This window comes from Azospirillum sp. B4, from assembly GCF_000333275.1.
Lineage (GTDB): Bacteria > Pseudomonadota > Alphaproteobacteria > Azospirillales > Azospirillaceae > Nitrospirillum.
This window is the reverse complement of the sequence record NZ_BACU01000461.1, coordinates 1-57671: the sequence shown is the minus strand read 5'-3', so window position 1 is coordinate 57671 and position 57671 is coordinate 1. Positions and strand designations below refer to the sequence as shown.

General features: G+C 67.7%; 49 protein-coding genes (1 of these 49 running past the window's edge). 21 read left to right on the top strand and 28 right to left on the bottom strand.

Annotated elements, in window-relative coordinates; translation table 11 throughout:
- Positions 1-950: the final stretch of a TonB-dependent receptor gene (locus I55_RS20280; protein WP_083901286.1), read on the top strand. The gene continues 1660 nt to the left of window position 1, outside the view; the window shows 950 of its 2610 coding nt (coding positions 1661-2610); its start codon lies beyond the left edge, outside the window; it ends in the stop codon at positions 948-950.
- A 79-nt stretch (positions 951-1029) separates the two neighbouring features.
- Here the strand turns inward: I55_RS20280 and I55_RS36150 are convergent, their stop codons facing one another.
- The 12 genes from I55_RS36150 to I55_RS33315 form a co-directional block, all read right to left on the bottom strand.
- Positions 1030-1782, bottom strand: coding sequence for a hypothetical protein (locus I55_RS36150; protein WP_148293862.1), 753 nt, complete (start codon positions 1780-1782; stop codon positions 1030-1032).
- A gap of 582 nt (positions 1783-2364) precedes the next feature.
- A complete protein-coding gene (locus I55_RS20275) occupies positions 2365-4731 on the bottom strand; it encodes a glycoside hydrolase family 2 TIM barrel-domain containing protein (RefSeq protein ID WP_044562388.1) in 2367 nt (788 codons plus the stop codon).
- Positions 4731-6152: a glycosyl hydrolase 53 family protein gene (locus I55_RS20270; RefSeq protein WP_064742522.1), complete on the bottom strand. Its 1422-nt coding sequence runs from the start codon at positions 6150-6152 to the stop codon at positions 4731-4733. Before I55_RS20270 ends, I55_RS20275 begins: the two co-directional genes overlap by 1 nt.
- A 197-nt stretch (positions 6153-6349) precedes the next feature.
- Entirely contained in the window at positions 6350-8068 is a 1719-nt protein-coding gene (locus tag I55_RS20265; RefSeq protein ID WP_044562387.1) for an alpha-keto acid decarboxylase family protein, read from the bottom strand.
- A gap of 80 nt (positions 8069-8148) precedes the next feature.
- Positions 8149-9861 (bottom strand): FAD-dependent oxidoreductase, encoded by a 1713-nt coding sequence (locus I55_RS20260; RefSeq protein ID WP_049974333.1) that lies wholly within the window; start codon positions 9859-9861, stop codon positions 8149-8151.
- A 135-nt stretch (positions 9862-9996) separates the two neighbouring features.
- Positions 9997-11427: an MFS transporter gene (locus I55_RS20255; RefSeq protein ID WP_044562386.1), complete on the bottom strand. Its 1431-nt coding sequence runs from the start codon at positions 11425-11427 to the stop codon at positions 9997-9999.
- Positions 11428-11555: 128 nt separating this feature from the next.
- Positions 11556-12929, bottom strand: coding sequence for a multicopper oxidase family protein (locus I55_RS20250; protein WP_083901284.1), 1374 nt, complete (start codon positions 12927-12929; stop codon positions 11556-11558).
- Complete coding sequence (locus I55_RS20245) at positions 12926-14338, bottom strand: TolC family protein (protein ID WP_044562385.1); 1413 nt, start codon at positions 14336-14338, stop codon at positions 12926-12928. Before I55_RS20245 ends, I55_RS20250 begins: the two co-directional genes overlap by 4 nt.
- Positions 14335-14574, bottom strand: coding sequence for a hypothetical protein (locus I55_RS20240; RefSeq protein WP_148293861.1), 240 nt, complete (start codon positions 14572-14574; stop codon positions 14335-14337). The genes I55_RS20245 and I55_RS20240 overlap by 4 nt, the downstream gene beginning before the upstream one ends.
- A 76-nt stretch (positions 14575-14650) precedes the next feature.
- Positions 14651-15028: a hypothetical protein gene (locus I55_RS20235; RefSeq protein ID WP_044562383.1), complete on the bottom strand. Its 378-nt coding sequence runs from the start codon at positions 15026-15028 to the stop codon at positions 14651-14653.
- Between the two features lie 115 nt (positions 15029-15143).
- A complete protein-coding gene (locus I55_RS20230) occupies positions 15144-15332 on the bottom strand; it encodes a DUF3008 family protein (RefSeq protein ID WP_044562382.1) in 189 nt (62 codons plus the stop codon).
- Between the two features lie 19 nt (positions 15333-15351).
- Positions 15352-15747, bottom strand: a complete 396-nt coding sequence (locus I55_RS33315) for a hypothetical protein (protein ID WP_049974331.1) — start codon at positions 15745-15747, stop codon at positions 15352-15354.
- Positions 15748-16092: 345 nt separating this feature from the next.
- Here I55_RS33315 and I55_RS34930 point away from each other — a divergent pair, with 345 nt between their 5' ends.
- From I55_RS34930 to egtD, 4 genes are all read left to right on the top strand, one after another.
- Positions 16093-16248 carry a DUF3309 family protein gene (locus I55_RS34930; RefSeq protein WP_044562381.1) on the top strand — a complete coding sequence of 52 codons (156 nt, stop codon included), beginning with the start codon at positions 16093-16095 and terminating at the stop codon, positions 16246-16248.
- Positions 16249-16698: 450 nt separating this feature from the next.
- The gene (locus I55_RS20215; protein ID WP_148293860.1) at positions 16699-16956 is read left to right on the top strand and encodes a hypothetical protein; all 258 of its coding nucleotides are present in this window, start codon (positions 16699-16701) and stop codon (positions 16954-16956) included.
- A gap of 214 nt (positions 16957-17170) precedes the next feature.
- Positions 17171-18466 (top strand): ergothioneine biosynthesis protein EgtB, encoded by a 1296-nt coding sequence (gene egtB, locus I55_RS20210; RefSeq protein WP_252181230.1) that lies wholly within the window; start codon positions 17171-17173, stop codon positions 18464-18466.
- Positions 18463-19434: an L-histidine N(alpha)-methyltransferase gene (egtD, locus tag I55_RS20205; protein WP_044562379.1), complete on the top strand. Its 972-nt coding sequence runs from the start codon at positions 18463-18465 to the stop codon at positions 19432-19434. Before egtB ends, egtD begins: the two co-directional genes overlap by 4 nt.
- Positions 19435-19574: 140 nt before the next feature.
- Here the strand turns inward: egtD and I55_RS20200 are convergent, their stop codons facing one another.
- Both I55_RS20200 and I55_RS20195 read right to left on the bottom strand, forming a co-directional pair.
- A complete protein-coding gene (locus I55_RS20200) occupies positions 19575-20243 on the bottom strand; it encodes a hypothetical protein (protein ID WP_148293859.1) in 669 nt (222 codons plus the stop codon).
- 413 nt (positions 20244-20656) lie between these two features.
- A complete protein-coding gene (locus I55_RS20195) occupies positions 20657-22720 on the bottom strand; it encodes a M3 family metallopeptidase (RefSeq protein ID WP_044562378.1) in 2064 nt (687 codons plus the stop codon).
- 408 nt (positions 22721-23128) lie between these two features.
- Here I55_RS20195 and I55_RS33310 point away from each other — a divergent pair, with 408 nt between their 5' ends.
- The 10 genes from I55_RS33310 (at position 23129) to I55_RS20150 (ending at position 37181) form a co-directional block, all read left to right on the top strand.
- The gene (locus I55_RS33310; RefSeq protein WP_049974329.1) at positions 23129-23935 is read left to right on the top strand and encodes a response regulator; all 807 of its coding nucleotides are present in this window, start codon (positions 23129-23131) and stop codon (positions 23933-23935) included.
- Between the two features lie 94 nt (positions 23936-24029).
- Positions 24030-24923 carry a sensor histidine kinase gene (locus tag I55_RS33305; protein ID WP_049974328.1) on the top strand — a complete coding sequence of 298 codons (894 nt, stop codon included), beginning with the start codon at positions 24030-24032 and terminating at the stop codon, positions 24921-24923.
- A complete protein-coding gene (locus I55_RS20185) occupies positions 24920-26962 on the top strand; it encodes a response regulator (protein WP_049974327.1) in 2043 nt (680 codons plus the stop codon). The genes I55_RS33305 and I55_RS20185 overlap by 4 nt, the downstream gene beginning before the upstream one ends.
- A complete protein-coding gene (locus tag I55_RS20180) occupies positions 26959-27501 on the top strand; it encodes a chemotaxis protein CheW (protein ID WP_044562377.1) in 543 nt (180 codons plus the stop codon). Before I55_RS20185 ends, I55_RS20180 begins: the two co-directional genes overlap by 4 nt.
- Complete coding sequence (locus I55_RS20175; protein WP_044562376.1) at positions 27482-28975, top strand: protein-glutamate O-methyltransferase CheR; 1494 nt, start codon at positions 27482-27484, stop codon at positions 28973-28975. The genes I55_RS20180 and I55_RS20175 overlap by 20 nt, the downstream gene beginning before the upstream one ends.
- A gap of 3 nt (positions 28976-28978) precedes the next feature.
- Positions 28979-29629 (top strand): chemotaxis protein CheW, encoded by a 651-nt coding sequence (locus tag I55_RS20170; protein WP_049974326.1) that lies wholly within the window; start codon positions 28979-28981, stop codon positions 29627-29629.
- Positions 29630-29701: 72 nt separating this feature from the next.
- Complete coding sequence (locus I55_RS20165) at positions 29702-31318, top strand: methyl-accepting chemotaxis protein (RefSeq protein WP_044562375.1); 1617 nt, start codon at positions 29702-29704, stop codon at positions 31316-31318.
- A gap of 11 nt (positions 31319-31329) precedes the next feature.
- Entirely contained in the window at positions 31330-33561 is a 2232-nt protein-coding gene (locus I55_RS20160) for a hybrid sensor histidine kinase/response regulator (RefSeq protein WP_044562374.1), read from the top strand.
- Between the two features lie 12 nt (positions 33562-33573).
- A complete protein-coding gene (gene cheB / locus I55_RS20155; protein ID WP_044562373.1) occupies positions 33574-34635 on the top strand; it encodes a chemotaxis-specific protein-glutamate methyltransferase CheB in 1062 nt (353 codons plus the stop codon).
- A gap of 2 nt (positions 34636-34637) precedes the next feature.
- Positions 34638-37181: an EAL domain-containing protein gene (locus I55_RS20150; protein WP_049974324.1), complete on the top strand. Its 2544-nt coding sequence runs from the start codon at positions 34638-34640 to the stop codon at positions 37179-37181.
- A 126-nt stretch (positions 37182-37307) separates the two neighbouring features.
- Here the strand turns inward: I55_RS20150 and I55_RS20145 are convergent, their stop codons facing one another.
- Positions 37308-38345, bottom strand: a complete 1038-nt coding sequence (locus I55_RS20145; protein ID WP_049974323.1) for an AraC family transcriptional regulator — start codon at positions 38343-38345, stop codon at positions 37308-37310.
- A gap of 146 nt (positions 38346-38491) precedes the next feature.
- Between I55_RS20145 and I55_RS20140 the strand changes: the two genes are divergently transcribed.
- From I55_RS20140 to I55_RS20130, 3 genes are read left to right on the top strand one after another with little or no spacing between them, the layout of a single operon-like run.
- Positions 38492-39619, top strand: a complete 1128-nt coding sequence (locus I55_RS20140; RefSeq protein ID WP_044562372.1) for an acyl-CoA dehydrogenase — start codon at positions 38492-38494, stop codon at positions 39617-39619.
- Positions 39620-39631: 12 nt separating this feature from the next.
- Positions 39632-40381: an electron transfer flavoprotein subunit beta/FixA family protein gene (locus I55_RS20135; protein ID WP_044562371.1), complete on the top strand. Its 750-nt coding sequence runs from the start codon at positions 39632-39634 to the stop codon at positions 40379-40381.
- Between the two features lie 2 nt (positions 40382-40383).
- Complete coding sequence (locus I55_RS20130; protein WP_044562370.1) at positions 40384-41319, top strand: electron transfer flavoprotein subunit alpha/FixB family protein; 936 nt, start codon at positions 40384-40386, stop codon at positions 41317-41319.
- A gap of 67 nt (positions 41320-41386) precedes the next feature.
- Here I55_RS20130 and I55_RS20125 read toward each other — a convergent pair whose 3' ends face one another.
- The 8 genes from I55_RS20125 to I55_RS20090 all read right to left on the bottom strand — a co-directional run bounded on the left by I55_RS20125 (position 41387) and on the right by I55_RS20090 (position 46381).
- A complete protein-coding gene (locus tag I55_RS20125; protein WP_252181229.1) occupies positions 41387-41695 on the bottom strand; it encodes a HigA family addiction module antitoxin in 309 nt (102 codons plus the stop codon).
- A 13-nt stretch (positions 41696-41708) separates the two neighbouring features.
- Entirely contained in the window at positions 41709-41990 is a 282-nt protein-coding gene (locus tag I55_RS20120; protein WP_044562369.1) for a type II toxin-antitoxin system RelE/ParE family toxin, read from the bottom strand.
- Between the two features lie 73 nt (positions 41991-42063).
- Positions 42064-42441 carry an ACT domain-containing protein gene (locus I55_RS20115; protein WP_044562368.1) on the bottom strand — a complete coding sequence of 126 codons (378 nt, stop codon included), beginning with the start codon at positions 42439-42441 and terminating at the stop codon, positions 42064-42066.
- A 120-nt stretch (positions 42442-42561) separates the two neighbouring features.
- A complete protein-coding gene (locus I55_RS20110) occupies positions 42562-42861 on the bottom strand; it encodes a putative quinol monooxygenase (RefSeq protein WP_044562367.1) in 300 nt (99 codons plus the stop codon).
- 27 nt (positions 42862-42888) lie between these two features.
- The gene (locus I55_RS20105) at positions 42889-43989 is read right to left on the bottom strand and encodes an NADH:flavin oxidoreductase/NADH oxidase (protein WP_044562366.1); all 1101 of its coding nucleotides are present in this window, start codon (positions 43987-43989) and stop codon (positions 42889-42891) included.
- Positions 43990-44092: 103 nt separating this feature from the next.
- Positions 44093-44698 carry a TetR/AcrR family transcriptional regulator gene (locus I55_RS20100; protein WP_044562365.1) on the bottom strand — a complete coding sequence of 202 codons (606 nt, stop codon included), beginning with the start codon at positions 44696-44698 and terminating at the stop codon, positions 44093-44095.
- Between the two features lie 62 nt (positions 44699-44760).
- A complete protein-coding gene (locus tag I55_RS20095; protein WP_159107245.1) occupies positions 44761-45276 on the bottom strand; it encodes a DUF6438 domain-containing protein in 516 nt (171 codons plus the stop codon).
- A 91-nt stretch (positions 45277-45367) separates the two neighbouring features.
- Positions 45368-46381 (bottom strand): NADPH:quinone oxidoreductase family protein, encoded by a 1014-nt coding sequence (locus I55_RS20090; RefSeq protein ID WP_044562363.1) that lies wholly within the window; start codon positions 46379-46381, stop codon positions 45368-45370.
- A gap of 168 nt (positions 46382-46549) precedes the next feature.
- On the opposite strand from I55_RS20090, the gene mce reads away from it, so the two are divergent.
- Entirely contained in the window at positions 46550-46966 is a 417-nt protein-coding gene (mce, locus tag I55_RS20085) for a methylmalonyl-CoA epimerase (protein WP_044562362.1), read from the top strand.
- 134 nt (positions 46967-47100) lie between these two features.
- On the opposite strand, the gene I55_RS20080 is transcribed toward mce, so the two are convergent.
- From I55_RS20080 to cyoA, 5 genes are all read right to left on the bottom strand, one after another.
- Positions 47101-49176, bottom strand: coding sequence for a PAS domain-containing sensor histidine kinase (locus tag I55_RS20080; RefSeq protein ID WP_044562392.1), 2076 nt, complete (start codon positions 49174-49176; stop codon positions 47101-47103).
- A gap of 164 nt (positions 49177-49340) precedes the next feature.
- Positions 49341-49748, bottom strand: coding sequence for a cytochrome o ubiquinol oxidase subunit IV (gene cyoD / locus I55_RS20075; protein ID WP_044562361.1), 408 nt, complete (start codon positions 49746-49748; stop codon positions 49341-49343).
- Between the two features lies 1 nt (position 49749).
- Entirely contained in the window at positions 49750-50382 is a 633-nt protein-coding gene (gene cyoC, locus I55_RS20070; RefSeq protein WP_044562391.1) for a cytochrome o ubiquinol oxidase subunit III, read from the bottom strand.
- Entirely contained in the window at positions 50379-52373 is a 1995-nt protein-coding gene (cyoB, locus tag I55_RS20065; protein ID WP_044562360.1) for a cytochrome o ubiquinol oxidase subunit I, read from the bottom strand. The genes cyoC and cyoB overlap by 4 nt, the downstream gene beginning before the upstream one ends.
- A gap of 13 nt (positions 52374-52386) precedes the next feature.
- The gene (cyoA, locus tag I55_RS20060) at positions 52387-53283 is read right to left on the bottom strand and encodes a ubiquinol oxidase subunit II (protein ID WP_083901281.1); all 897 of its coding nucleotides are present in this window, start codon (positions 53281-53283) and stop codon (positions 52387-52389) included.
- Between the two features lie 443 nt (positions 53284-53726).
- Between cyoA and I55_RS20055 the strand changes: the two genes are divergently transcribed.
- Entirely contained in the window at positions 53727-54908 is a 1182-nt protein-coding gene (locus I55_RS20055) for an efflux RND transporter periplasmic adaptor subunit (protein WP_252181228.1), read from the top strand.
- Between the two features lie 12 nt (positions 54909-54920).
- The coding region (locus tag I55_RS20050) for an efflux RND transporter permease subunit (RefSeq protein WP_044562359.1) at positions 54921-57671 on the top strand (2751 nt) is incomplete at its 3' end.

The window sequence follows — 57671 nt, the reverse complement described above, 5'->3', positions numbered from 1 at the left end:
ACGACACCGACCTGTTCGGCGTGCCGGTCAGCGGCAACGTCGGCGTGCGGGTCATCCATGTGGACACCGACAGCGGCGCCTTCCAGTCCGTCAACGGCAGCCCCTACAGCCCGGTCAGCGTCTCCAACAGCTATACCGAGCCGCTGCCCAGCCTGAACATGAACTTCCAGGTGGCTCCGGACCAGACCTTGCGCCTGGGCTTGTCGCAGGCCATCTCCCGCCCGCCGCTGGATGAGCTGCGCGCCAGCCGCAGCTTGGACACCACCGGCAACACCCCCACCGGCAGCGGTGGCAATCCCAAGCTGCAGCCCTACAAGGCCAAGCAGATCGACCTGTCCTACGAGTGGTACTTCCGGCCGGAGGCGCTGGTCGCCGTCGCCGGTTACTACAAATACCTGGACAGCAACGTCGGCTATAAGACCGCCATCCAGAACATCAACGGCGTCCCCTATCAGATGATCAGCCCGTTCAACGGCAGTGGCGGTTTCATCCGGGGGGCCGAGTTCACCTTCCAGACGCCGTTCTTCTTCCTGCCGGAGCCGTTGCAGAACTTCGGCATCTATTCCAACTACGCCTATGTGAACAGCAACGTTCACGAGTACGCCCCCGTGAACAACCCGTTGGCGGCCAATGGCCTGGCGCGGCACACGGCGACGGTGGACCTGTGGTATAATCACGCTGGCGTGGAGGCCCGCCTGGGCTACAAGTACCACAGCCGCTTCACCACCATTTACGGCTGGGACGCCACGCAGCTGACGACGCTGGAGGCGGAGAACACGCTGGACTTCAGCGCCTCTTACCAGCTCAACGAAAATATCGGTTTCCGCTTCCAGGTGAACAACCTGACGAACGAGCCGCTGCGCCTCTACTTCGACAACATGCCGGACCGCCTGGCCCGCTATGAGAAATACGGCCAGCGCTACTCTTTCGATGTGACGTTCAAGTACTGAGTGGGCCGGTGTAAGTTCCTAGTTTCTATTTCTCTCTCTACCTCCTCCCGGCCGGGGCATATCGCTGCTCCGGCCTTTTTCACCCTGTTATGAAACCGGCTATATGGTTGGCTTTCTCTATTAATCCGCTAATGCTATTGCCGGCACTATTTACCTTGTCACAAATATTCGCAAGGTCGGCAGCGGCTTTTCTAACTTTACTGAAAGCTCCGCCCGTGTCCTCATTCTCAGAAAACTTATTTCTTGATTTGTACAAGTCGGCGTTTAATTTCACTGCCATGTCCCATATCGCGTCTGCGGGAAGGCAATCAGATAAGCGGAGAATGGCCTTAATAGACCGAATATAGTGAGATAATAATTCTACGACTTCAGCGCTTGCTTTCAGATCTTTGATGGAATCGGCAACTAAATTAATATCATTTTCAATTTTATCTATATCTGACCTTTTTATTTCTTCGTTTGATCCATATATTCTGTTAAAGTTTGCCAGAAACCGCATAGATCTTGTGCAATTTGATAATTTAATCCGCGAATTTTGCCAAACTGTATGCATATTCTGTATAGTGAATATTCTTGGCACTGATTCCAAGTCATTAAAAATATATGTTTTGTTCTCTTCATCTATATTTTGATTCGCGCTCATTTCATCAAGCACCTTGATGAAGGTGCTTCTTATCGACACAATCATAGAGTAAAATTCTGAACTGTCTGGATCTATTCCAAGTATATCTGATAATGCATTGTAGGTTATTTTTGCATCGTGATCGGATATTTTAGATACCCTAGTGCAAAATGTCACCAATATATCCGCAGTTCCTTTTTCCATCATCATGTTCCGTTGAGATCGGCTGGTTAATATTTATTGCTGAGAGGTGGCGTTTCCATGTCTCGGCAAAGGAGAGTATCACCAGTCTGTATATTGGCAATAATATGTTGAGATTCCCCATAGTTGTGGCCGAAAATGGAAGGTGGGGAGGTCTAGTCCGCGACTTCAGCCGAATGCACAGTGCGAAGCCGGAAGCGACAAGGCGGTTTCAGTCCAGTACCAGCCGCATGACGCTGCGTTCGTAGCGAAGGGGCGCTGCGATTGTATGCTTCTAAGGCGGAGGCGGCCTGACACTTAGGGGCGTCGGCCGCACGGCTGCTATAGTCCTCGTAAACGGCTAGGCTGGAGAAGCTGGATGGGCAATGGCGATGTTGTTCGCTCCCTCCGCCGGCAGGAAATAACTGTTGTAACTATGCGGTACCTACCATGCGCATTACCAGGGGAAGTCCACGGGCGGGCATGCCCTTCCAACCACGCTATCCTGTAGGGGATAGAGGGCATAGCGGACACGGCAGGTAATACCGCCGTCACACTTCACGCCTATTCAAGGCCGATCACCTTGGGCCAAAGTCTCTGGGGCCGTCGACCTCACCGCACGGCCATGCTCACCGCCGCGAGGCCCGCGCCGTCGGCGGTGACGGCGGCGCCTTTGAGGCTATCACCGATGCGGATCAGGAAGCTGGCGGTGCCAGCCTCTGTTGGCACATGGTCCGGGCTCATCAGCGTCAGGTCCCCGGTGAGGCCCAAGTGAATGTCGGTGCCGGTGGTGGGAACCGTCGTGCCGTCGGCGTCGACCAGGCGGGCGCGGACGAACAGCACGTCATTATGGCCGGCGGCGGGGGCGACACCCTGGGTGTCCGGCGATAGTTCCAGGTGATGCGGCGCGCCGGGGGTGCGCACCTGCTGGCGGGCGACGGCGCGGTCGCCGACATAGGCCACCGCTTCCAATGTTCCTGACTCGAAACGATCCAGGTGGAAGGTGAAGGGTGGGTGGCGCAGATGGGTGGACAGGCGGTCCTGGTCCGGCGCCTGGCGGGCGATCAGCCGGCCGTTCAGGCGTAGCTCCACGGCGTCGGCGTTGCTGAACACCCGCACGTCCGGGCTGCTGTCCGGTGTCCAGCGGGTGGCGATGTGGACCATGGCGCCACTGCCATCCGCCTTCGCGTCGCGCTGGCTCATGAAGAAGAACGCGGTCTCCTTCGGCAGCCGGTCGATGCTGTACACGCCGGAGGTTTCCAGGTCCGGGGCATAGCCGCGATTGTAATCGAACATGGCCCAATAGCCGTCGCCCACCGCCGTCAGGCCCAGGTTGTCGTTGTGCGCCTCCTGCACATTGGTGGCCTGTTGCAGCAGGCCCTTTTCCGGCCCGCCCAGCTCTTGCCGGCTGCTGCGTTCCTGGGGCAGCAGGTCGCCCCACTGGCCCTGCTGGAAGCCGGCGTTCATGGCGTAGTACTCCCAATCGCCATATTCGGAGACGATCAGGGGCTTGTCGGGGGCGGCGGCCGGCGCCTCCTTGCCCGTTTCCGGCAGGCGATGCTGGCGGGCCTGCAGGTAGATGTCGTAGGCGCGGGGCATCCAGCCGGCGGAGTAGACGCCGGGGCCGGGCAGCTCCTCATGCACCGTGGCGTGCAGCGCATCCACCAACGCGTCCGCCATGGGGGATTCGTTCAGGGAGCATTCCCAGGCCAGGACGCTGGGGTGGTTGCGATCGCGGCGGATCATGTCGCGGCAGGTGCGCACCACCTGGGCGGCGAAGGCCGGATCCGGGGGTGCGTACTGCCAGCCGGGGATGCCGTCCAGCACCAGCAGGCCCACTTCATCCGCCGCGTCCATGAAGGCTGGGTCCTGGGGATAGTGCGACAGGCGGACATAGTCGAACCCGGCGGCCTTGATCAGGCGCGCCTCCCGCCGGCTGGCCTCCGGCGACAGGGCGTAGCCGACGTAAGGGTATTCCTGGTGGCGGTTGACGCCCCGCAGGACGGTCTTCCGCCCGTTCAGCCACAGCCCGTCCTTGGTCATGACGATGCTGCGCAGGCCGATGCGGGTCCGGCGGCTGTCCACCGCTTTGCCGTCGGCGGTTACCGTCGTTTCCAGGTCATACAGCGCCGGATCATCCAGGGACCAGAGACGGGGATGGGCCACCGACAGGTCAACGGGCAGGGACAGGGCGGCGCCAGGGGCAAGGGTCACGGTCTCGCTGGTCGTTTGCACCGCCGTCTTGCCGTCGCGGGCCAGGCGCTGGGTGACGGTGAAGTGCTGCGCCTTGGCGCCGTCGTTGCGCACCTCCGTCGTCACGGTCAGGTTGGCGCGCGTGCCATCCACGTGGGTCTGGCGCACGACGATGCCACCGCCGGCGACATGGTCGGCCAGCATCTCATCAGTGATGTGCAAGGGTGCCCGCACGCTCAGGGTGGCACCTCGGTACAGCCCGCCATAGGTGTTGAAGTCCAGGTCCTTCAATGGCTTGGGACCCGTCACCGCGTTGTCGCGGTTGTCCAGATGCACCACCACCTCATTCTCGCCGTCCGCCTTCAGCCCGTCCGTCAGGTCCAGGGTGAAAGGCAGGAAGCCGCCCAGGTGGGTGGTCAGGTGCCGGCCGTTCAGCCAGACGTCGGCCACGTTCATGGCCGCCTCGAACCGCAGGGTCACCCGCTGGCCCTTCCAAGCCGGGTCGGTGCGGAAGCGCTTCACATAGAAGGCGTCGCCCTGCCATTGCGCCGGGCCCGCCGCCTGCCGGCCCGGCGCCTGGATGACGCGCGCCTCCACCTTGGCGGTATGGGGCAGGCGCACCGTTTCCCAGGTCCAGCCGGCGGCGGGCAGGGCGTCATGCCCCAGGGCGGGGCCGCTTTCCACCCGGTGAAAGCGCCAGCCGTCGTTGAAGGCGGTATCGGTGGCCAAGGCGGAGACGGAGCTGGCCAGCAGGGCGGCCAGGCTCAACAGGGAGGTCTTCAACATCAGCGGCCGGCCTTCTGGGTCACGGTGGTGGCGGTGGTGATGGTGCGGCTGGCGACGCCATCCTTGGCGGCCGGCAACAGGGGATGCTCCAGCCCCGGCCCATCGAACAGCTGATAATGGATGATGGTGCCGGGCATGACGGTGGTGTGGATCTCCAGTTCGCCATCCGTGGCCTTGACGGGGAAGCCGCCGGCCCCGTTGTCCAGGAAGTCAGCCCAGAAATAGGGCGTGACGCCCGCCGGCACGGCCAGACGGAAGGTCACGGGCACAGGCGTGGGATAGGTGGCGCCCACATAGTCCCAGCCGGGCAAGGCGGCGTGCCGGGCGCCATAGTCGAACAGGGCGGCGTTGCCCCAGGTGGTGCCCTCGCCCCAGCGGGTGCGGCAGCGGGTGGCGACCCAGTCCGGCGCCCAATAGACGACGCCGAGGCCGCCGTTGGCGATGGTGGTGCGGGTGACGTCCAGCAGATAGGACCGCTGCCCCGCCGGTGTGGCGGGATAGGCGGGATCCAGGCTGTCCTCCCCCAGCACGCTGGGTGAGGCGCTGCTGGGCTCCAGCGTCCAGGGATAGGCCGTTTCCACCAGCAGCACCTGCTTGCCGAAGCGGGTGGCCATGCGGTTGACCGTGCGGCCCATCACCGCCATCGGCTGGCGTGACCATTTGCGGTAGTAGCTGAGGCCGATGATGTCGAAGTCGGTGACGCCGGCGGCCTCGGCATCGGCGAACCAAGTCTCCAGGTTCTCCGGCTGGGCGACGTGCAGCATGACGCGGATGGGGTGCCCCGTGGCCGCCGCCGCCTCCCGCACCGCCTTTATGCCGGCGTTCAGCAGGGCGGCGTTGCGCGCCCAGCGGATGGGTTTGCCCTCGGTCTTCGCCGCCCGCAGGATCTCGCCATTGGTCTCATTCCCCACCTGCACCATGTCGGGGGTGAGATCCTCGGCCGCCAGCGCCGCCAGGGTGTCGCGGGTGAAGTCGTGCACCGCCTGGATCAGATGCGCCTGGTCCAACCCCTCCCAGGCCTTGGGGATGGGCTGGTTGTCGCCATCGGCCCAGTCGTCGGAATAATGGAAGTCCAGCAGCACCCGCAATCCCGCCTCATGGGCCAGGCGGATGCTTTTCTTCACGTCGTCCAGGGTGCTGTAGCGGGTCCAGTCGGGATTGTTCCAGATGCGGATGCGGGCCAGGTTGCCGCCGTGCCGGCTCAGGATCTGGAAGGGGTTGGCCGGCTGTCCGCCATCGGTGAAGATGGCGCCGCAGTCGGCCATCTCATTGGTGAAGGACAGATCAGCACCCAGATAGGGCACGGCCGGGGCCGGCGTCGGGACTGGGGACGCGGCCATGGCGGGCGACGATGGCGGGGCGGCCGCCAGGGCAAGGGACAGTGCCAGCGCGGGGGACGGCATCAGGCGGGACAGGCGCATTGGGGACAGCCTCACTTCCGGGCTCGGGAACCCCCCTCCCAGGGGTGCTCATTCTTCTGAGGCCCGGCCGCAAGGGCGCGGGCGCCCCGCTCTTGGCGGGACGCTTTTTTATCATATAAATAAGATCGAGATGTCAACCACCGCGACGGAAGGCGGGGCGGACGTCGCCGGCCACCCCGCCCGTTCAAAAAGGAAGCTCACGCGCCCGGCGTGGGCGGCGTGTTGGTGGCCAGGCGCAGGATCTCCGACGGGATGTCCCGTTCCGGCAGCACCACCTGGACCAGCCAGACATGCTCCCGATCCTCCTTCACCTCCGCCAGCACCGTTTCCAGGTGCTCCAGCGTCGTGACCCGGGCGGCCTTGGCCCCCAGGGCGCGGGCGAACTCCGCATACTCCCACTTCGGGATCTTGTTGTAGGCGTTGAAGGGCTCATCCTCCGTGTACGTGGCGGAGTTGGTCAGCGCCTGCTCGATGCCATAGATGGCGTTCTCCATGACGAAGACCACCGGGTTGCGGCCATAGTGCGCCATGCTGCTGATGGTCTGCGCCACCATTTGGAAGCCGCCGTCACCGGCGAAGACCACGGGCCGCGCGGTGGGATCGGCCACCGACAGGCCGAAGCCGGCGGCCGACGCATAGCCGATGGCGCCCCAGGCCGCCTGGCTGACGAAGCCGTTTGCCCGGTTCACCGGGATGTTGCAGCTGACGTACATGCTGCTGCTCTCATCCGGCACCAGGGTCATGTCGGCATCCACCCAGCTTTCCATGCGCTTGAAGAAGCGGGCGTAGGTGACGAGATCCGGTGGGAAGGGCTTGTAGTCCGGGTCGATGGTGGCGGGGCCCTTGGTGGCCCAGGGCTCCCGCGCCGGCTGGTCCTTCAGCGCCGTGGCCAATGCCGTCAGGAAGGCGGCCAGCGGCACCTGGCTGTAGGTTGCCGCGCCAATGCGCACCGTGTCGTCATAGGCGACGATCATGGTGCTGAAGTCGGCCGCGACGATGCCCTCATAGTCGTCGGTGATCAGGTCGCCCGTCACCAGCAGCAGGTCGGCCGAACCCACCGTCTGGTATGTCGTATAGTCCGACGATGGCCCGGTGTAGGTGCCGACGAAGCCTTCCGCCGTTTCGGGCAGCACGCTCTTGGCCAGCAGGCTGGTGACATAGGGCAGGCCGGTCTGGTCGCGCAGGGCCGCGAAGGCGTCCTGCAGGCCGAAGCGCTGCAGCTCGATACCCGCCCAGAACAGGGGCCTGGCGGCGGCCTTGATGGCGACGGCGGCCGCCGCTGCCGCCTGGGTCACGGCCGTGTTGTCCGTGGCCAGCCTGGGCACCGCCAGCGCGCCGGCGGGCCGGGCGCATTCCGCATCCCACAGGTTGCGCCAGATCTCCAGGTAGATCGGCCGCTTGTGGGCCAGCGCCAGGCCCAGGGCGCGGTCGATCTCCGCCGGGGCGTGCGCGGCGTCGCGGATGATCTTCGCCGCCACGGTGATGTGCTGGTAGGCGTCGCGGTCGGCGCGGTAGTCGCCGGTGGCGTGGTGCAGCAGGATCTTGTAGGTGCGGGCGAAGGGCCGGTCGGTGGCGGCCGTGCCCGGGCTGCCGGAAATGGCCACCACCGGCAGGCGCTCGACATACGAACCCGCCACCGGGTTGACCAGGGAGAAGGCGCCTACGCCATAGGTGACAGCGGCGCAGCCCACGCCGCGCAGGCGGGTGTAGGCGTCGGCGGCGTAGCCGGCCTCCAGCTCCGACCGGCAGCCGATGCGGGTCAGCGGCGTGTCGGGATTGCGGGCCTTGTCGTCGATATAGTCGAACCAGCGGGCGACATAGTCACCAGGCACGGTGAAGACGTCGCGCAGACCCACCTCATACAGGCGCTGGATCAGGTAGTCGCTGACGGTGAAATGATCGGGTAAGGGGCTCATGGGCTGGGCGCTCCCGTATCGGGAAAAGGGGGCGGGACCGCGCGGTTGGCGGCGCGGTCCCACGGGGCTGTGGCTGGGGATCAGGGCCCGAGGATCTTCTCCGGCGGCAGGCCGGTCAGATATGCGGGCCATTCCAGCTTGAACTTGTCGCGCAGGACGTGTTCGGCCGTCTGCAGGCATCCTTCGACCCAGCCCTGGTTGTTGGAATAGGCCTCGCCGCAGATGTAGACCTTCTCCGCCGCCAGGGGCTGGCGGATCCTGGGCATCAGGTGGTTGTAGCGGAAGCCGGCCTTCCATTCGTGCCAGCCGCCGCCGTAGGGGTCGCCCGACCAGTCGTGGTAGATGGCGGAATAGGGCTGGTCGACGTCCACCAGTCCATGCACCTCCAGGATCTGCTGGTGGGCGCTGGCCACCATGGCGTCGGTGGCCACGCATTCCGCCAGCGGCACCACCCGCTCGTCATCGCCCTTGGCGCCGGCCTGTTCCTTGGCCAGCGGCGCCACATCCTTGGGGCGGCGGCCGACGAAGGGCGGCCCGTGCTCCAGGCCCTTCCAGAAGGGCACGGTGGTGATGTCGTTGTATGAGGCCATCATCAGCGAGCGGGTGTTGCCCTTCTCGCCGCCCGGCTGGTCCTCCTCCGTCCCGAAATAATAGATCTGGCGCACCGGCAGATCGGTGATGGAACGGCCGGCCACCAGGTTCATGGCCTTCCACCACGGATAGTCGTAGGCCAGCAGCAGCTTGAAGGCGTCCTGGATCAGGACGCTGGACAGCATCTCCTTCACGCCCTTCTGGCTCCAGCCTTCCCAGTCGATCAACTCCAGCGAACGGCGGGGCAGGCCCAGGATGATGTCGCGGGCGTGCACGATCTCCGGCGGCGCCCCGTCCTTGTCCTTGGTCTCCTCATGCACGCCGCCGAATTCGGTGTCGACCAGCTTGGTTTCGGTGACGATGAAGGTCAGCTTGTAGGTGCCCTCGGCGTCCTTCTCGATCTTGGCCAGGCGCCGGTTCATGTGGATCCGCGCGCCCTGGTCGGCCGCCTGTTGTGCCAGGGTCAGGGGCAGGCGCTGATAGCCGCCGGTGATGGCGCGGAATCCGTCGGTGTTGGCGTATTCCGTGGCCGGCAACTGGGCGACGGCGTTGGCGTTGGCGACGTTGGCGTCATAGCCGCCGGCGTCCTTCATGAACTGGTAGGCCTCGGAACTCAGCGTCTGCGACATCAGGTTCCAGAAGCCGTAGGTGTACAGCGGGTGGCCGTACACCGTGGTGTTCATCCACTGTTCCAGCGACAGGTTCTGGTTGTTGGGGACCAGCAGGTTCATGGCGAAGACCTGCAGGTCGTTCACCGTCTTGCCACGCTCGTTCCAGCTGAGATTGTAGGGCACCTGCGCGGGGTCGGACTGCTGTTTCACCAGCAGATGCTTGCCGCGCAGGTACAGGATGTTCTCTTTCTCGCCGATCGGCTTGCCATCGGGACCCGGTTCCGGATTGCCCATGAGGAAGACGTGGCTGGGCAGGTCCAGCGCGTCGATCAGGTTGCTGACCATGGGCTGGTTGGAGGTGGGATCACCCTTTTCCGGTATGATGTAGCGCATGCCGCCCAGCTCCGCCGCGATATTGGGCATGCCGGGAAAGGTCTTGGTATACAACCGGCCGCCGATACGGTCGCTGTATTCGAACAGGGCTACGCGCCGCTTGTCTTCCTTCAGGCCCTGCGGGCCCGTCAGGCGCCAGGCGCAATAGGCGCCGGCGACACCGCCGCCGATCACCGCGACGTCCAGGATCTTGCTCATCCGATATCCTCCCCAAGTCGCCGCCGCGTCATGCGGCCGGCGAACCGTGGGGCAGAATACGCGTTATGAGGGTAATTTAATAATCAACGCTTCGTTAACGTGCACTTTTGATGTCTGCGACGATTTCTGATGAGATCATGTTTTCAATGCTGGCGCGTGTCCGCTGACCGACTGTCCCGCGTCGGGCGCCAGCCGCCAGGCATCCAGCAGGCTGACCAGGATCAGCGCGCCCATGACCAGGAAGGCGTTGCGGAAGTCGGTGAGGTCGGGGTTGCCCTGGGCGTGGCCGCGCAGGAAGGCGCCGAGGTTCAGGGCCAGCGCTCCCGCGACCACGCCCAGGCCGGAGGTCAACTGCCCCAGCATGGCGGCCAGGGTGTTGGCGGCGGAGACCTCCGCCTGCGGCACGTCGGCGAACTGGATGGTGCCCAGGCTGGTGAACTGCATGGACCGGAAGGCGCCGCCCACGAACAGCACGGCGGCGATGACGGCCTTGGGCGTGTCGGTGGTGAACAGGGCGCAGGCCGAGAGCGACAGGGCCACCAGCACGCCGTTGATCACCAGCACGCGGCGGAAGCCGAAGCGGCGCAGCACCTGGTTGGTCGCCAGCTTCATCAGCAGGTTGCCGGCGAAGATCCACAGCACCAGCGATCCCGCCGTGACGGCGTCCATCCCCAGCACCGTCTGGAACAGCAGCGGTGTCAGGAAGGGCACGGTGCCGATGGCCACCCGCTGCACGGACCCGCCCCAGACGGTGAGGGCGTAGGTGGGCAGGCGCAGGGCATCCAGCTTGAACAGCGGCGCCGGATGGCGCCGGCAATGGCGCACCGTCAGCGCCGCCAGGATCACGCCCAGCGCCACCCCGGCCAGGGCCTGACCCAACGATCCCGCCCCCTGGCCCAGGGTGTCCAGGCCATAAACCAGGGCCACCAGGGCGCCGCCGGACAGCAGGAAGCCGGCAAGATCCAGCGGCCGGGCGTCGGCCGGCCGTTCCTTGGGCACCCAGGCGACGGTCAGCGCCAGGGCCAGCAGGCCCAGGGGCAGGTTCAGCAGGAAGATCCACGGCCAGGAGGCATAGGTGACGATCAGGCCGCCCAGGGGCGGGCCCAGCACTGGCGCCACCAGGCCCGGCCAGACGGTGGTGCCCAGGGCGCGCATCAGGTCCTTCTTCTCCGTGATCCGCAGGATGATCAGGCGCCCCACCGGCACCATGGCCGCGCCCCCCAGGCCCTGCAGGATCCGGGCGGCGGTGAAGCTCCAGAGATCGGGGCTCAGCGCGCACAGCAGGGAGGACAGGGTGAACAGGGCGATGGCGCCGCCGAACACGGTCCGCGGCCCCAACCGGTCGGCCACCCAGCCGCTGATGGGGATGAAAACGGCCAGGGCCAGCAGATAGGCCGTCATGCCGATGTTCATGTCCACCGGCGCCACGCCGAAGGACCGCGCCATCTGGGGCATGGCGGTGGCGATGACCGTGCCGTCCAGCAACTCCATGAAAAAGGCGCCGGCGACCAGATAGGTCACGGCGCGGCTGTGGCGGCCGGACGGGGTGGGAAGGCTGGCTGTCATGAGGGCAGGCGGGTGCGAGGGACGGGATGACGGGTTGACTATGGCGTCTTACCCGTCCGCCCGTCCCGCGCAAAGGCGGGGCATCAACTATCCGTGCGCGATTGGCCGGTTTTTGAACGCCCCGCCCGTCATGACACCCGCCAGGCCAGGGTGCCCTTGGGCGCCTGGTACCAGCCGGGGTCGCGGTAGTCGTCGGCCAGGGTGTCGCGCACCTTGATCACCGTCACCATGCCGCCCATGTCCAGCGCGCCGTAGGGACCGGTGCCGCTCATCATGGGCGGGGTGTTGCGCGGGCCGGGCATCATGCCGGCCATCCCACCCATGTCGCCCATGCCCGTCGATCCCATGGGCATGTAGCCGGGCAGCTGTTCCGCCAGGCGCTGGGCCACGCCTTTCTGGTCGACCCCCAGGAAGTTGGGAATGTCGTGGCCCATGGTGTTCATGGCGTGGTGCGACTTGTGGCAGTGGAAGGCCCAGTCGCCCGGGTTGTCGGCCACGAACTCCACCGTGCGGGTGGTGCCGACCGGCACCTGGATGGTGGTTTCCGGCCAGCGGGCGCTTTCCGGCAGCATGCCGCCATCGGTGCCGGTCACCCACATGTGGTGGCCGTGGATGTGCATGGGGTGTTCATGCATGGAAACGTTGCCGATGCGCAGGCGCACCCGTTGGCCCGTCTTCACCACCATGTGCTCCACCGCCGGGAAGACGCGGCCGTTGATGGTCCAGGTGTCATGCTCCAGCATCACCGCCGGGTCCGGGCGGGAGGTGCCGGGGTGGATGGCCCAGGCGTGCAGCATCATGGTATAGTCGCGGTCCACCCGGCCCATGTCGGCGTCCTTGGGGTGGATGACGAACATGCCCATCATGCCCACCGCCATCTGCACCATCTCATCGAAATGCGGGTGGTACATCTGAGTCCCGTGCTGGCGCAGCGTGAACTCGTACGCCCAGGTCTCCCCCGGCGGGATGGGGGGGGCGGACAGGCCGCTGACCCCATCCATGCCGGAGGGCAACAGCACGCCATGCCAGTGGATGCTGGTCGCCTCCGGCAGCTTGTTGGTCACCAGGATGCGCACCCGGTCGCCCTCCACCGCCTCGATGGTGGGGCCGGGGCTGCTGCCGTTGTAGCCCCAGACCTTGACCTTGAAGCCGGGCGCGAACTCCTGCTCGAACTCATGGGCCGTCAGGTGGAATTCCTTGACGCCGTCCTTCAGGACGAAGGGCAGGCTGCCCCCATGCAGTGCGTCCCCGTGCAGGGTGATGGTGGCCGGCCGGTCGGTGCCGGGCACCAGGCGGGGCGGGCGCGGCGGCGTGACGCCGCCCGCCACCACCTTCTTCGCCGCCGGCAGCTTACGCGGGGTGGCGGCGGGTGTCGGGGCGGGCGTGGTGTGGTGCGCGTGATCCTGCGCCGCGGCCGGCCGGCCGGTGAGCAAGGCGCCGGCCCCGCCCAGCAGGGCGGCGGACTTCAGCAATTGGCGGCGTCCCCAGGGGGAATTGGTCATGACGGGCCTCCCGGCTGGGTGGTTGTGGGCTGGGTGGGGGAGAGGGGGGTGCCGCCGGACAGGCGCATGAGGTCGCCCGCCGCCAGCCAGTAGTCGCGCACCGCGGCGATGTAGCGGCGGTAGGCGGCGCTTTCCGCCTGGCGGGCGGTCAGCACCTCGAACGGGCTGGTCAGCATGAAGTTGTATTCGGCCATGCCCAGCCGCACGATGCGTTGCTGCAGGGGGATGACCGTCTCGCGGTAGTGCCGGGCCAGGTCGTGGGCGCGGACCAGGCGGTCGCGCGCCTCCCGCGCCTGGCTGCGCAGGTCGACGGCCAGCTGCTGCGCCCGCCGCGCTTCCTGCCGATACTCCGCCGTCGCCTTGGCCACCGCCGGCTGGCCCTGGTCGAACAGCGGCAGGGCCAGGTCCAGCGACGGGCCCAGCAGCCAGGACCGGTCGGTCTCCCTCTCCCCGGCCACGCCGATGCTGATGTCGGACCACAGGCGGCTGGCGTCGGTCAGGCCCAGGCTGGCGGCCTTCGCCGCCACCGCCTGGCGGGCCGCCGCCAGCTTCAGGTTGCCCTGGATGACGGCTGTCTCCACCGTCGCCAGGTCGGGCTCATCCGGCGGCACCGGGGGCAGGGTGTCGGCCACGGTCCAGGCGGCCTGGGCGCCCCATACGCCCATCAGGCGGGTCAGGGTCTCCCGTGTCGCCACGGCCTCGCCCTCGGCCTCCGCCTGCTCGATGCGGGCTTCCTCCAGGGCCGCCTGCTCTGTCGCCAGGCGCCGTTCGTTGACGTTGCCCGCCTGCGCCAGCCGGGCCACCAGGTCGTAGGACGCCTGGGCCAGGGCGGTCATCTCCGCCAGGGCCTTGGCCGTCTGCGCCGCCGCCTGGTGGCGCAGGTAGGCGGCGCGGGTCTCGGCCGCCAGGTCCACCACCTCGGCGCTGACGTCCAGCTTCACCTGGGCGAAGCGGTCCGTCGCCACCTTCTGGCGGGCGGGCAGCCACAGCAGGTCCAGAAAATTGGCGACCACGCTGAAGTCCAGCTTGGGCGGCTCCTGGCCCCTGGTGGGAAAGGCGCTGATCAGCGACAGGACGGGGTTGCGCAGCAGGCCCGCCTGCACCAGGTCGGCCTGGGCCACGCCCAGATCCTCATAGGTCGCCTGCAGAGCCGGATTGTTCAGCAGGGCCACCTGGACGGCGCCGTCGGCCGTCAGCGGCCGGGCCAGCAGGTCCGTCACCGCCTGGGCCGCCTGGGCGTCGGCGGCGCTGTCACGGTTCCAGGCCACGTGCTGGGCCACCCGGCCCGCCAGGTGCCGCTGCACGTCGGGGAAGCCCGCTTCGGGCGGGACGGTGGCGCAGCCGGCCAGCAGGGCGGCCGCCAGCAGCGGCATGAAGACCCGTGCGGACGGCAAGGGGATGATCGTCATGGCGTCCCCCGCCCGTGATGGCTGTGGTCCATGCCGGGCATGGTGACCCCATGGACTTCGGTTGGGGTGGCCTCTGGCGGCGCGTCGATCGCGGCTTCGGGCAGGACGGTGGGGCGCAGCCAGGCTGTCGCCGGGGCGGCGGGGTCGGCGGCGCCAGGGGGGAAGGCGGGTGGCGCGAGCGGCGCGCACCCGGCCACGACCGCCAACAAGGCGGCACGCGCAAGGAATCTGGGCATGGGAAAGCTCGAAACGATGAAAGTCCGGTCGCGAAGGGACGCTGCGCCGGTGGCCGTCAGGACCACCGGAGCGTCGTCAGGCGTCGCGGCCCGGTCTGGGCGGACCCAAGGCGGGGGCCAGGGCCAGGCCGGCGCCGGCGGCATCGCCCGCCGGCAACAGGACCATCGTGGATGACGTCAAGGCGGCCGCCGGGAAGATGACCGGCATCAGGGCGCCGGCGCAGGAAGTGGCGCATCCCGCCATGCCCCCGACACAGCAGCAATCCGCTGCCTCATGGCAATCGGCGGTGGCCGAGGCCAGGATGGGGGCGCCATGGTGGTCGGAATGCGCACCCGTGGCGGCGGTCACCACGGTGCGCTCGCAGTCATGCGCCCGCGCAGGCACGGAAAACCCCATGACCACGGTCATGAGGGTCAGGAACGCCAGCAGGGGAAGAAGGGGCAGCCGAACCATGCCCCCGACTATACCGCGTGACGCGGCGGCGGCAAGGGCTGGCGGTGGGACAAAAGGACCTGGAATGAAAAGGGGCCAGGCGATGCCCGGCCCCTTGATGGTGGCGGCGGCCGGTTCAACGCGCCGACGCGTGCTCCGGCTTGCCCTTGCGCTTGGTCGCGGCCATGTCGTGCAGCTCCTTCTCGCTCATGGATTTCTCCATGGAGCGGGAGGCGCCTTTCAGCTCGCTCTTCTTGATGTCGCCACGCTTGGCGGCGAGCGCCGCGCCGGCCGCCTTTTGCTGAGATTTCGATTTCGCGGGCATGGGTCCCTCCTCTCCTGGGTCAGATACCGATGGTGGTTTCCATATGCCGGCCCGGGGCGCTGGCGGGTGTGGGGGCGGACGGGGCGTCCGCCCCGTCCAAGGCCCCGTTCAAGCCCCCGTCCAGGGTGCGGGCCTCATGGTCACGCAGCAGGCCACTGCCCCAATAGACGGCGACCAGGATGCCATAGAGCGTGGCCATGGCGGCCACGGCGCCGAAGACGGCGTACAGCACCGTGTGCAGAAAGACCGGGGCGCTGGCAGGCACGCCGAGGCCCCCGAAAAAGAAGGCGCCCATCACGGCGCCGATGGCGCCCAGCAGCGCCTCCACCGTGAAGAATCCCGGTCGGCCATTGACCATCCTGCCGCAGACCAGGCCCAAGACCGTGCCTAGGCCGATGCAGAACAACAGCTGCATGACGTCTTCCCTTCATCCATGCCCCCGAGGCCATGCCCCCGAGGCGGCCCCCAACGCGGTTCCTGCCAGGGGACGGGCGGGGCTGGGGGGACGGGGGCGGTGAGCCCGGTGATGCATGGTTGATGGACGGTCCGGGCTTCCGTATCAGCCCATAAAAGCAATGCCCGGCCCCTTTGTTCCGATCCGATGAGCCGACCGTCTTCCGGCGGATGACACCTTGGCCAAAGTCTTAGCCGGCACTCGCCTTAATGGGATCAAACGCCGGATGGCCTAAGGTGGAACAAATGACTGGGGGGCCGGTTGAAAGACGAGCCAACAACCTGCGATCCGGTATGGGAGGACATCATGATCGGAACAATCCTGCTGGTTATTTTGATTTTGATGCTGGTCGGCGCGTTGCCCAGCTGGCCCTACAGCAGCGGCTGGGGGTATGGCCCGAGTGGCATCCTGGGTCTGGTGCTGATCGTGGTGCTGGTCCTGGTGCTGACAGGCCGCGCCTGACGCGTCGGCGCCGTTGGTGACCCTTCCGGCCTGACGATGGAGAACGAGATGACAAGCCAGGATATCGATCGCCTTCTGGGCGACGTCTCCAGCCATTTTGAGCGCCCACAGGACATCGTCTGTTCGGACCAATATACGCGCGACCCCAGAAGATCCATCTGCTGCGCCATTGGGAACATGACCTGCAGCTGCTGATGGTGGCGTCGGAGGAAAGCATGACCGGGGGCGTTCCCGGCCAGACGGCGGCGCAGATGAAGGCGGTCTGCGATGCCCTGTCGGCCCTGGGCGCGTTGGAGCGCGCCGGTGGGCCCGCCAAGGTTGGCTAGGCGCCAGCCGACCGCCGTTTCCGGGGCGCCTGTTTTGGAACAAATCGGCCCCGTCACGGGTTTGCCAACATTATCCCCACGCTCCGGAAGCAATAAAGCCGGAGGCAAAAAGGAGAGCAATTCCATGGCTAGCATGAGTATCGACGACGTCACCGCCAAGGCCTCCGACATCGCGGCGGATACCGCCGCCGCCGCCAGCCAGGCCGGCCGCAGCGCCTATGACGCCCTGCGGGAAGGTGCTTACGCCGCCGCCGACTTGGCCAAGGCCAAGGGCGACTGGGCGGTGCAGGAGGTCAGCACCAAGGTGGCAACCCGTCCGCTGACGGCGATCGCCCTCGCCGGCGCCGCGGGCTTCGTCCTGGCCCGCTTGTGCAGCCGTTAAGTTTCGGCAGGGTGAGGGGTGGTGCCGGGCGTAACCTGGGCCGCCCCTCATTGTCCCCGGCAGCGACCGCCCTATCTTAAAGAGACCGTTGCGGTACTTGGGGTGTTTGCGCGTGCTCCGTGCAAGACAGGGACGATGCGCGGTGGCAGGACAGATGTCACCCCCATTTCGGGGCTTTTTACGTCGCTGGTACATCACTTGGGGGATATCTTCCGTGCCTTCCGCCGTTCCGGCCTGCGCCGACGTGCCGCAGCCAGCACATCCTTTGCGCCACCGGCCGGTCGATGCCCGGGCGCGGTATCGCTTCGTCCGGGCGGAAACGCTGGCCCGTGTCCAAGGTCTGACGGCGGAGGACCAGACGCTGCAGTCCATGCCGGACGCCAGCCCCACCAAATGGCATCTGGCCCATACCACTTGGTTTTTCGAGACCTTCCTGTTGTCGGGCCTGGCGCCCGGTTACACCCCCTTCGATCCGCACTTCCGTTACCTCTTCAATTCTTATTACGAGGGGGTGGGGGAACGGTGGCCGCGCGCCGCGCGTGGCCTGCTGTCGCGCCCAACGGTGGCGGAGGTCATGGCCTACCGCGCCCACGTCGATCGCGCCATGGAGGCTTGGCTGGACGGGGGCGCCCTGGATGCCCATACGGCGGCGTTGCTGGAACTTGGGCTGCAGCATGAGCAGCAGCACCAGGAACTGATCATCACCGACATCAAGCACGCCCTGATGCTGCACCCCTTTCCGCCCGCCATTTTCCCGGCCCCGGCGCCGGCGGAACCGGCGGGGCAGATCACGTGGCGGGCGGTGCCGGCCGGCCTCTACGCCGTCGGCGCGACAGGCAAGGAGGACTTCATCTTCGACAATGAGACCCCCCGCCACAAAGTGTGGCTGGAGGCGTTCGAGATCGCGGACCGGGCCGTCACCAACGCCGATTATCTCGAATTCATGGCCGACGGCGGCTATCGCCGGGCGGAGCTTTGGCTGTCCGATGGCTGGGCCGTGGTGCGGGCCCAGGACTGGCAGGCGCCGCTCTACTGGCAACGGGGGGAGGAGGGCGCGTGGCAGGTGAAGACCCTATCCGGCTGCCGCCCCGTGGATCCCAACGAACCCGTCTGCCACATCAGCCAGTATGAAGCCGATGCCTACGCCCGCTGGGCGGAGGCGCGCTGGCCCGGCGCCCGCCTGCCGACGGAGGCGGAGTGGGAGATCGCGGCCGGGGAGCCGCCGGTGGAACGCGCGCTTGATGACGGCAGTTTCCACGCCCGCGTGACCGCCGGTTTCTACGGCGACGTCTGGGAATGGACCGCCAGCGCCTACACCGGATACCCCGGCTATCGGCCGCCGGATGGCGCCATCGGCGAATACAACGGCAAGTTCATGAGCGGCCAGATGGTGTTGCGCGGGGGATCGCGTGCCACGCCGGCCGGCCATGTGCGCAAGACCTACCGCAATTTTTTCCCGCCGGCCACCCGCTGGCAGTTTTCCGGCCTTCGACTTGCGAGGACGCCATGACCGTGACGGACGTGTTCGACCGTGTGAGCTTCATGGATTATGAACCGGCGGCAGCCAGCTTCCGCGAGGACGTGCTGGCCGGCCTGTCCCATCCCATCCGCCGCATTCCCTGCAAATACCTGTACGACGCCACCGGCGCCGGGCTGTTCGAACGCATCTGCGACCTGCCGGAATACTATCCGACGCGGACGGAACTGGCGATGCTGCGGCGCCTGGGGCCGGAGATCGCGGCGCTTGCGGGACCTGAAGCCCAGGTGGTGGAGTTCGGCACGGGCGATGGCCGCAAAAGCCGTCTGCTGCTGGACGCGCTGGAGCACCCCGCTTCCTACGTCGCCATCGACATCTCGCGTGAACAGCTCATTCGCGAGGCGGCGGCCATGGCGATGGACAGGCCGCAGGTGGAGGTTCTGGCCGTCTGCGGTGACTACACCCAGCAGGCGCTGTCCCTACCCGCCATCGGCCAGCGCCGGGTGGGATTCTTCCCCGGTTCCACCATCGGCAACCTGACGCCGGTGGCGGCCACCGCCTTCCTGGCACGCTGCGCCAAGATGCTGCCCGGGGGCGCCATGCTGGTCGGCGTGGATATCCCCAAGGACATTGGCCTGGTGGAGGCCGCCTACAACGACAGCGCCGGCGTCACCGCCGCCTTCTCCCTGAACCTGCTGGCGCGCATCAACCGCGAACTGGGCGGCACCTTCGACCTGTCCGGCTTCCGCCACTATGCCTACTTCAATGTGGATCAGTCGAAGATCGAAATCTTCCTGATCAGCCAGCGGGAACAGCGCGCCGCCGTGGCCGGCCGCTTCTTCCACTTCCGCGCCGGCGAACGCATCCACATCGAGGATTCCTACAAGCTGGCTCCCGCCACCTTCCAGAACATGGCCCGCGCCGCCGGGTTCGAACCGGCGCAGGTGTGGGTGGACCCAGACGGCCTGTTCAGCCTGCACTGGCTGCTGGCGCCGCTATAGGCGTCCACCGTACTGGAGAAAGGTCGTCCCCGCGGCGCGGCTCGATGCCGTGGTGTCCTCCATCCGTGGACGAGAGCCCCCGGCTGGGCGCGGAGGAGCATGCAGGCGGTCTTTCCGGCCACCTTTTTCCCGCCCGCCGCTCAGTCGGCCGCCTCCAGGTCATAGGCTATCAGCAGGGGCGCCAGGGTCAAATTCCAGCACAAGGCGGCGCGATCATTGTCCAAGTGGTGATCATTCAGATCACGGTGTCGATAATCGGGGCGCAGGACGCCGGTTTCCGGATCCAGAAGGTCGGCTGTGATGTCGGCATATCGCAAGCCTCTCCGGGTTGCCATGTCCCGCAAGGCCTCATTGTAACGCAAGGTCAGGTCCGTCCGTTCCCGGAGGGAGGCATGGACCTGCCGTCTCTCCATAGCGACCTCGCCCCAAGCGTGGTTGTCGGCGATGGCCGGCAAAGTGGCCCCGCTGAGAATGATGCGGGTGAAGCCGAGGGACTGAAGCTCACCGACGAAATCGTCGTAGGCGGCTAACGAGGCCGTCATCTGTTGTTCAATGGTTTCGCCGTATTCCTGCGCCCGACACCAGATGAGATAGCCGCAGTCGACCTCACCCAAGTGGATCAACAGGATGGAATCGCGGGGCAACGGGGCGATCACGCGGCGGAATGTGCGCAGGGCGTCGCTCTTTGATTTGGGATTGCGCATGCCGACGGCCGTGGCCCCGCGCACCTCGCAGACGGACACGATGCGGCCGTGAAAGTAGCCATTCTCCCGGGCCTTGCGAAAATATCGGACGTGGCTGTCGCCCAAGACCATCAAGTGTCGCTGCATTGTCGCCAAGTTTGCTGTTTGCCTAATGGCGACTAAACGGCCGATCAACCTAAGCCAGGCGGCAAATCGCCAGGCCATGCGAAATGATGGGCGTCCAACCCTAGAGCGGAACGCGATCAGGTGGAATCACCTGATCGTGTAAATCCGCTCTATCATGAACAGGTTACGAGCGGGATGCGATCACGCGTGATCGCATCCCGCTCTAAGGGCCGCTGCCGCGTCGTATACCTTGGGCCGCGAACCGTCGGCCAAGATGACGAGCGCGGCGGCTGGCCCCTTTCGCCCTGGCACAACCGGGCATGTCCGCCGTCAGAGTCTTTACGGCTTTCGTCAACTCGTCGCAAAGACTCCAAGAGGACGCATGGACACGCGCGGGGCGGCCATCCCCCAAACTATGCCGCCAGCCCATAGCGCTTTAACAAAGCATCGTTCTCCGGCTCGCGGCCGCGGAAGGCGATGTAGCTGTCCAGCGCGGGGCGGGAGGAGCCCACGGCCAGCACCTGGGCGCGGAAGGCGTCGCCTGCCGCCGCCCTGTCGCCCTCCAGGAACTTGCCGAAGCCGTCCAGCGACAGCCGCTCCGCCCAGAGGTAGCTGTAGTAACCGGCGGCGTACCCGCCGGCGAAGATATGGGTGAAGGCGTGGGCGAAGCGGTGCCAGTCCGGCGGGGTCAGCACCGCCACCTCCGCCCGCACCCGGTTCAGCAGGGCTTGGATGCCGGCGGCGTCGGTGATGCCGGGGTCCAGGTGCATCCGCAGGTCGAACAGGGCGAACTCCACCTGGCGCAGCAGGGCCAGCGCCGCCTGGAAGCGCTGGGCCCCCAGCATGGCGTCGAACAGGCTGTCGGGCAGGGGCTCGCCCGTGTCGACATGGCCGGACATAGAGCGCAGGACCTGCCGGTCCCAGGCGAAGTTCTCCAGCAACTGGCTGGGCAGCTCCACCGCGTCCCACTCGAAACCGGTGACGCCGCTGATGGAGGGGTAGTCGACCTCGCTCAGCACATGGTGCAGGCAATGCCCCATCTCATGCAGCAGGGTCAGCACGTCGCCATGGCTCAGCAGGCTGGGCTTGCCCCCCGCCGGCGGAGCGAAGTTGCAGTTGAGGTAGGCGACGGGCAACTGCGTCCCGTTCGCGTGCTTTAGCCGGGCGCGGCACACCGCCATCCAGGCGCCGCCCTTCTTGCCGGTGCGGGCGAACAGGTCCATGTACAGCCCGGCGAAGGGTACGCCGTCGCGCGACAGGGTGTAGTAGCGCACGTCCTTGTGCCAGACGCGGGTGTCTTCCTCCTCCGTCAGGGTGATGCCGAAGACGTCGCGCAGCAGGGCCAGCAGGCCGTCCAGCACGCGGGGCAGGGGGAAGTAGGCCTTGATCTTCTGGTCGTCGACGTTGTGCAGCGCCTGGCGCAGCTTCTCCGCCACATAGCCGTTGTCCCAGGGCTCCAGCGCTTCCAGGCCCAGGGTGTCGCGGGCGAAGGCCTCCAGCTGCGCCTTGTCGGCCTCCGCCGGCTGGCGGGCGCGGCGCGCCAGCTCGCGCAGGAAGTCCACCACCTCGGCCCCTGAGCGCGCCATCTTCGTGGCTAGCGACAGGTCCACCGGGTCCTTGAAGCCCAGCAGCGTCGCCGCCTCGCGCCGCAGGGCCAGGATGGCGCCCATGCGTTCGCTGTTATCCAGGGTTTCAGGCCCGTTTTTCTGATCGAGTGGGCCCTGGTCTGACGCCCGCGTGCCATAGGCGCGGTAAACCCGGGCCCGCAGGTCGCGGTTGTCGGCATAGGTCAGGATGGCGCGCACCGAAGGCTGGTGCAGGGTGACCACCCATCCCTCCAGCCCGCGTGCCGCCGCCAGGCTGGCCAGCAGGGCCTTGTCAGCCTCGGGCACCCCGGCCAGCAGGCCCTCATCCTGGATGTGTTCGATCCAGGCCTCGGTGGCGTCCAGCACGGCGCTGCTGTAGGCGGTCTGCAGCCGCCCCAGTTCCACCTGCAGGGCGGCGAACCGCTCCCGCTCCGCCGGCGGCAGCGCCACGCCGCCCAGCTTGAAGTTGCGCAGGCTGAGTTCCACCAGCCGCCGTTCCGTCGGGCCCAGCGCCCCCAGGTCCACAGCGGCATAGGCGGCGTAAAGGTCGGGGTTCTGCGCGACGGCGGAGGAATAGCCGATAAGCCGTTCAAGCGCCGCGCCATGGGCGGCGCGCAGTTCCGGCGTGTCCGCCACGCTGTGCAGGTGGCTGACCGTGGCCCACAGATCCGACAGCTCCGCCTCCGCCAGCTCCATGGCCTGGCAGACGCCGGCGAAGCTGCGGTCGGCGCCCTTGACGATGGCCTGGACCACGGCGTCGTGCCGGGCGATGGCGGCCTCCAGCGCCGGCGCCACATGCTCGGGCTTCACGGCGTCGAAAGCGGGCAGGCCGGCCTCATTCAGCAGCGGGTTGTCGGTGGCAATGGGTGTATCAGCGGGCGCGGCGGTCATGGGGGACTCAAATCCTCGTTCAAGGCGGGCCGGGTCGGTATCATCGATACCACCGTCCCATATGGGAGGGGCATGGTGCAATTATGAGAGGGAAGGGGCGCCGGCTTTCCGGTCCCCGTTATGGCTTTCGACCACGACCCGTCGCCCGGGCCGTCGCCCTACCGCCTCTCCCACATGGGGTACCCATGACGCGTCAGTCGACAGGGGAACGACCAGGGGCCACCGTGCGGCCAGCGCCAAACGACAAGCGGTAGTGGAAAACGGTCCAGGAAACCGGCACTTTCTCCATCAAACATAACCCGGTAGGACGAATATGGAGACGGCCGCCTTTAGGGCCGTTCCCGGCCTGGAGGCGGAAGTGATGGATCAGCAAGGTATCGCCGGAGCCTTCTCGGGCCAGGACGCCCCATGACCGAGGGTCCCGCGCACCGTATCCTGGTGGTGGAGGATTCTCCGACCCAGGCCCTTCAGTTGCAGATGAGGCTGGAACGCCAGGGCTGGTCGGTCACTGTTTGCGGGGACGCCGAAAGCGCGCTGGAACACCTGGGGCGCGAGGTGCCGGACCTGGCGATGGTGGATTTCCATCTGCCGCGCATGAACGGTGACGAATTCGTGCGCCGCGTCCGCATGGACATGCGCACGCGCGGCCTGTCGGTGCTGATGCTGACCGACAGCAATGCCGCCGATCGCGAGCGCCAGGGCATCGACAGTGGCGCCGACGCCTATGTGCCGAAGTCGGCCGACCCGGACATCCTGATGAGCCGGGTGGGCGCCTTGCTCCGCAAGACCACGGTGCCGGCCCTTGGCAGCCAGGCGCCGGGCACCTTCCGCCAAAGCCGCCTGCTGGTGGTGGACGACAGCCCCACCTACCTGCTTTTCATCACCGCCCAGTTGCAGGACGACGGGCACGAGGTGGTGGGCGTGTCCAGCGGGCGCGAGGCCCTGGACCGCATCGCCGAGGAAAAGTTCGATTGCGTCGTCGTTGACCTGGTCATGCCGGAGATGAGCGGGACGGAGCTTTGCCAGCGCCTGGACCTGATCCGCCGTCAGCATGACCGCCTGTTCCAGATCATCATCCTGACCTCCCGCGACAACAAGGAGGACATGATGCGCGGACTGGAGGCCGGGGCGGACGACTTCGTGGGCAAGGCCAGCGAAAGCGAAATCCTGAAAGGCGCGCATCCGCGCCCTGCTGCGCCGCAAGTTCCTGCATGAGGAGAATCTGCGTATCAGCGGCGAATTCCGTGACAAGGAGCTGGAGCTGGAGCGGACGCGCGACGAACGCCGCATCGCCCAGGAACGCGCGGCCATGACGGAGGCGCTGGAGCGGTCCCACGCCGAGCTGGCGGAAGCCTACCGCGAGCTGCAGGGAACCCAGTCACAGCTGGTGCAGGCGGCCAAGATGGCGTCCCTCGGCGCCCTGGTGGCCGGCATCGCCCATGAATTGAACAACCCGCTGGCCTTCGTCGGCAACCACCTGGGCACCGTCGCCCGCTGCCTGGAGAATGTGGCGCCGGAGATGGAGGGGCGCCTGTCGGAAAAGGGCGCCCGCGACCTGGACAAGATGCGCCAGCGCCTGGAGGCCATCCGCATGGGCGTCGACCGGGTGGAGAACCTGGTGGTGAAGCTGCGCACCTTCTCCCGCCTGGACGAGGCGGAGGTGAAGGAGGTGGAGATCGAGGACAGCCTGGAATCGGTCCTGACCCTGCTGCAGCACAAGCTGTCCGGCGGAATCACGGTGGTGCGGAAGTATGACGGGCCCAAGCGCATCACCTGTCAGCCGGGGCCCTTGAACCAGGTGCTGATGAATGTGGTGGGCAACGCCATCGACGCCATCGAAGGCGCCGGTGTCCTCACACTGGAAACCGGGCGGAACGGCACCATGTTCCGCCTTTCCGTGCGCGATACCGGGCACGGCATTCCCGCCGCCATCCGCGACCGCATCTGCGAACCATTCTTCACCACCAAGCCGGTGGGTTCAGGCACTGGCCTTGGGCTTTCGATTTCCTATAGCATCATTCAGCGCCACCAGGGGCGGTTGGAATTCCATAGTGAAGAGGGGCAGGGGACGGAAGTGGTGATCGAGATACCCATGGATGGGGCCTCGGGCGGGGCCGCCACGGTGCCGGTCCCCGCTCAGGACGCACACCCCCAGGCCTCACCACCGGTGTCTGGACCTGCGGTGTCGGGGAGCGCTCGATGATCGCTCAGGAGCTGCCCACCGTCATGGTGGTCGACGACGAACCGGAGGTGCTGACGGCCGTGGCCGACGCGCTGGAGGACGAGTTCAACGTCCTGACCAGCACGTCGCCGCTCAAGGCGCGCGCCATGCTGGAAGGGGACGAGATATCGCCCCTGGTCATCATTTCCGACCAGCGCATGCCGGAACTGGCGGGCCATGAATTCCTGCGCTGGGCGCGTGAGCTGTCGGATGCCACCCGCGTGCTGATCACCGGCTACACCGACATCGACGCGCTGGGCGCCGCGGTCAACGCCGGGCAGATCTTCGGCTACCTGCCCAAGCCCTGGACGCCGGAAAAGTTGCGACGCCTGATTCGTGAGGCGGCCGAACATTGCGCCGTCCGACGGGCGCTGGCGGAGGAGCGGCGGCTACTGTCCCACCTGATGGACAGCGTGCCGGATCCCATCGCCTTCAAGGATCGGAACCTGCGCTACCTGCGCAGCAACTGGGCCCATGCCGAGGCGTTGGGCGTGGCCGACCCGGCCGACCTGATCGGCCGTACGGACGCGGAGGTCGGCGCCAACGGAGCGGCGGGGCAAGAGGTGGCGGACCGCGCGGCGCTGGCCGCCGGCGTCACCATCACGGACGTGGCCCACGACGCGTCGGTCATGGGGGACGGGCCGGCGGGACGGCGCTGGTATTCGGTGGTGCGCTCCACCTTCAAGGACGCCGATGGGGCGATCGAAGGCCTGGTCACCATCGCCCGCGACATCACCGAGGCCAAGGAGGCGGAACGGGCCCTCAGCGAGGCGCACGCCACGCTGGAACGCCGGGTGGCGGAACGGACGGAGGACCTGGCGGCCACGGCGCGCGACCTGCTGGCCGCGCGTAAGGCGGCCGACCTGGCCAACGAGGCCAAGTCCCGCTATCTCGCCACCGTGGCGCATGAGCTGCGCACGCCCCTGACCGGCGTCATCGGCTTTTCAGAGCTGCTGCTGCGCGGTGGCGTCAGCCCTGGGGAATGGCATCGCCTGCTGACCCTGCAGGCGGAGGCCGGGCGCACCCTGCTGGGCCTGCTGGACGATATCCTGGATCTATCGAAGATCGAGGCCGGGCGCCTGTCGCTGGAGATCCTGCCGATGGATTTCCGCACCCTGATCGACGATTGCATCGCCCTGGTGCGGCCATCCGCCACCGGCAAGGGCCTGGCCTTCACCTCGGCCGTGTCCAGCGCCCTGCCGGGCAAAATCCTGGGCGATCCCACCCGGCTGCGCCAGGTGGTGCTCAACCTGCTGACCAATGCCGTGAAGTTCACCGCCACCGGTGGCGTCAGCCTGACGGTGGACGTCCACCCCGATGGCGGCCCCGCGCGCCTGCGGGTGGCGGTCACCGACAGCGGCATCGGCATCCCGCCGGAACGCGTGTCCGGCCTGTTCGAGGAGTTCAGCCAGGTGGATGAGACCACGGCCCGCCGCTTCGGCGGCACGGGCCTGGGCCTGGCCATATGCCGGCGTTTGGTGGAGCTCATGGACGGCCGGATTGGCGTGGAGAGCGAGGCCGGCAAGGGCAGTCGTTTCTGGTTCGAACTGCCGCTGGCCGAGCCGGCGCCGGACGTGACGCCGGTGATGGATGTCCCACCGGGTCCGCCTCCCGCGGTGGAACGGCCCAAAGGCCGGCACATCCTGCTGGTGGAGGATGACCGGTCCACCCAGATCCTGGTGTCCACCATCCTGCGCGGCGTCGGCCATCAGGTTGAGATCGTGGACAATGGCGCCGCGGCGGTGGAGGCGGTGGACAAGGGCACCTATGACCTGGTGTTCATGGACATGCACATGCCGGTGATGGGCGGGCTGGAGGCCACCACCCGCATCCGCGCGCTGTCCCGCACGCCCGACCGGCCGGTGCCGCCCCTGGTGGTGCTGACCGCCGGTGTGACGGCGGAGGAGCGGGAACGCTGCCGCGCCGTGGGTCTGGATATTTTCCTCAGCAAGCCGGTGGATCTGGAGAAACTATTGCACGCCGCCGCCACGGTGGGCTTGTCGGCCGGGGTGAAGGAATGACCGATCGCGGCCTGGCCCCCAGCCCCGTCGCCGCGGACGGCGCCAACGCCTTCCTGCTGCGCTTCGACCTGGAGGCGCAGGCCTACGGCCTGCCTCTAGCCATGGTGGAACGGGCGGTGCGGGCCGTGGCGGTGACGCCGCTGCCCGGGGCGCCAGGCCTGGTGCGTGGGGTCATCAACCTGCAAGGCCAGGTGGTGCCGGTGATGGACGTGCGCCGCCGCTTCGGCCTGGACAGCCGACCCCTGTCGCTGAGCGACCATATGATCGTGGCGCGCGGCCTGCGCCGCACCGTGGTGCTGCTGGTGGATAGCGTGGTGGGCACGGTGGCCGGCGCGCCGGTCGATTGGGTGTCGGCCCAGGGCGTGGTGCCGGGGGTGGACGACGCCATCGCGGGTGTGGTCCGCCTGTCGGATGGACTGTTGCTGATCCACGACCTGGATCGTTTCCTGTCGGCGGCGGAAGAGGACCAACTGGCCGAGGCGCTGGTGGCGAAAAGTCGGGACGGGGAAGGAGGGCCGGATGAACCGCACCCTGCCTGACGCCCTGCTGGCGGCCATGTCGGATCGGCTCAGCGCCAGCATCGGGCTGTACTTCCCGGCCGACCGCTGGACCGACATGGAGCGCGGCCTGGAACGGGCGGCGGTGGAATTGGGCTATCCCAGCACGCTGGCGGCTGTGCAGCATTGGCTGGCCGCTGGCCCCGACCGCGCCCAGCTGGAGGCCCTGGCCGGCCAGCTGACGGTCGGGGAGACCTATTTTTTCCGCGAGCCGAAAAGCTTCGAGGCCCTGGGCCGTAAAATTCTCCCCGATTTGATCGCCGAGCGGCGGGCCATGGGCACCCGCGCGCTGAGGGTGTGGAGTGCCGCGTGCTGCACGGGGGAGGAGGCGTACAGCCTGGCCATGCTGCTGGACACGCTGCTGCCGGACCGCGCGGATTGGACCATCACCCTGTTGGCCACGGACGTGAATCCCCGCTTCCTGCGCCGCGCCGCCGAGGGCATCTACGGCGAATGGTCCTTCCGCGGCGTGGATCCCGCCCTGCGGGCGCGGTATTTCACCACCCTGCCGGGCGGGCGCTTCCGCATCAGTCCCGACATCGCCCGCATGGTCACCTTCGCCTATCACAACCTGGTGGATGATCCCTACCCGGCGCTGGAGAGCAACACCAACGCCATGGACGTGATTCTCTGCCGCAACGTGCTGATGTACTTCAATGGGGAGCAGGCCAACCGCGTGGTGCGGCGCTTGGCGCGATCGCTGGTGGACAACGGCTACCTGCTGCCCAGCTCGGTCGACGGCGCCCCGCCCATGTTCGCGCCCCTGACCTTCGTGCCGTTCGAGGGCGCCACCGTCTACCGCAAGCTGCCCGTGCCGCTGTACGCGACCCCCATCGCACCGGTAACCCAGCACTTCCCCATCCTGTCACTGCCGATCCCGCCCGAGCCGTCAGCCGCGCAACCACCGCCCGTGGCCGCCGCGAAGCCGCCCAAGCCGCTGCCTCCCACCCTCGATCACTGCCGCTCCCTCTATGATCAGGGACGGTACGGCCAGGCGGTGGACCAGCTGGAGGCGCGCCTGGCGCATGCCCCGGGGGACGAGGCCGCCATGCTGCTGCTGGCGCGCAGCTACGCCAACCAGGGCCGCCTGGCGGAGGCCGCGCACTGGTGCCAGGGTGTGCTGGACCACAACCGCGTCAGCGCCGAGGCCCACCACCTGCTGGCCATGATCCAGCAGGAACGGGGGGACACCGCCGCCGCCGCCACGTCCCTGCAGCGCGCCCTGTTCCTGGCGCCGCGGTCCATCGCCACGCACCTGGCCATGGCCAACCTGGCGCGCAGCGAAGGGCGCACGCGGGATGCCCGCAAGCACTACCGCAACGTCATGGGGCTGCTCGAGGGGCACCGGCCGGATGAAATCCTGCCGGATCTGGAAGGCATGACCGTGGGCCGCCTGCTGGACGTGGCCGCCCACGCCCACGCGGCGCTGGGCCAGGGCCTTGGGGGGGAGTTCTAAGGCATGGCCGTGGACCAAGCCGCCGCCGCGCGGGAGATCGACTGGGCCAGCATCCACCGCCGCCTGGCGCGCTGGGCGGACGCGCTGGAGCGTGGCTGGACGCCGGATGAGGAGACGACGCGCCGCATCCTGCACCGACGCGGCCTGGAACTGGCCAAGCCGCCGGCGCTGGACGACGACGGCGACCTGCTGGAACTGATGGAATTCACCGTGGGCGATGAGCGCTATGGCTTCGAGACCGCCGCGGTGGCGGAGGTGCTGGCGCTGAACGGCCTGACGCCGGTGCCAAAGACGCCGCCCTTCATCGCCGGCGTCACCACCGTCCGCGGCCAGGTGCTGCCCCTGGTCGACCTGGGGCGCCTGCTGGACCTGGGCGGTGTCAGCCTCGCCGATCAGAAGCGGGTCGTCGTGCTGGGGCGGGCGCAGTCGCCCGGCCATGCCGGCGGCGCCCTGGGTCTGCTGGTCACCGCCATCATCGGGGTCACGCGGCTGCCCCGCGCCAAGGTGCAGGCGCCCCCCACCGTCGTCACCGGACGCCAGCGTCACTACCTCACCGGCATCGTGCCGCCCCACCTGGGTCTGCTGAACGCCCAGCGCCTGCTGGCCGACCCCGATCTTATCGTCGAAGGACGACCCTCCGCCCGACCGGGCTGAACGACCCGTCCCTGTCCCCCTTTCCCGTTCCAAAATCACCGTCCACACGCACAGCCCCCCGGGAGCCGGTCCATGAAGTACTCTGTCGGAATGAAAATCTGGATCTGCTTGTGCAGTGTCCTGTTCATTCTCCTGGTGGTGGCTGCCACCTCGTACGGCAACATCCGCCAGCTGACGGAAACCACCACGCTGCGCTCCCATTCCTATGAGGTCCAGGCGAAGCTTCTGACCCTGCTGACGGCCATGCAGGACATGGAAACAGGGCAGCGGGGCTATCTCATCACCGGTGAGGACCGGTACCTGGAGCCCTACCGCCAGGGCTTGAACACCATGGAGCAGGCGCTGCAGACGGTCTCGACGCTGACCCTGGACAACCCGGTGCAGCAGCAGAACATCGAGCGGTTGCGGGTGCCCCTCAAGGACAAGGCGGCGGAGCTGAAGGAAACCATAGACGTGCGCCGCACCCAAGGGTTCGACCAGGCGCGCGCCGTCGTGTTGACCGATCGGGGCAAGCAATCCATGGACGACATCCGCCGCATCGTCGGCACGATGCAGGCGGGCGAGGCGGAACTGTTGCGCGCGCGGGAGGCGGCGGCGGCGGCCAGCGCGGAAAACACGGTGTTGGTCATCTTTGGCGGGGCGGTGGCGGCCGGGGTCTTCGTCCTGATCGCCGGCATGTTCCTGGGCCGCAACATCGCCACCCCCCTGCGCGCCATCACCACGACGGCGGAACGCATCGGTTCCGGCGACCTGACGATGGCCGCCACCATGGAGGCCAGTGACCGCGCGGACGAGGTCGGCATTCTGGGCCGTACCTTCCACGCCATGGCCGGCAACCTGCGCCAGCTGATGCGCGACCTGCGGGAGGGCACCAACGTCCTGGGCACCGCGTCCAGCCAGATCGTCACCATCACCGCCCAGGTGGCGGCCAGCGCGGCGGAAACGGCCACCGCCCTGGCCCAGACCAGCGCCACGATGGAGGAGGTGAAGAAAACCTCCCAAGTGTCCAGCGAGAAGGCGCTCTACGTCTCGCAGACGGCGCAGAACACGGCCCAGATTTCCCAGAATGGCAAGCAGGCGGTGGAACAGTCCATCGAGGGCATCACCAAGGTGCGCGAACAGATCGGCGCCATCGCCGAGGCGGTGATGCAGCTGAGCGAGCAGAGCCAGGCCATCGGCGAGATCGTGGCCACGGTGAACGACCTGGCCGAACAGTCCAACCTGCTGGCCGTCAACGCCGCCATCGAGGCGGCGCGCGCCGGCGAGCAGGGCAAGGGCTTCGTCGTGGTGGCGCAGGAGGTGCGCAGCCTGGCGGAACAGTCCAAGCAGGCCACCACCCAGGTGCGCTCCATCCTGGGCGACATCCAGAAGGCCACGGCCACGGCCGTTCTGGCCGCCGAACAGGGCAGCAAGGCGGTGGACGCGGGCGTGAAGCAGTCGGTGGCGGCGGGCGAGGCCATCGACCGCCTGGCCCAGAGCATCGCCGTGGCCACCCAGGCCGCCACCCAGATCGCCGCGTCCAACCAGCAGCAGCAGGTGGGCATCGACCAGGTGGCGCTGGCCATGGAGAACATCAAGCAGGCCAGCATGCAGAACATGAACGCCACCAAGCAGGCGGAGACCGCCGCCCAGAACCTGAACGAGCTGGGGCACAAACTGAAGACCGTCACCGGCCAGTACCAGGCCTGAGGACGGGTGGCATGAGCCAGTCGGACGATCAGCTGCTGAAAAGGCTGCTGGCCATGTTCGAGGTGGAGGCGGAGGAGCACCTCTCCGCCATCGCCGCCGGACTTCTGGCCCTGGAGCAGTCGCCGCCGCGCGACCGCGCGCAGGAGCTGGTGGAGACAACCTTCCGCGAAGTGCACACCCTGAAGGGTGCCGCCCGGGCGGTGAACCTGGGCGCGGTGGTGGCCGTGTGCCATGCCATGGAAAGCGTCTTCGCGGCGCTGAAGGCTGGGCGGTTGGCCCTGACGCCGGCCGGCATGGACATGCTGCACCAGGGCTATGCCCGTGTGCGCGGCCTGTTGGATGGCAGCCTGGTGGCCGGTCCCGACCAGGACGCGCTGGTGGCGGCGCTGGACGCCTATGCCGACGGCCGGGAGCCGCCGGCGACGCCCGCCCCATCCAGGCCCGCCGCCCCCATGCCAGCCGAACCCGTGGTGGAAGAGGTCCTAGCCGACGCCCCGGCGCCGGAGGCCCTCCGCGTGGGCAGCCGGCCCACCCTGCGCATCGCCACGTCCAAGGTGGACACCCTGCTGCGCCATGCGGAGGAGCTGGTGTCCGCCCGCCTGGCCGCCGGCCGCCAGGTGTCCGACCTGGGCGGCCTGGCGTCGGAGGCGGCGGAGCGCGTGCGGTCGCACGAGCGCGCCCGGCGCCGGCTGGATGAGGTGGACGACAGCCCGGCCGCCCGCCTGCTGAAACAGCAGGGCGACACCCTGCGCTGGCTGTCCGGCCGCGTCGCCCAGCTGGCCAACGCCGGCCGCCAGGATCTGCGCATCCTGGGCAAGATGCTGGACAGCCTGCTGGATGAGGCCAAGCAGGTGCTGATGGTGCCCGTCTCGGCCCTGCTGGACCCCATGGCCCCGCTGGTCCGGGACCTGGCCAGGGCCGAGGGCAAGGATGTGGAGCTGGTCATCCGGGGGGGGGACCTGGAGATCGACCGCCGCATCCAGGAGGAGATGAAGGACGCGCTGCTGCACCTGGTGCGCAATGCCATCGCCCACGGCATCGAAACGCCGGACGCGCGCGAGGCGCGGGGCAAGCCGGCGCGCGGCACCCTGGCCATCACCGTGGCCCAGACGGAGGCCGGGCGGGCGGAGATCGCCATCGCCGACGACGGTGGCGGCTTCGACGTGGCGGGCTTGCGCTCCGCCGCGGCGGAGCAGGGCCTGTTGTCGGCCGAAGCTGCGGCCGCCCTTGACGATGATGCCGCCCGCGCCCTGGCGTTCCGGTCCGGCCTGTCGACCAGCGGCCTGCTGACCGATGTGTCCGGCCGTGGCCTGGGCCTGCCCATCGTCCAGGAGAAGGTGGAGCGGCTGGGCGGCACGCTGGCGGTGGAATCCACCGTGGGCCTGGGCACCGTCTTCCGCATCCGGGTGCCGGTGACGCTGGCCAGCTTCCGGGGCGTGCTGGTGGAGGTGGAGGGCGCCTGCTTCATCCTGCCGACCAGCGGGGTGGAGCGTGTGGCGCGGGTGGCCGCCGGCGCCATCGCCACGGTGGAGAACCGCGAGACCATCGTGCTGGATGGCCGCACCCTGGGGTTGGTGCGCCTGTCCGACGTGCTGGGCCTGGCGCTCGCGCGGCCCAACCAGGCGCCGCCCAGCCATTATACGGTGGCGGTGCTGAGCCGGGGCGGCCAGGCCGTCGCCTTCATCGTCGACCGCGTGCGCGATGAGCAGGAAGTGCTGATGAAGGGCCTGGGGCCCCAGCTGGCGCGCGCGCCCTACGTCACCGGCGCCAGCGTCCTGGCAACCGGAGAGGTGGCGTTGATCCTGAACATCCCCGACCTCTTGGCCGGGGCGGCACAGGCCCCCATGTCCATCCGGACGATGGTGGCCGTTTCGCGCAAGAAGTCCATATTGATCGCGGAGGACAGCATCACCGCACGCACCTTGTTCAAAAACCTGCTCGAAGCGGCGGGCTACCAGGTGCGCACCGCCGTCGATGGCGTCGACGCCTGGACCGCCCTGACGGGGGGCGAGGTGTTCGACCTGCTGGTGTCGGATGTGGAGATGCCGCGTATGGGCGGGTTTGAGCTGACCACCAAGGTGCGGGGCAATCCCAAGCTGGCGGAGCTGCCGGTGGTGCTGATCACCTCGCTGGGATCGCGGGAGGATAAGGAACGGGGAGTGGATGTCGGTGCCAACGCCTACCTGGTCAAGGACAGTTTCGACCAGGGCAATCTCTTGCAAATCGTCAGTCATTTGGTCTGAGGGAAACGTCTAATGATCCGGGTTGTCGTCGCGGAAGACTCACCCACGCTGCGGGAATACTTGGTGTCCATCCTGTCGGCGGAGCCCGACATCGAGGTGGTGGCCATCGCCGTCGACGGGCTGCAGGCGGTGGAGGCGGTGGCGCGCCACCGCCCCGACGTGGTGACCATGGACATCCATATGCCGCGCCTGGGGGGCCTGGCCGCTACCCGCCGCATCATGGAAGAGACCCCGTGCCCCATCGTGGTGGTCAGCAGCACCATGAGCGATCACGTGGCCGCCACCTTCCGCGCGCTGGACGCCGGCGCCGTGGCTTTCGTCCACCGGCCCGTGGGGATCGGCCATCCCCGTCAGGCGATCGAGGCGGCGGAACTGGCCCAGACCGTGCGCCTGATGGCCGAGGTCAAGGTGGTCCGCCGTTGGGCCAATCCGTCCAAGCTGCCCCGGGCGGAGGCGGTGACCCGCCCCATGCCGGATGCCAGCCTGCCGGGGGGTAGCCGGCCGGCCGTCATCGCCATCGGCGCCTCCACCGGGGGGCCGGTGGCCTTGCAGGCCATCCTGGCGGGACTGCCGGCCAACTTCCCCATCCCGCTGCTGGCGGTACAGCACATCTCCCCCGGTTTCGTCGGCGGCTTCGCCGACTGGCTGGCGGGTGGCTCGGCCCTGCCGGTGCATGTCGCCAAGGCGGGCGACGTGCCGCGGCCCGGCCACTTCTATCTCGCGCCGGACAACGCCCACATGGGACTGGCCATGGATGGGACCATCCAGCTGGACCACGGCCCGCCTGAAAACAGCGCCCGCCCGGCGGTGTCGCATTTCTTCCGGTCGGTCACCAAGGTCTATGGCGCCCGCGCGGTGGGCATCCTCCTGTCCGGCATGGGGGTGGATGGTGCCGTGGAACTGCGGGAGCTGCGTGACGCGGGGGCGGTCACCTTCGCCCAGGACAAGGATAGCAGCATCGTCCATGGCATGCCTGGTGCCGCCATCGCGCTCAGCGGCGCCACCGCCGTGCTGAAGCCGGATGAGATCGCGGCCCGGCTGGTCACGCTGGCGCGAAAGGCTGAGGACAAATAGCGATGCCCCAGGGCAAGGACGCGAAAACCATCCTTGTGGTCGATGACGAGCCCCAGGTCTTGGCGGCGATGGAAGACCTGTTCGAGGATGATTTCCGCGTCCTGCTCCAGACCTCGCCGAAGGCGGCGCTGAAGGTGCTGGAGCGTGAGGCCGATCTGTCGGCCATCATTTCCGACCAGCGCATGCCCGGCCTGAACGGGCATGAGTTCCTGGGCATCGCCAGCCGCCTGTCCGATGCGCCGCGCATCCTGTTCACCGGCTACGCCGACCTGGACGCCGTGGTGGCGGCCGTGAACAAGGGCCACATCTTCGGCTATGTCACCAAACCCTGGAATCCCCGTGAGTTGCGCCAGGTGGTGAACAAGGCGGTGGCGCATTGCGAGCTGCACCGCGCCTTGCTGGAGGAGCAGCGCCTGCTGCACCACCTGATGGACAGCGTGCCCGAGGCCATCTTCTTCAAGGACCGTGGGCACCGCTTCCTGCGCGTCAACGCCAGCGCCGCACGTGAACTGGGCATCAATGACCCGACTGTCGCCCTGGGCCGAAGGGTCGGGGATTTCCTGGAGGCCGACAGGGCGGAAATGCTTGAGGCGCAGGAGCGCCGGGTGCTGGAGACCGGGCGGCCGCTGGTGGATGTGGTGGGCCGCCTGGGGGAGCGCTGGGTGTCCGCCACCGTGGCCCCGGTGAAGGACGAGCAGGGGGTGGGCACCGGCCTGGTGGGCATCGCCCGCGACGTGACGGAGCGTATGCGCCTGGAAGAGCGCATCGCCCGCCTGGCCCGCGCCCACGCCGTGTCGAGTGGTATCAATGGCCTGATCGTCCGGGTGCGTGACCAGCAGCAGCTGTTCGTCAATGCCTGCCGCATCGCCACCGGCCAGGGCCAGTTCCGCCAGGCCTGGATCGGAATGCTGGAGAAGGGACGGGTGGTGCCGGTGGCAGCCGACGGGGTCGCCCTGGACGTCCTTTCGGCGATGCCGGCCGATTTGGTCCCGGGCGGTGCGGCGCGGCCGCTGGACCACATCGTCGCGTCCGCTCTGGCCGACATGGTGCCGGTGGCGGCGGTTGAGGGGGTGGACGGCTTGACCACGCTGGCCCTGCCGCTGGTGGTGGAACGGGCGCCAGTGGGGGTCATGGCCCTGTCGGCGTTGGAGACCGACCGTTTCGACGCCCAGGAGGTGGCCCTGCTGCGTGAGATGGCGGGCAACATCTCCTTCGCCTTGGATCATTTGCACAAGGCCCGGCGCCTGGATTACCTGGCCTTTTACGACGGTCTGACCGGCCTGGCCAACCGCCGCCTGTTCGCCGACCGCCTGGCCCAGCAGATGGCGCGGGCGCGGTCCAAGCGCCGGCTGATGGCGGTCATCCTGGTGGATCTGGAACGCTTCCGCGGCATCAATGACAGCCTGGGTCTGGACATCGGGGATGAGGTGCTACGCGAAACCGCCAGCCGCCTGGCCGCTGCCGCCGCCCACGCCGACACCGTGGGGCGCATCGGCGCCGACTGCTTCGGCCTGATGGTGCCCGAGGTGAAAAGCGCGGCCGATGTGGCGCACCTGGTGCGGGAGCGTATCCTACCCTGTTTCGACACCCTGTTCGCGGCGGGCGGGGAACAACTGCGCCTGTCGGCCCGCGTGGGGGTCGCCCTGTTCCCCGACGACGCGGCGGACGGCGAAGCCCTGTTCGCCCATGCCGAGTTGGCGCTGAAGAAGGCCAAGGACACGCGGGAGCGCCTGCTGTTCTACGCCGCCGGCATGAACAAGCGCCTGGCCCAGGCGTTGCGTCGGGAAACCCACCTGCGCACGGCGCTGGAAAACCGGCAGTTCGTCCTGCACTACCAGCCCAAGATCGACCTGCGCGATGGCAGCCTCACCGGGTTGGAGGCGCTGATTCGCTGGAACGAGCCTGGCAGCGGCCTGGTCGGTCCCAACGACTTCATCCCGCTGGTTGAGGAACTGGGCCTTATCCACGACATGGGTGCCTGGGTCATGAACCAGGCGGTGACCGATTTCCAGTGCTGGCGGGCGCAGGGCCTGAACCCGCCGCGCATCGCCGTCAACGTCTCGGCATCCCAACTGGGGCGGGAGGATTTCGTGGAATCCATGGCGGCGCGGCTGGACCAGGACGAGGCGGCGCGCGCCTGCCTGGACGTGGAGATCACGGAAAGCGTGCTGATGCGCGACATCCAGGCCTGCATCCCCAAGATCGCCGCCCTGCGCAAGATGGGGCTGCGGGTCTATATCGACGATTTCGGCACGGGCTATTCCTCGCTGGCCTACATCGCCCGCCTGCCCTTGACGGCGCTGAAGATCGACCGGGCCTTCGTCGCCAGCATCGACAACAGCTCCGAGGACACCACCATCGTCTCCACCATCATCCAACTGGCCCACAGCCTGGGCCTGAAAGTGGTGGCGGAGGGGGTGGAGACGGCGGAACAGGCCAAGCTGCTGCGCCTGTTGCGCTGCGACGAGGCGCAAGGCTATCTGATCAGCCGCCCGGTGCCGGCCATGGATATCGAAGTCATGCTGGCCAATTCGCCGAAGGGTTAATTCGAATTCCTACTGGCGGCCCGCCATCCTGGACATCGACTTGGCGGGCGTCAGCGGTCTGTCGATACGCTTCAGCCACGCCCGGTTGCGGGTCTTGCGCGCGGCGGTGAACCTGTTGGATGAGGATCATCCCCCGTTTCCGTCGGAACGCTGACGCCCCCGCTGCTCCCGGAACGCGCCGGGGGCCGATCCCGTCCATTTGCGGAAGGCGCGGTGGAAGGCGCTGGGCTCGGCGAAGCCCAGGCGGGCGGCCAGGTCGGGGATGGGCTCCGTACCTTGCGTCAGCGCCGCCTCCGCCGCGCGGCGGCGCAGGTCGTCCTTGATGCCTTGGAAAGGGCGGCCCTCCTGCCGCAGGCCCCGGCGCAGGGTGGCGGGGGAGCAATGGAGCGTACGGGCGATGGTGTCAAAGTCCGGCCAGGCGGTCGGCGGCTGCCGGTCCAGCAACTGCGCCACCCGGCGGGCGTAGCTGTCGGGGTTGCGGTAGCGGACCAGGAAATTCTCCGGCGCGCGGGTCAGGAAGGCCACGGCCGTGCGGGCGTCCTGCGCCACCGGCAGGGCCAGCAACGCCGCGTCGAACCACAGGCGTCCAGCCTCCTGGCCGAAGCGCAGGGTGGAACTATAGAGCACGCGGTATTCCTCGGCGTAGGGCGGGGCGGCATGGGCGAAGTCGGCGGCCTCCAGGGGGATGCGCCGGCGCACCAGCCAACAGGCCAGCCCGTACAGGTAGGCCATCAGCGTCTCCTGCGCGAACGGCGCCAGGGGTTGGCCGGGCACCACCGTGCGGATGTCCAGACAGGCCAGGCGCCCCCGGCGCCGCACGCCGACCTGGATGCCGTCGAACACGCTGTTGTAGCCGCGGCAGGCCAGGTCCAGCGCGCGACCCAGGTCGCGGCCGCCCAGCGCCAGCAGGCAGATGACGGAAAAGGTGCCGACCCTCATGCGCCGCGCGTCCAGGCCGAAGAATTCGTCATCCATGACCTGGGCCAGCACGCGCAGCAGGGCACCATAGGCCGCCACCGGCACGCGGGCGCCATCGGGAAAAGCGTCCAGGCCCGCCTTGCGCCGCAGGGGGGCCGGATCCAGCCCCTTGGCCACGGCGCAGTCCAGCGCCGCCGTCACGAAATAGGGGGAGACGCTGGTCTTATCCTGCAGGATTTTTTCCACGGCCGGCTTTCCGGGTGCGATTGACAAAAACGATCACCGGATTTGATCCGCTTGGTCATTTCAGATTGGATCGATCATGTCTAGTGTGGTTGCAACTGGCAAGCCGGCCCAGAATTCCGGCGTGAAACTCCGGAGGAAACGCCCCTATGCTGATCACCGAAGAACAGGCCATGGTGCGGGACATGGCCCGCGCCTTCGCCCGTGAACGGCTGGCGCCGGGCGCGGCCGAGCGGGACCGGACCAGCCGTTTTCCGGCGGAAGAACTGAAGGCCATGGGGGAACTGGGCCTGATGGGAATGCTGGTGCCCGAGGAATGGGGCGGGGCCGGCACCGATATCCTCTCCTACGTTCTGGCGATCGAGGAGATCGCGGCTGGCGACGGCGCCATCTCCACCATCATGAGCGTGCACAACTCCGTCGGCTGCGCCCCCATCCTGAAGTTCGGCACCCAGGCCCAGAAGGACCGCTACCTGCGCGCCATGGCAACCGGCCAGATGCTGGGCGCCTTCTGCCTGACGGAGCCGCAGGCCGGATCCGACGCCTCGGCCCTGAAGACGCGTGCTGTGCGTGACGGCGACCATTGGGTCATCACCGGCGCCAAGCAGTTCATCACCAATGGGCGGAACGCGGGCGTGGCCCTGGTGTTCGCCGTGACCGATCCGGCGGCGGGCAAGAAGGGCATCTCCGCCTTCCTGGTGCCGACCGACACCCCCGGCTACACCGTGGCGCGGCTGGAGCACAAGCTGGGCCAGCGCTGTTCCGACACAGCCCAGATCGTGTTCGACGGTGTGCGGGTGCCGGCCGACGCCCTGCTGGGCGAGCCGGGCCAGGGCTATCGCATCGCGCTGGCCAACCTGGAGGGGGGGCGCATCGGCATCGCGTCGCAGTCCGTGGGCATGGCGCAAGCCGCGTTTGAGGCGGCGCGGGATTACGCCCGCGAGCGCACCAGCATGGGGGCGGCCATCATCGAGCATCAGGCCGTGGCCTTCCGCCTGGCGGACATGGCCACCCGCATCGAGGCGGCGCGGCAGCTGGTGCTGCATGCTGCCGCCCTTCGCCAGGCGGGCCAGCCCTGCCTGAAAGAGGCGTCGATGGCCAAGCTGTTCGCGTCGGAGATGGCGGAACGGGTCTGTTCCGACGCCATCCAGACCTTCGGCGGCTATGGCTACGTCGATGATTTCCCGGTGGAGCGCATCTATCGCGATGTGCGCGTCTGCCAGATTTACGAGGGCACCAGCGATATCCAGAAGCTGGTGATTTCCCGCAACCTGTAAGGACTGAAGCGAATGAAGGTGCTGGTCGCGGTCAAGCGGGTCGTTGACTACAACGTGAAGGTTCGCGTGAAGGCGGACGGCACGGGTGTGGAGACGGCCAACGTCAAGATGTCGATGAACCCGTTCGACGAGATCGCGGTTGAGGAGGCTGTGCGCCTGAAAGAGGCGGGCAAGGCCACCGAGATCGTGGTGGTGAGCGTGGGGCCGACCCAGGCGCAAGAGACGCTGCGTACCGCCCTGGCGATGGGTGCCGATCGCGCCATCCTGGTGCAGAGTGACGCGGAGACGCAGCCGCTGGGTGTCGCCAAGGCGCTGAAGGCGCTGGCGGAGAAGGAACAGCCCGGCCTGGTCATCCTGGGCAAGCAGGCGATCGACGACGACGCCAACCAGACTGGCCAGATGCTGGCGGCCCTGCTGGGCTGGGCCCAGGGCACCTTCGCCAGCAAGGTGGTGCCGGCGGAGGGTACCGTTGCCGTGACGCGTGAGATCGACGGCGGCCTGGAGACGGTGGAGCTGAAGCTGCCGGCGGTGGTGACCACCGACCTGCGCCTGAACGAGCCGCGCTACGCCTCGCTGCCCAACATCATGAAGGCCAAGAAGAAGCCGCTGGAGACGGTGGACGCCGCCAGCCTGGGCGTGGACCTGGCGCCGCGGCTGAAGACGCTGAAGGTGGCGGAGCCGGCCAAGCGGGCCGGGGGTGTGAAGGTGGGCTCCGTCCAGGAGCTGGTGGTCAAGCTGAAGACCGAAGCGCGGGTGATCTGACCATGACGACTCTTGTTATCGCTGAGCCTTCTGCGGAAGGTGTGAAGGTCCCGACGCTGACCACCCTGGGTGCCGCATCCAAGCTGGGTGGCGACGTGCATGTGCTGGTGCTGGGCCAGGGCGTGGGTGCCGTGGCTGACGCCACCGCCCAGGTCGCGGGCGTGGCCAAGGTGCTGACGGCCGATGCCGCCGAGCTGGCGCATGGCCTGGCGGAAAACGTGGCCCCGCTGGTGGTGGGCCTGGTGAAGGCCGGCGGCTACAGCCACGTGCTGGCGCCCAGCACCACCTTCGGCAAGAACGTGGCGCCGCGCGTTGCGGCCCTGTTGGACGTGGCGCAGATCAGCGACATCACCGGGGTGGAAAGCCCCGACACCTTCACCCGGCCCATCTACGCCGGCAACGCCATCGCCACCGTGCAGTCGTCGGACCCGGTGAAGGTGGCGACGGTGCGCGGCACGGCGTTCGAGGCGGTGGCGGCCACGGGCGGCAGCGCCTCGGTCGAGGCCGCGTCCGGCGCCACCGATTCCGGCCTGTCCAAGTTCGTGAGCCAGGAGGTCTCCAAGTCCGAACGGCCGGAGCTGACGTCGGCCCGGGTGATCGTCTCGGGCGGCCGGGGCATGCAGTCCGGCGACAACTTCCCCCTGCTGGAGGCGCTGGCCGACAAGCTGGGGGCCGCCGTGGGCGCGTCGCGCGCCGCGGTGGACGCCGGCTTCGTGCCCAACGACTACCAGGTCGGTCAGACGGGCAAGATCGTGGCGCCGGAACTGTACATCGCCGTCGGCATCTCGGGCGCCATCCAGCACCTGGCCGGCATGAAGGACAGCAAGGTCATCGTCGCCATCAACAAGGACGAGGAGGCGCCGATCTTCCAGATCGCCGACTACGGCCTGGTGGCCGACCTGTTCAAGGCCGTGCCGGAACTGACCGCCGAGGTCTGAGGCTGTTCAGGCTGAAGGAATAACACCGCGAACTGGCTGGGTGCTCGCAAGGGCGCCCGGCCAATTTTTATTCCGCTGCGTGATGCAGCACCTGCACCGCCGACAGGTCCACACTTTGATGAGCGAGGGCCAAGTCGTGGGTGATCTGCACGTTCAGCCAGAACTGTGCTGTGGTACCCAGCGCTTTGGCCAGGCGCAGGGCGGTATCCGCCGTGACATCTGTCTGCTCCGTCGCCACCCGCTCGATCCGCGTGCGGGGTACACCGCAGGCCTTGGCGATCTTGCCCGCCGTCAGGCCCAGGGGTTCCATGAACTCCTCCCGCAGGATTTCGCCGGGATGGATGGGGCGCATGGCGACGAGGGCATCGGTGGTCACGGGGCCACTCCGTTCAATGGTAATCGACGATCTCAACATCGTAGGCATCACAGCCTTCCCAGCGGAAGCACACGCGCCACTGGTCGTTGATCCGGATGGAATGCTGGCCTTCACGATCTCCAGACAGTTTTCCCAAGCGATTGCCGGGGGGAACGCGCAGATCCTCCACACTGGCCGCGGCATGGATGATCGCCAGCTTCCGCTGCGCCGTGCGCACCAAGTCGGCCGGAAAGCCTTTGGTCAAGGTACCGGCGAGCATTTCCTGACTAACCTTGCCTTTGGTGCTTTTGATCATCGCCGCTGCTTGTATGCCAGCATTCACTGTGTATCACGATGCGATACGCGAAACAAGGGTCGAGCGTATCCCCCTATGATACAGTATGCCCCGCCGCGCTCAGCAGGGACAACGCGCGGTCCCGGTTCTCCGCCTTCACCATCAAATGGTCGGTGTTGAAGGTGGAGGTGACGAAGACGCCGATGCCATCCTCCGATAGGGGGCGGATGACCGACAGCAGGATGCCCGCCTGGTCGAAGGCGAAGGGGCCGATGAACTTCAGGCAGACCCAGTCGCGGTCAGCCTTCACGTCCTGCGGCACCCGCTCTTCCCGGCAGACCAGCGTCAGTTCCTCATCATCCCGGGCCAGTGCGGTGAAGCCGTCGCCCTCCCACCAGGTGGGCAAAGGGGTGGCGGGCGGGAACTGGACGATGGCGTAGCGGCCGTCCAGGTGCCGCAAGGTAATGCCCATGGGGTGCTTTCCGTACAATGACGCGGTGGCGCCGATGACGGCGCCACCTTACCGGAAAGCTTCCCACCGCACAGGATTGGGATGGCGGCGGCTGGACCTGGCCGCCGCGATCTCCGGGCCTCATTCTACCGTGTCCACCGGAACCGCGGTCACCACCACCGGCGCCTCGGCCAGCAGGTCGCCCACCGCCGCGCGGAAGGCGGTGTAGTGGGGGCTGGCGCGGTGGGCCTCGATGGCCGCCTCATCGGCGTAGATCTCGAACACGTGGAAGCGGACCGGCGTGTCCGTGCCCCGGAACAGGTCGTAGCGGCGGTTGCCCGCTTCCGCCCGGGAGTGGCCGGTCAACTCGCGCATCAGGGCCTCCACCTTGTCCACGGCCTCAGGCTTGGGCGTGACGGTGGCGATCAGGGAAATGCTCATGGCATAGGTCCTTTCAGCTTTTTGGGGTCAGGCTTCGACAGCGTAGCGCTGCAGCCAGTGGGCGTAGGGGGCGGGCAGGACCCAGGACGGGCGCTCCTCACCCAGCTTCAAGGCCGCGGCGTAGGGCCAGTGCGGGTTGGCCAGGTGGTTGCGGCCGACCAGCACCTGGTCCAGCTGCCCTTCCCGCACCACACGGTCGGCGACTTCGGGGTTGGCGAAACCCCAGGCGGAGGAGACGGGGATGCCGGCCTCCTGGCGCACGCGGGCGGCGACGGGGGCCAGGAAGGCGGGGCCCCACGGCACATTGCCCTTGGGTGTGGAGAAGCCGACGCTGACGCTCAGCAGATCCAGCCCCTCCTGGCGGAAGCGGCGGGTCAGGGCGATGGACTCCGCCAGCGTCTCCTCATCCCGGCCGTCATATTCGATGACGCCGAAGCGGGCGGTCAGGGGCAGGTGCTCCGGCCATACCTTGCGCACGGCGGCCAGGGTCTCCACCAGGAAGCGGCCCCGGTTCTCGGCATTGCCGCCGTACTGGTCGGTGCGTTGGTTGGCGTCACGGTTGAAGAAGCTCTGCGCCAGATAGCCATGGGCGAAGTGCAGTTCCAGCCACTCGAAGCCGGCGTCCAGCGCCCGCTTGGCGGCGGCCACGAAGTCCTCTTTCACCCGGGCGATGTCGTCCAGGGTCATGGCCCGGGGCACCTTGGGCAGGTTGGCGCCGAAGGCCACGGCTGACGGGGCGATGGTGTCCCAGCCGCGGGGATCGCCGTCGGCGATGTGGTCGTCACCGTCCCACGGGCGGTTGGCGCTGGCCTTGCGGCCCGCATGGGCGATCTGGATGCCGGGCACGGAGCCGGCGGCCTTGATGGCGCGGACGATGGGCACGAAGGCCTGGGCCTGGGCGTCGTTCCACAGGCCGGTGCAGGCGGGGGTGATGCGGCCTTCGGGCGCCACACCGGTGGCCTCCACGACCACTAGGCCGGCGCCACCCCGGGCCAAGCCTGCGTAATGGCTGAGATGCCAGTCATTGGGCAGGCCGTCCGTGGCGCTGTACTGGCACATCGGCGGCACGGCGATGCGGTTGCGTAAGGTCACGTCCTTGATCTTCAGGGGATCGAACAAGGTGGGCATGAAAAAACTCCGGATGAAACGGGAAAGGATTGATCTGTGAATAGACCGGTCGTCTAGCGATTGGACGCCGGAACCTTCGGCTCGATGGGCATGGAGGAAGGGGTCAGTGGGGTGTGTCGAGGTGCAGCATCATCCGGGTGGCGCGCATGGCGGCCTCCAGCGGGGCGGCGCTGCGGGAAATCTTGGCCATCAGGCTGGCGCCCAGCCAGGTCTGGTACAGGGTCTCGGCCGTGGGGCAGGCGGCCCCGGCGACGGTCAGGGAGCCATCGGCGGCGCCGTCCTCCAGCGCCTGGCCCAGGCGCGTGATAATGGCCTTCGTGCCCCGGTCCAGCACGGCGCGCATGGCCTCCGACAGGTCGGCGACCTCGGCGCCCAGCTTCACCGCCAGGCATTTGCCCTCGGCATCGCAATCGCCCTGGGTGTCGATCCAGTTCTGCCAATAGGCCAGCAGCCGCTCCACCACCGGCCGGCCCGGGGCTGACAGCTGCCGGTCCAGGTCTGCCAGGTAGGTTTCGAAATAGCTTTCCAGCAGCGCCGTGCCGAAGGCGTCCTTGGAGTCGAAGTAGTGGTAGAACGACCCCTTGGGCACATTGGCCGCGCCTAAGATCTCGTTCAACCCGACCGCGGCGAACCCCTTGCCACCGATGATGCGCTGGGCGGTGTCCAGGATGTGCTGGCGCACGTCGATGCTGTGGGGTTTGGCGATCATGGGCCGTACATAAGCACGATTAGACCAGTCGTCTAGTGACCGCCATCACCCGGTGGAGACTTTTATCGTCCCGTCGTCTCTTGCCCAGTCTCCGCAGGGGGATGCAGCCACTGGGCCGTGCCCGCCACCTCATCGATCTTGGCCTCCAGATCCCTCACCGCCTTGGGCATGCCGGCGCGCATGCCGCCGTAATCGATGACCGTCTTGGTTCTGCCGTCGATGGAAACCGTGACGATGTTGGTGGGAAGGTCCGAGACGGGTGCCGCATACCGATCCGCCAGGTGGTAGAAGTCCATGGCGCGCACCATGGCCAGCAGCGTGTCTATGCCCTGCTGATCCGCGCGGCCGGTCTGCCGTCCAAGGGTCGCGGTACCGCCACCCATGGCACTGGGGGCACCGTCATAGGTGACCATCCCATCCCCCTGGATTTCGATCGTGTAAACGGGACAGGTGCCGTAGCAAGCGCCGCGCTTCAACGCGATGGTGGTGGCCGTCGCGTCGCTTTTTCCAGGCGCGCAACCGGCCAGGACGATGCCCATCGCCGTCCAGACGACCATACCGCCAAGCCAAGCCGGCACCTTCATCCTATTCCCCCACAGCATCGCAGTCACGGGGCGGACGGTGGCGCCGGATTGTGGCGGCGGTGTGATGGGCCGCAACGAACGGTAGTCACCCCACCTCCACCACGATCTTGCCCACGGCTTGGCGGGCGCCCAGGGCCTTCAGGCCTTCGGGCGCGCGGTTGAAGGGCAGGCGCAGGCCGACATGGGGGCGGATGGTGCCGGCGGCGAGCCAGGCCATGATCTCATCCAGGTAGGTGCGGGCCAAGACGGGGTCGCGGCGGGTGAACTCGCCATAGAAGACGCCCAGCACCGCGCCGTCCTTCAGCAGGGTCAGGTTCAGCGGCAGCTTGGGGATGCCGGCGGTGAAGCCCACCACCAGGTAGCGGCCGCGCCAGCCCAGGGCGCGGAAGGCGGGCTCGGCATAGGCGCCGCCCATGGGGTCGTAGATCACGTCGGCCTCACCCCGGGGGGAGACGGATTGGCAGGCGGCGCGCAACGCGGCGGTGAAGGCCTTGGCGGCGGCCGGATCATCGAGACTGGCGGGGTAGACCACCACGGCGTCGGCGCCATTCTCCTTGGCCACAGCGGCCTTTTCGGGCGTGGAGGCGGCGGCCACGACGATGGCGCCCATGGCCTTGCCCAATTGCACCGCCGCCAGGCCCACGCCCCCGGCGGCGCCCAGCACCACCAGGGTTTCGCCGGGGGCCAGCTTGGCGCGGTCACGCAAGGCGTAATGGCTGGTGCCGTAGGTCAGGCGCAGGGCGGCGCCGGCGGCATCGTCCACGCCATCGGGCAGGGGCAGGCATTCGGTTGCCGGCACGGCCAGCTGTTCCGACAGGCCGCCATGCGGCACCACACCGATGACGCGGTCGCCGACCGCCAGGCCCTGGACGCCGTCGCCCACGGCTGTCACCCGGCCGGCCACCTCCAGCCCCGGGGCGAAGGGGCGCGGCGGGCGGGCCTGGTACAGGTCCTGGATCACCAGCAGGTCGGGGTAGTTGAGGGCGGTCGCGGCCACCTGGAGCACCAATTGGCCGGGGCCGGGCACCGGCGGCGGCAAGCCCGTGTCCAGGACCAGGGTGTCCGGTCCGCCCGCCTGATGGCTGCGCCATGCCCGCATCGCTTCCTCCCGCTGATTTGTTCGCTTGTGTGTGAGAGTGTCCGAGGGCATGGGCGCCGGTCCATCATTCATATTGACCGGTCCCCGCACCCTTTCCAGGATCGCGCCGGCAAGGGGCCGCCCGCAGTGCGCTGGCAGGCCGGGTTTTCGGAAAAGGGAGTGTCACACATGATCGGCCGCCTGAACCATGTCGGCATCGCCACACCGTCGATCGAGGGCGCCGTCGCCGTCTATCGTGACCTTTTGGGCGCCACGGTGATTCGCGAGCCCTTCGACCTGCCGGCCCAAGGCGTGCGCGTCTGCTTCATCGACACGCCCAACAGCCAGATCGAGCTGATCGAGCCCCTGGGCGAGGCCTCGCCCATCCACGCCTTCCTGAGGAAGTTCCCCCAAGGTGGCCAGCACCATGTCTGCTTCGAAGTGCCGGACATCCACGCCGCCGCCGCCGACATGGCGGCCAAGGGCGCCATCGTGCTGGGCCAGCCCCGCATCGGCGCCCACGGTACGCCCGTCATCTTCGTGCACCCCAAGAGTATGGGCGGCGTGCTGGTGGAACTGATGGAGACGCCGAAGGAGGCGCACTGATCCGGGGCCCTACATAAACCCTAGGCCCCGACCGGGGCCGCCGGAGATTTCTGGGGAGCGTCAGCGGACTGGAAATCGAGGATAGCCAAGCCCGCGGATGCGGGCGCCCGGCGCCTGAGGGAAAATGAACACAACTATCCTCCGCTCAGGATTCCTTTGATCCGGTTCCCCAGGGTTTCCATGGTGAAGGGCTTGGTCTGGATGTGCAGGCCGGGGGGCAGCCGTTCATTGCCGATGACCGCGTTCTCGGCATAGCCGGTGATGAACAGCACCTTCAGGCCGGGACGCAGCTCCCGTCCGGCATCGGCCAGCTGGCGGCCGTTCATGCCCTGCGGCAGGCCCACGTCCGTCACCAGAAGGTCGATGACGGCGTCCGATTCCAGGATGCGCAGGCCGCTGGCGCCGTCCGCCGCCTCCAGCGTGGTGTAGCCCAGTTCGTCCAGCACCTCCGTCACCAGCAGGCGCACGGTGGGCTCGTCATCCACCACCAGCACGGTCTCCCCCCGCTTGGCCCGGGGGGCGGCCTGGGCGATGGCCAGCATCTCCGCCGCGCGCTCCTGGCCCTCGTGGCGGGGCAGGTAAAGCGAGACGGTGGTGCCCTGGCCAACCTCCGACCGGATGCGGACCTGGCCGCCCGACTGACGTACGAAGCCGTAGATCATGGAAAGGCCCAGGCCGGTGCCCTGGCCGATGGGCTTGGTGGTGAAGAAGGGATCGAACGCGCGGGCCACCACGTCCGGCGGCATGCCGACGCCGGTGTCGGTGACGCTCAGCCGCACGTACTGGCCGGCAGGAATGTCGCCCGCCGGCATGTCCGGGGCGCCGGCCGCCTCCTGGATCACGCGGTTGCCCGCCTCAATGGTGATGTGGCCGCCCTGGGGCATGGCGTCGCGGGCGTTGATGCACAGGTTCAGCAGCGCGCTTTCCAGCTGGTTGGCGTCGATCAGGGTGGTCCACAGGTCGATGGGTGTGTCCACGTCCAGCGCGATGCCCGGCCCCACCGTGCGCCGCACCAGATCCTCCATGCCGCGCACCAGGCGGCTGATGTCCGTGGGACTGGGGTCCAGGGTCTGCTGACGGGAGAAGGCCAGCAGCCGTGGGTGAAGGGCGGCGGCGCGATCCACCGCCCCGCGCGCGGCGGTCATATAGCGGTCAAGCGCTCCCAGCCGGCCCTGACGGACGCGCTGCTCCAGCAGTTCCAGGCTGCCGCTGATGGCGGTCAGGAGGTTGTTGAAGTCGTGGGCCAGGCCACCGGTCAACTGGCCCACCGCCTCCATCTTCTGCGCCTGCCGCAACTGTTCCTCCGCCAGTTGCAGGGCGGCGGCCTGCCGCTTCTCCGCCGTGATGTCGCGGCCATAGCCGTAGACGACGTCCCCCTCGGTGACGGAATTCCAGGAGATCCAGCGGGGCGTGCCGTCCTTGTGGCGCAGGCGGTTCTCGAAGCTCAACAATTGGCCTTCGACCAGCAGGCTGTCGTGGGCGACGGTCGTGCCGCGCGCGTCCTCGGCCCAGACCAGGTCCAGGAAGCTGTGGCCGATGATCTCGTCCGCGTCGTAGCCCAGCACGGGCAGCCAGGCGGGGTTGACGTCGCGGAAGATGCCGTCGCGGCCCACCACCAGCAGCAGGTCCCGGGAAAAGCGCCAGACGCGGTCGCGTTCGGCCGTGCGCTCCGCCACCCGCTGTTCCAGGTCGGCGTTCAGGCGGGCCAACTTCTCGGCGGTGACGCGCAGGTTCCGTTCCGCCCGCACCTTGGCCGTCGTTTCCACCACGATGGCGATGACGCCCGCCGGCTGCCCGCCCTCATCCAGGATGGGGGAGTAGTCCAGGTTCATCCACACCTGCTCCGGCCGGCCGGAACGGTGCAGCGTCAGTTCCTGGTCCTGATAGGCCAGCGTGCCGCCGGCCAGCCCCACCTTCATGACATTGTCGTTGAAGTCGGCGACCTCATGCCAGCCCTCGCGGACCTTGGAGCCCAGCAGCCGGGGGTGGCGCCCGCCGGCGAAGCCGGAATAGGCATCGTTGTAGATCATGATGCCGTCCGGGCCCCACAGGGTGACGATGGGGACGGGGGAGCGCAGGATCAGGGCGACCGTGGTCTGCAGGCTTTGCGGCCACTGGCTGATGGGCCCCAGGGGCGTGCCGGTCCAGTCGAAGGCGGCGATCAGGTCGGCCATTTCCCCGCCGCCGGCCAGGAAGGCCGGCCGCGTCACATCCACTGTCCGACGTTGGGTTCCGTTCACCCGCAGTCCCCCGCTTCTCGCCACCCCTCGGGCGGCGACCGTGAAGGCCTGTTATGTCACGGACGGGCAGGGGCCGGCATCGTCCACCAAAGACCATGTCGGACGTCCGTCCTCATCCGAAAGTAAGAGGGGGATCAATGTTGACGATGCAGATCCATCATTTCCAGGGGCATCATGTTGGCGCTGAGGTTGGCCATGATCCACAGCGACCCGGCCACGACCAGGAAGACGATCAGGATGCCGAAGGCCAAGGCCAGCACGTTGTTGGTGTTGTCGGGGCCGGTGGTGATATGCAGGAAAAACACCAGGTGCACCCCCATCTGGGCCACCGCCAGCACCGCCAGGCCGATGGGCACGCCGGGCGCCCAAAGCAGGTGCGTGCCCGCCGCCCAGAAGGAGGTGCCGGTCAGGAGGATGGCCAGCGCCAGGCCGATGATATAGGCCCTGAGGCTGGACAGCAGCGCTTCCCGGCTGTCCCCGGGCGCGGTGTCGCCGCCGGGCGCGGCGTGGTCGGCGGGATGGTCATGCGGGGTGTCCGTCATCTCAGCGTCCTCCCATCAGGTAGACGATCGTGAACAGGGCGACCCAGATGATGTCCAGGGCGTGCCAGAATAGGCTGAAGCACATCAGCCGGTGGCAGACGGGGCGGCGCCATCCCTTGTCCGCGACTTGGGCCACCATGACCACCAGCCACAACAGGCCGGCGGCCACGTGCGCGCCGTGACAGCCCACCAGGGTGAAGAAGCCCGACAGGAAGGCGCTACGCTGCGGCGTGGCGCCTTGGGCGACCATGTCCGCGAACTCCCGCATTTCCAGGGCCAGGAAGCCCAGTCCCAGCAGGAAGGTCACGGCCGCGCCGACGTAAAAGGCGCTGCGGTTCCGGGCATTCATGGCCAGCGACATCATCCCGCAGCTGAAGCTGGAGAACAGCAGCAGGGCCGTCTCGACCGCGACGTTGACGGGATCGAACAGCTGGGCTCCCGTTGGCCCGCCCGCCGTCGCCCTCGCCACCACCGCGTATGTCGCGAAGATGGTCGAGAACATGACGATGTCGCTGAGCAGGAAAAGCCAGAAGCCATAGGCGATGATGATGCGCTTGGGCGCCGGACCCGCAGCGCTGGAGGCGGCCGGCATGCCGTGATGGGTGGTGGGGTGGTGCACGGCGGCGGCGGTCATGGCGCCGTTCCCGCCCAATAGGCCTCGATATGCGCCTGGTCGGCCTGGGCGACCTCATCGGCCGCTATCTCGAATTCGCTCTCGTCCCGCCAGGCGAAGACCAGCGTGGTTGCCAGGGCGCCCGCCAGGCCCAGCGCCACCATCCACCAGATGTGCCAGATTAGGGCGAAGCCGGTCACCACGGCGAAAAACGCGGTGATGAATCCCGTGGGGCTGTTCCTGGGCATGTGGATGTCTTCGTAGACCAGGGCCCGGGCGGCCGCGATGCGCTCCTCCCGGGCGCGGGCCTTCGTGTGCCAATAGTCGTCCTCGCGTTCCACCCGCGGCAGGATGGCGAAGTTCCAGGCGGGCGGGGGCGAGGGCGTGGACCATTCCAGCGAGCGTCCGCCCCAGGGATCACCGGTCAGGTCGCGGCGCTGGTCGCGGGTGCGGATGGAGACGACCAATTGGACGATCAACGCCAGGATGCCGGCCATGATGAACACGACGCCCGCGGCCGCCACGATCAGCCAGGGCTGCCAGGCCGGGTTGTCATAGTGCTGCAGCCGGCGGGTCATGCCCAGCATGCCCAGGTAGTAGAGGGGCATGAACGCCAGGTAGAAACCGATGAACCAGCACCAGAACGAGACCTTGCCCCAGCCCTCGTGCAGGGTGAAGCCGAAGGCCTTGGGGAACCAGTACATGTAGCCGGCCAGCACGCCGAACACGACGCCCCCGATGATGACGTTGTGGAAATGGGCGATCAGGAACAGGCTGTTGTGCAGGATGAAGTCCGCCGGGGGCACGGCCAGCAGCACGCCCGTCATGCCGCCGATGACGAAGGTGACCATGAAGCCCACGGACCAATACATGGGCGCGTGGAAGCGCACGCGCCCGCCATACATGGTGAAAAGCCAGTTGTAGACCTTCACGCCGGTGGGCACGGCGATGATCATGGTCATGACGCCGAAGAAGCCGTTCACGTTGGCGCCGGCACCCATGGTGAAGAAGTGGTGCAGCCAGACGATGAAGGACAGGACGCAGATGGCCATGGTGGCCGCGACCATGGAGCGGTAACCGAACAGCGGCTTGCCGGAAAAGGTGGAGACCACTTCGGAGAAGACGCCGAAGCACGGCAGGATCAGGATGTAGACCTCCGGATGGCCCCAGATCCAGATGAGGTTGATGTACATCATCGGGTTGCCGTCGCCGTCCACGGTGAAGAAGTGCATGCCGAGGTAGCGGTCCAGCAGCAGCATGGCGAAGGTGGCGGTCAGCACGGGGAAGGCGGCGATGATCAGCAGGTTGGACGCCAGCGCGGTCCAGCAGAACACCGGCATGCGGGTGTAGCCCATCCCTGGCGCCCGCATCTTCAGGATGGTGGTCGCCAGGTTGATGCCGGACAGCAGCGTGCCCACGCCCGATATCTGCAGGGCCCAGAGATAATAGTCGACGCCGACGCCGGGGGAATATTTCAGCTCGCTCAGCGGTGGATAGGCCAGCCAGCCGGTGCGGGCGAATTCCCCGACCACCAGGGACATGTTGGTCAGCAGGATGCCGGACGCCGTCAGCCACAGGCTGACTGAGTTGAGCGTGGGAAAGGCGACGTCGCGGATGCCCAGTTGCAGCGGCACGGCGAAATTCATCAGCCCGATGATGAAGGGCATCGCCATGAAGAAGATCATGATGGTGCCGTGGGCGGAGAAGATCTGGTTGTAATGCTCCGGCGGCAGGTAGCCGCCGTCCGGTCCCACGGACACCGCCTGCTGCGCCCGCATCATGACCGCGTCGGTGAAGCCGCGCAGCAGCATGACCAGCGCCAGGACGATGTACATGACGCCGATGCGCTTATGCTCGACCGAGGTGAGCCACTCCCGCCACAGGTAGCGCCAATGGCCCTTGGCCGTCACCCAGGCCAGCAGGCTCAGCACCGCCAGGACCATCAGGCCCGAGGCGATCATGTCGATCGGTTCGTCGACCGGAATGGCGCTCCAACTCAATTTGCCGAACATGCTGCTTCCTTCGTCAGGAGCCCTTGTTCAGGGGCGGATAATCGTGTCCGGGGAAATTGGGGTTGGGTTCCGGCAGGATGGTCTCGTGGCCCGGGTTCACGACGGCGTTGAACAGGCGCGGGTCGATGGCGCGGAAGGTGCGCGGCTGGTCCGCGCGGCTGGCTTTGGTCAGCCGGCGGAAGGCGTCGGCGTCCAGCGTTTCGCCGCGGCCCTGGGCGGCCGCCACCCAGGCGTCGAAGTCCCGTCGCGACACCGCCTCAAGCGTGAACCGCATGTCGGGAAAGCCCGCGCCGCTGAATTGCGCCGAGATGCCGGGGTAACGGCCGGGCTTGTCCGCCTGCAGGTGCAGGCGGGTGACCATGCCGGGCATCGTGTAGATCTGGCTGCCCAGCTGTGGCACGAAAAAGCTGTTCATGACGCCGTCCGACGTCAGCTCGAAACGGACGGGCGCGCCGGCGGGCACGACCACGTGATTGATGCTGGCGATGCCCTGGTCCGGGTAGATGAACAGCCATTTCCAGTCCAGCGACACCACCTGCACCCGCAAGGTGGGCGCGCTGGAGGCCAGGGGCTTGGGCGGGTCCAGGTCCCGGGAACTGACCCAGCCGATACCGCCCAGCAGCAGCACGGTCATGGCGGGAATGGCCCACACCACCATCTCGATCCGGCCGGAATATTCCCAATCCGGACGATGCTGGGCGCGGGTGTTGCCGGCGCGGAACCACCAGGCAACCCCCAGCGTCGCCAGGATGGTGGGCACGACGATGGCCAGCATGATGCCCAGGGAGTTGATCAGGATGGTCAGCTCGGCCGACGCCACCGGCCCCTGGGGATCCAGGATGCCGCTGGTGCAGCCGGCAACGCCGGTCAGCACCGAGAGCAACAGGGCGACGGTGGCATGACGGTGCATGGCGTTTCCTCGGGAAACGGCCCTGGGGACGGGGCTGGGGTGGACAGCGTTTGGGTAATGCCGGGAGTGATGATTAAGTTCCGGGCCGGCCTGCGGAAAAAATGCCGCGGCACCCCATATGCCGGGAGGATCGGGCGTGGCGGCGCGTCACCTGCCTCTGGCGCCCCGGTCGGCCTACGTGCTGGCGGGCAGGGCCCGCGCGGTGTGGGAACACGGCATCCCGATGGCGAGGCCCTGCGCTATTCCATCACCTTGCGCACGTTGGCCGGCGGCATGGCGGCTTGGCCTTAAGAAGCGCCCATCTGCGAAAGCGGCGGAAAAACACAAATCAGGGCCCTCCCGCGCAAGCCACCCCTTCACCCGCCCCATAGTGTGACCGGCAATTAAAGCCAGGCTGGCCGCCGTTCGCCGGGCTTGGGACTTGAGCCGTGTTGGGGGGAAGGATGCTGTCCGTCGCCAAGCTGTCGCCGCCGGCCCGCCGGCGCCGCGTCCCGTTCCTGGTTCCCTTAGTGGCGCTGGGTCTGGCCGCCTGTGGTGACAAGGCGCCGCCGGCCGCCAACGCCGGCCCGCCACCCGTCACGGTGGCCCAGCCCCTGCCGCACAAGATCGTGGACTGGGATGAATTCACCGGCCGGTTCGAGGCGGTGCAGACCGTGGAATTGCGCGCCCGCGTCTCCGGCTACCTGGACCAGATCAAGTTCCGCGACGGCCAGGTGGTGCAGAAGGGCGACCTGCTGTTCGTCATCGACCCGCGCCCCTTCCAGGCCACCCTGGACAAGGCCAACGCGGATGTGCAGCGGGAAAAGACCCGCCAGGCGCTGGCCGTTTCGGAACTGAAACGGGCGGCCCAACTGCTGTCCGCCCGCGCGATCAGCCAGGAGGAGTATGACACCCGCGCCCAGGCGGAGCAGGAGAGCCAGGCGGCGGTGGCTAGTGCCACGGCCGCCGCCCGGTCGGCGGCGCTGGACCTGGAGTTCACCCAGATCCGCTCCCCCATCACCGGCCGCATCGGCGACCGCAAGATCGACATCGGCAACCTGGTCAGCGGCGGCACGGCGCAATCGACCCTGCTGGCCACCATCGTGACGCAGGACCCCATCTATTTCGTCTTCGACGGCAGCGAGGCGGACTACCTGCGCTACAACCGCCTGGCGCTGGAGGGCAAGCGCGGCTCGTCCCGCGACACCCCCAACCCCGTCTACGTTCGGCTGATGGATGAGACCGGCTGGACCCGCAAGGGGGAGATGGACTTCGTCGACAACCGGCTGGACCCCAATTCCGGCACCATCCGGGGCCGCGCCGTCATCCCCAACGCGGACGACTTCCTGCACCCCGGCACCTTCGGCCGCATGCGGCTGCTGGGCTCCGGTGAATACGACGCCCTGCTGGTGCCGGACGAGGCGGTGGCGTCGGACCAGTCGCACAAGATCGTCCTGACGGTGGCGGAGGACGGCACGGTGACGCCCAAGCCGGTGGTGCTGGGCACCCTGGCCTATGGCTTGCGGGTGGTCAAATCCGGCCTGGCGCCGACCGACCGCGTCATCATCAGCGGCCTGATGCGGGCCAGGCCCGGCACCAAGGTCACGCCCCAGCCCGGCACCGTCACGCCCGCGGCCGAGCAGTGAGGGGACGCCGCCATGAAATTCTCCCACTTCTTCATCGAGCGGCCGATCTTCGCCTGCGTCATCTCCGTCCTGATCACACTGGTGGGGGCGCTGGCCTATTTCGCCCTGCCGGTGGCCCAGTATCCGGAGGTGGCGCCCCCCACCGTGGTGGTGACGGCGACCTACCCCGGCGCCTCGGCCGAGACGGTGGCCAACACCGTCGCCGCCCCGTTGGAGCAGGAGATCAACGGCGTCGACGACATGCTGTACATGGTCTCCCAGAACACGGGCGACGGCGGCCTGTCGCTGACCATCACCTTCAAGCTGGGCACGGACATCGACAAGGCCCAGGTGCTGGTGCAGAACCGCGTGTCGGTGGCCCAACCGCATCTGCCGGACGAGGTCAACCGCCTGGGCGTCACCACGCGCAAGAACTCCCCCAACCTGATGATGGTCATCCACCTGTTCTCTCCGGATGACAGCCTGGACCAGCTCTACATTTCCAACTACGCCACGCTGCAGGTGCGCGACCCGCTGGCCCGCATCGACGGCGTGGGCGACGCCCGCATCCGTGGCGCCGGCGACTATTCCATGCGCGTCTGGCTGGATCCGGAAAAGGTGCAGGCCCGTGGCCTGACGACGGCGGAGGTGGTGGAGGCCCTGAAGGGCAACAACGTGCAGGTGGCGTCGGGCCAGTTGAACCACCCGCCGGTGCCCCGGCCCAGCGCCTTCGAGGTGCAGGTGCAAACCCTGGGGCGCTTGACCGACCCCAGCCAGTTCGCCGACATCGTCATCAAATCCGACGCCCAGGGCCGCGTGACCCGGGTGCGCGACGTGGGCTGGGTGGAACTGGGCGCGCAGGACTACAACACCTATTCCTATGTGGACGGCAAGCGCGCCGCCGCCATCCTGATCTACCAGCGCCCGGGGTCGAACGCCCTGAAGACGGCGGCCACCGTGCTGTCGGCCATGGAAACCATGAGCCACGACATGCCCAAGGGCCTAGCCTACAAGGTGGTTTACAATCCCACCGAATACATCGCGGAATCGGTGAAGGAGGTCTACCACACCATCTTCGAGGCGGTGGTGCTGGTGGTGGTCGTCGTCATCGTCTTCCTGCAGTCGTGGCGGGCGGCCCTGATCCCCATCATCGCCATCCCGATCTCGCTGATCGGCACCTTCGCCGTCATGGCGGCGGCGGGTTTCTCGCTCAACAACCTGTCGCTGTTCGGCCTGGTTCTGGCCATCGGCATTGTTGTCGACGACGCCATCGTGGTGGTGGAGAACGTCGAGCGTAACCTGGCGGAGGGCTTGTCCCCGCGTGAGGCGGCGCACAAGACCATGGACGAGGTGGGGGAGGCGCTGATCGCCATCGCCCTGGTGCTGACAGCCGTCTTCTTGCCCACGACCTTCCTCACCGGCATTTCCGGCCAGTTCTACCGCCAGTTCGGCGTCACCATCGCCGCTGCCACCCTGATCTCCATGCTGGTGTCGCAGACCCTCAGCCCGGCGCTGGCGGCCCTGCTGTTGAAGCCGCATGAGCATGTCCATACGGCGCCCCGGCGTGGCTTCCATCCGGTGGCGCGGTTCTTCGGTGGTTTCAACCGGGGCTTCGACTGGCTATCCGACCGCTACGGCCGGCTGACCGGGCACCTGGTGCGGTTGGCGACGGTGGTGCTGCTGGTCTATGCCGGCTGCATCGCCTTGGGCGGCGTGGTCATCGCCCGCACGCCCACCGGCTTCATCCCGTCGCAGGACCAGGGTTATTTCATCACCGTCATCCAGCTGCCGCCGGGGTCGTCCATCAGCCGCACCGACGCCATCCTGCGCCGGGTGCAGGACCTGCTGGCGTCCCGGCCGGGCGTGGCCCACACCGTGGGCTTCGCCGGCTTCGACGGCGCCACCTTCACCAACGCCCCCAACGCCGGTGCCGTCTTCGTACGGACGCTGCCCTTCGCGGAGCGGGGCGGCCTGACGACCCAGGGCATCTTCGGCGATCTGCAGAAGACGCTGCAGCAGATCGATGGCGCGCTGATCCTGCTGATCCCGCCACCCACGGTGCCGGGCATCGGCTCTTCCGGCGGCTTCAAGCTCTATATCGAGGATAGGCGGGCGCGTGGCCTCCAAGCCCTGGCCAACGCCACGCAGGAGATGATGCTGGCGGCCAACCAGACCCCGGGCCTGACCAGCGTGTTCAGCCTGTACAACACCCGCACGCCCCAGGTGTACGCCGATATCGACCGGGTGAAGGCCGACATGCTGGGCGTGCCGCCATCGCGCATCTTCGACACGTTGAACGTCTATCTGGGCTCCGCCTTCGTCAACGATTTCAACCTGCTGGGCCGCACCTACCGGGTGACGGCGCAGGCCGACGGCAACAACCGCATGACCGTGCGCGACCTGTCCTACCTGCGCACCCGGTCCGATGGCGGCGGGCTGGTGCCCCTGGGCTCCGTCGCCACCTTCCGCGATGTGACTGGGCCTTACCGCGTGCCGCGCTACAACCTGTACCCGGCGGCGGAGCTGCAGGGCACGCCCGCCCCCGGCGTGTCGAGCAGCCAGGCCATCGCGAGCGTGGAGAAGCTGGCGCGCGAGCATCTGCCCGACGGCTTCGCCATCGAATGGACGGAACTGACCTTCCAGCAGATCATCGCCGGCAACACCGCGCCCATCGCCTTCGGCCTCGCCGTGGTCTTCGTCTACCTGCTGCTGGCCGCCCAGTACGAAAGCTGGATGCTGCCGCTGTCGGTCATCCTGATCGTGCCCATGTGCCTGCTGACGGCG

Bases quoted from the DNA above. Each gene is read 5' to 3' on its own strand.
- I55_RS36150 (WP_148293862.1), bottom strand. From the start codon at position 1,782: ATGATGATGGAAAAAGGAACTGCGGATATATTGGTGACATTTTGCACT.
- I55_RS20275 (WP_044562388.1), bottom strand. From the start codon at position 4,731: ATGTTGAAGACCTCCCTGTTGAGCCTGGCCGCCCTGCTGGCCAGCTCC.
- I55_RS20270 (WP_064742522.1), bottom strand. From the start codon at position 6,152: ATGCGCCTGTCCCGCCTGATGCCGTCCCCCGCGCTGGCACTGTCCCTT.
- I55_RS20265 (WP_044562387.1), bottom strand. From the start codon at position 8,068: ATGAGCCCCTTACCCGATCATTTCACCGTCAGCGACTACCTGATCCAG.
- I55_RS20260 (WP_049974333.1), bottom strand. From the start codon at position 9,861: ATGAGCAAGATCCTGGACGTCGCGGTGATCGGCGGCGGTGTCGCCGGC.
- I55_RS20255 (WP_044562386.1), bottom strand. From the start codon at position 11,427: ATGACAGCCAGCCTTCCCACCCCGTCCGGCCGCCACAGCCGCGCCGTG.
- I55_RS20250 (WP_083901284.1), bottom strand. From the start codon at position 12,929: ATGACCAATTCCCCCTGGGGACGCCGCCAATTGCTGAAGTCCGCCGCC.
- I55_RS20245 (WP_044562385.1), bottom strand. From the start codon at position 14,338: ATGACGATCATCCCCTTGCCGTCCGCACGGGTCTTCATGCCGCTGCTG.
- I55_RS20240 (WP_148293861.1), bottom strand. From the start codon at position 14,574: ATGCCCAGATTCCTTGCGCGTGCCGCCTTGTTGGCGGTCGTGGCCGGG.
- I55_RS20235 (WP_044562383.1), bottom strand. From the start codon at position 15,028: ATGGTTCGGCTGCCCCTTCTTCCCCTGCTGGCGTTCCTGACCCTCATG.
- I55_RS20230 (WP_044562382.1), bottom strand. From the start codon at position 15,332: ATGCCCGCGAAATCGAAATCTCAGCAAAAGGCGGCCGGCGCGGCGCTC.
- I55_RS33315 (WP_049974331.1), bottom strand. From the start codon at position 15,747: ATGCAGCTGTTGTTCTGCATCGGCCTAGGCACGGTCTTGGGCCTGGTC.
- I55_RS34930 (WP_044562381.1), top strand. From the start codon at position 16,093: ATGATCGGAACAATCCTGCTGGTTATTTTGATTTTGATGCTGGTCGGC.
- I55_RS20215 (WP_148293860.1), top strand. From the start codon at position 16,699: ATGGCTAGCATGAGTATCGACGACGTCACCGCCAAGGCCTCCGACATC.
- egtD (WP_044562379.1), top strand. From the start codon at position 18,463: ATGACCGTGACGGACGTGTTCGACCGTGTGAGCTTCATGGATTATGAA.
- I55_RS20195 (WP_044562378.1), bottom strand. From the start codon at position 22,720: ATGACCGCCGCGCCCGCTGATACACCCATTGCCACCGACAACCCGCTG.
- I55_RS33310 (WP_049974329.1), top strand. From the start codon at position 23,129: ATGACCGAGGGTCCCGCGCACCGTATCCTGGTGGTGGAGGATTCTCCG.
- I55_RS33305 (WP_049974328.1), top strand. From the start codon at position 24,030: ATGACGGAGGCGCTGGAGCGGTCCCACGCCGAGCTGGCGGAAGCCTAC.
- I55_RS20185 (WP_049974327.1), top strand. From the start codon at position 24,920: ATGATCGCTCAGGAGCTGCCCACCGTCATGGTGGTCGACGACGAACCG.
- I55_RS20180 (WP_044562377.1), top strand. From the start codon at position 26,959: ATGACCGATCGCGGCCTGGCCCCCAGCCCCGTCGCCGCGGACGGCGCC.
- I55_RS20175 (WP_044562376.1), top strand. From the start codon at position 27,482: ATGAACCGCACCCTGCCTGACGCCCTGCTGGCGGCCATGTCGGATCGG.
- I55_RS20170 (WP_049974326.1), top strand. From the start codon at position 28,979: ATGGCCGTGGACCAAGCCGCCGCCGCGCGGGAGATCGACTGGGCCAGC.
- I55_RS20165 (WP_044562375.1), top strand. From the start codon at position 29,702: ATGAAGTACTCTGTCGGAATGAAAATCTGGATCTGCTTGTGCAGTGTC.
- I55_RS20160 (WP_044562374.1), top strand. From the start codon at position 31,330: ATGAGCCAGTCGGACGATCAGCTGCTGAAAAGGCTGCTGGCCATGTTC.
- cheB (WP_044562373.1), top strand. From the start codon at position 33,574: ATGATCCGGGTTGTCGTCGCGGAAGACTCACCCACGCTGCGGGAATAC.
- I55_RS20150 (WP_049974324.1), top strand. From the start codon at position 34,638: ATGCCCCAGGGCAAGGACGCGAAAACCATCCTTGTGGTCGATGACGAG.
- I55_RS20140 (WP_044562372.1), top strand. From the start codon at position 38,492: ATGCTGATCACCGAAGAACAGGCCATGGTGCGGGACATGGCCCGCGCC.
- I55_RS20135 (WP_044562371.1), top strand. From the start codon at position 39,632: ATGAAGGTGCTGGTCGCGGTCAAGCGGGTCGTTGACTACAACGTGAAG.
- I55_RS20130 (WP_044562370.1), top strand. From the start codon at position 40,384: ATGACGACTCTTGTTATCGCTGAGCCTTCTGCGGAAGGTGTGAAGGTC.
- I55_RS20120 (WP_044562369.1), bottom strand. From the start codon at position 41,990: ATGATCAAAAGCACCAAAGGCAAGGTTAGTCAGGAAATGCTCGCCGGT.
- I55_RS20115 (WP_044562368.1), bottom strand. From the start codon at position 42,441: ATGGGCATTACCTTGCGGCACCTGGACGGCCGCTACGCCATCGTCCAG.
- I55_RS20110 (WP_044562367.1), bottom strand. From the start codon at position 42,861: ATGAGCATTTCCCTGATCGCCACCGTCACGCCCAAGCCTGAGGCCGTG.
- I55_RS20105 (WP_044562366.1), bottom strand. From the start codon at position 43,989: ATGCCCACCTTGTTCGATCCCCTGAAGATCAAGGACGTGACCTTACGC.
- I55_RS20100 (WP_044562365.1), bottom strand. From the start codon at position 44,698: ATGATCGCCAAACCCCACAGCATCGACGTGCGCCAGCACATCCTGGAC.
- I55_RS20090 (WP_044562363.1), bottom strand. From the start codon at position 46,381: ATGCGGGCATGGCGCAGCCATCAGGCGGGCGGACCGGACACCCTGGTC.
- mce (WP_044562362.1), top strand. From the start codon at position 46,550: ATGATCGGCCGCCTGAACCATGTCGGCATCGCCACACCGTCGATCGAG.
- cyoD (WP_044562361.1), bottom strand. From the start codon at position 49,748: ATGACGGACACCCCGCATGACCATCCCGCCGACCACGCCGCGCCCGGC.
- cyoC (WP_044562391.1), bottom strand. From the start codon at position 50,382: ATGACCGCCGCCGCCGTGCACCACCCCACCACCCATCACGGCATGCCG.
- cyoB (WP_044562360.1), bottom strand. From the start codon at position 52,373: ATGTTCGGCAAATTGAGTTGGAGCGCCATTCCGGTCGACGAACCGATC.
- cyoA (WP_083901281.1), bottom strand. From the start codon at position 53,283: ATGCACCGTCATGCCACCGTCGCCCTGTTGCTCTCGGTGCTGACCGGC.
- I55_RS20055 (WP_252181228.1), top strand. From the start codon at position 53,727: ATGCTGTCCGTCGCCAAGCTGTCGCCGCCGGCCCGCCGGCGCCGCGTC.